The organism is Microbacterium sp. NPDC055442 (assembly GCF_053644215.1).
This window is the reverse complement of record NZ_JBSHLF010000003.1, coordinates 345,167-401,404: the sequence shown is the minus strand read 5'-3', so window position 1 is coordinate 401,404 and position 56,238 is coordinate 345,167. Positions and strand designations below refer to the sequence as shown.

Genomic DNA, 56,238 nt, shown 5'->3' with positions numbered 1-56,238 from the left:
GCTCGAGTCCCCTGCCCTGCAGCTCGGGCAGCACCCCGGTGATGTGGCTGTGCATGGAACGTTCGGCCGGGGCGGCGAAGAAGGCCGCGGATGCACCGACCATGCGCTCGTCCTGCCAGAGGCCCACGGCGTAGTTGCCCGAGTGGGCGAGTGCACGCAGCAGGCCGACGGGCATGCCGGAGGGGTCGCCTTCCCAGACGTCCGAGAGCACGTGGCTCGCGGCGACGACGTCGGCGACGGTGTCGAGCGGACGGATGTCGACGCGCGGTGTCATCGGTCCAGTGTGGCACCGGTGCGCCCCGGGTCGCACGGGGGCCGATAGCCTGACGAGTGATGAATCGGGATGAGAACGCGCGCAGAAGACTCACCCGGATGCCGTCGCAGGGCGCGATCATCGCCGTGCTGGCCGTCGCCGGTCTCGCCTCGTCGTTCATGTTCACGCTCGTCGTGCCGATCCAGTCCAAGCTGCCCGAACTGCTCGACGCGAGTCGCGAGGACACCGCGTGGGTCGTCACCTCGACGCTGCTCGCCGCCGCCGTCATCACCCCCATCGCCGGCCGGCTCGGCGACATGTACGGCAAGCGGCGGATCCTGCTCGCACTCGTCGCGCTGATGGTCGCCGGCTCGGTCATCGCGGCACTGTCGACCGACATCGTCGGAATCGTCGTCGGCCGCGCACTGCAGGGCGCGATGACGGGCGTCATCCCCCTCGGCATCTCGATTCTGCGCGACGTGCTGCGCGCCGACCGCGTCGGTGCGGCGGTCGCGCTCATCAGCGCGACGCTCGGCGTCGGCGGCGCGGTCGGGCTGCCGATCAGCGCCCTGGTCACCGAGTACGCCGATTGGCACCTGCTGTTCTGGGTCGCCGCGGCGCTCGGCGTCATCGTCTTCGTGCTCGTGCTGTGGATCGTGCCGGTCAGCGTGCTGCGCACGGCGGGACGCTTCGACTACGTCGGCGCGGCAGGCCTCGCGGTCGGTCTCGTCGGCATCCTGCTGGCGGTCTCGCGCGGCAACGAGTGGGGCTGGGTGTCGCCCGCGACTCTCGCGTGCGGAATCGGCGGCGTCGTCGTGCTCCTCGTGTGGGGCTGGTACGAGCTGCGGATCGACGACCCTCTGCTCGACCTGCGCATCGCGGGCCGCCCGGCCGTGCTGCTGACGAACCTCGCATCGGTCGCGCTCGGGTTCGCGCTGTTCTCGTCGAACGTGAGCTACCCGCAGATGCTCGAGCTGCCGCAGGCGGCGGGAGGTTTCGGCCTGTCGTTGCTGGCGGCGAGCCTCATCATCATGCCGTCGGGCCTGGTCATGATGGTGCTCTCGCCCGTCTCGGGGCGGCTGGCCGGCACGATCGGGCCGAAGCCGCTGCTGGTCATCGGTGCGGCGGCGCTCATCGCGGCATACGGGTTCACGCTGCTCTTCTCGTCCGAGGTGTGGCATCTGCTCATCGCCAACCTGCTCATCGGCGTCGGCATCGGCTTCGGCTACGCCGCCATGCCGATGCTCATCATGCGCTCCGTCCCGCAGAGCGAGACGGGCGCCTCGAACGGCCTCAACGCGCTGTTCCGTTCGTTCGGCACGAGCGTCGCGGCGGCCGTCGTCGGAGCCGTGCTCGCGACGTATTCGCAGCCGTTCGAGGGTGTGCCCACGCCGACGCCCGAGGGGTTCCAGGTCTCGTTCCTGCTCGGCGGCGCCGCCGCCGTCGTCGCTCTGGGCATCGCCGTGTTCATCCCGGCGCGTCCGGACTCGCACGAGCGGCATCCGTCACTTCGCTGATTCGCTTCGCTGTACGCGCGGCTTCCGGGCGATAGCCTGGCGAAATGAGCGCGAACGACGGCACCGAGCCGGAGCAGATTCCCGTCGGGCCACCTGAAGGAGCAACGGCCGCGGGGGATGCCGCGGGCACGACGCGTGCGGGAGCGAAGGCCGCCGCCGCGAGCGGCACCGACGACGCCGCCACGACCGGCACGGGTGATTCCGACACCCGCTTCTTCGGCCAGCCGTGGGCGCTCGCGCACGTCTTCGGCGTCGAGATGTGGGAGCGGTTCAGCTTCTACGGCATGCAGGGGATCCTGCTCATCTACATGTACTTCTCGGTCACCGAGGGGGGCCTCGGAATCGACCGGGGCGTCGCGGCGGGCATCGTCGGCGCATACGGCGGCACCGTCTATCTATCCACGATCCTCGGCGCCTGGGTCGCCGACCGCCTGCTCGGATCGGAGCGCGTGCTGTTCTACAGCGCGATGGTGATCATGGCGGGACACATCGCCCTGGCGATCCTGCCGAACGTGTGGGGGCTCGGGGTCGGTATGGTCCTCGTCGCGCTGGGGTCCGGCGGCCTGAAGGCGAATGCGACCTCGGTCGTGGGCACGCTGTACGCCCCCGACGATGTGCGGCGGGATGCCGGTTTCTCGCTGTTCTATCTCGGCATCAACCTCGGGGCGTTCGCCGGTCCGCTGCTGACGGGTCTGCTGCAGTCCACGCTGGGGTTCCACTGGGGCTTCGGGCTCGCCGCCGTCGGCATGGCGGCGGGACTCATCCAGTACTCGTTCGGGCGCAAGCAGCTTCCCGAAGAGGCGCGCGCGGTGCCCAATCCGCTCCCCCGCAACCGCCGCGGTCTCGTGGTCGGCATCGCCCTCGGCGCCGTCGCGATTCTCGTCGTGCTCGTGCTCGTCGGGGTCATACGTGCCGACAACCTCGCGATCATCGTCATCCTGGTGACGATCGCCGCAGCCATCGCCTACTTCTGGGTCATCGCGGGCTCGCGTGTCGTGACGAAGATCGAGCGCTCCCGCGTCATCGGATTCATCCCGCTGTTCATCGTCAACGTGGGGTTCTGGTCTCTGTACCAGCAGCAGTTCACGGTGCTGACGATCTACTCCGACGAGCGGCTCAACCGCGACATCTTCGGCTGGGAGATGCCGATCCCGTGGATCAACTCGATTCCGGCGATCTTCGTCATCATCCTGTCCGGCGTGTTCGCCGCCGTCTGGACCAAGCTCGGGCGACGCCAGCCGACGACTCCCGTCAAGTTCGCCCTCGGCGCCATCATCATGGGTGCCGCGTTCCTGCTGTTCCTGCCGTTCGCGAACGGGCCCGCGAACTCGACGCCGCTGCTCGCGATCGTCGGCATCCTGCTCGTCTTCACGATCGCCGAGCTGTTCATCTCGCCTCCCGGCCTGTCGGCGTCGACGAAACTCGCGCCGCAGCGCTTCCACACCCAGATGGTCGCCCTGTACTTCCTCTCGATCGCGCTCGGCACCTCGATCGCCGGCTGGCTCGCGGGCTTCTACGACCCGCACGACGAGGTGCCCTACTTCTCGATCCTCGGTGCCATCGCGATCGTGCTCGGCATCGCCCTGTGGGCGGCGCTCAAGCCCGTGCTCGCGCTCATGAAGGGTGTGCGGTAGCGGCATCCCCGGCCTCGACGAGCGCGGGGATGTTGCGCGCACGAGGGGAGCGATACGGTCACGGGCAGCTGAGACGCCAGGTGGACGGGGTGTGGGACGACTTCTGGTCGGGCGGTCGCCATCGCGACGACGACCGCCCGAGCGCTGTCAGTAGCCGACCGCGGTGAGACCGTGTTGGATCTCGGCGTCGGTGAACCCTTCATACGCGAGTTGGTCATACAGGCCCTCCCGCGAGAACGCCATCATGTCGAGGTAGCTCTTGGCCTTCTCGGCCGCCTCTGCCAGCCAGTCGGCGCCCGCGTTGTCGGCGCCGAACGTGGCGTCTTCGGCCGAGTAGCCCTCGAACTCCAGCTGCTCGATCAGCCCCGTCCGCGAGAATCCCATGAGCTTCAGGTAGCTCTGCGCTTTCGCGATCGCGTTCTGCTGCGCAAGCGTGTAGACGCGCTTGGGCGCCTCGCTGGTGACGCTCAGCTCGAGCCCATCGAGCGGATGCGACCCCGCCGTCGGCTGCTGCGTCACGACGACCCAGTCGTCGGCGGCGTCACCGGGAGCGAGCGTCAGCCCGACCGCGTCGAGCTTCGCGCGAGCCTCGGCGACCGTTGATCCCACCAATTGCGGCACCTCCACCATCTCAACGGGTTTTTCCGCGGCGACGGGCTCCTTCGTCTGCTCGACGGCAGCGGTCGGCTTCGGGGCCGCGGCGTCGCTCGATGCGCGCTGCCCGCTCACCCCGTTGACGACCATGCTGACGAGGACGATCGCGGCGATCGCGATCAGTGTCCACTGCCACCACTTGAGCTTCGGCAGACCGCGCTTGACCGCCACTGCCCCACCCGGCAGCGTCTCCGCGCCGGCGTCGGCCGCGGGAGTCCCGGGGGTCGCCGCACCGAACGGGGCGGTTCCCGCCGTGTGGGTGCTCCATTGCGCGCCGTCCCAGTAGCGCTGCGCGGCAGGATCCTGCGGGTCGGGATACCAGCCGGCGGGCGGTGTGAGGGGAGGGACCACCGCGGCGGGCTCGGTGGGCTCGAGGTGAGTGGCGCGGCGCTCGTGCGCGCCGTCGATCGAGTTGTCGGACATGACGGAACCTTCTGGTCGTTCGAGGCACGCACCCCCAGGTGTGTGCCACCGGCCGATGGCCAGTGGTACAGGACACACCACACCTCCGACATTGGCGGCGATCAGGCGCTTCGGACGACCAGACCCGCCAGGCAGGTGAGCGAGATCGCGTGACCCGTCATCATGTATCGCCCGCGTCTTTGCACGTGATGCCCGCACTGCGGGACACCTTCGGTTGCTCGGAGGTGACTGCCGAGCGGCAGCGGGTCATGCCGCGTCGGCCAGTCAGCGTCGTCGTTAGAAGGGTGGGGGTTCGGTGGAGGTGAATCCGGTGGGTGTGGTGACTTCGACGGTGCCGTTGTCGCGGGTGCGGTAGGCGAGCTTGGTGCGATGTCGGTGGGTGTGATCGGGCGGGCAGAGGGGGCGGAGTTGGCGGATGTTGGTGGGTCCGCCGTGTGCCCAGGGGGTGGTGTGGTCGATGTCGGCGTCGAGGGCGAGGCGGGTGCAGCCGTCGCGGGCGCAGGTGCCGTGTTGGAGGGTGAGCCAGTCGCGTTGGGCGGTGGTGGGTCGGTAGGTGCGGCGGTCCATGTCGAGGATGACGCCGGAGATCGGGTCGGTGATGATCCGGTGGAAGGCGTTGGTGTCGAGGAAGATCTGTTTCGCCGCGAGGGGTGCCAGGGGCCCGTGTCCGACGATGGTGGCGCTCTCACCGAGGCCCGCGCGGACATCCGCGCCGGCTCCCGTGCTGGCACCGGCCTGGTCGACGCCGCCGGCGCTGCCGCGGCCGGGCTTGCTGCTGCTGGCGAGGAGGGTGGCGGGGATGGTGACGAACACTTTGGTTTTCACGGCGGTGGGGGTGCCGATGCCGCGGGCCCAGGCGGAGAGCAGGTCGGCGCGGATCTGGTCGCGGGATCGGGTTTCGTGGGGGTGTGTGGCCAGGTGCTTCGCGGTCGCTGTCAGGCGGCGTTTGATCGCGACCGCATCGATCGACGGCACCAGGGCTGACACCCATGCCATGCCGTCGCCGACGTGTTCGACCAGGACCTTGCGATCCCGCAGCGCCGCGGTGTGCCGGGCGTCAGCGGTGCGGGCATCGAGGGTGTCCAGCAGGCGGGCCAGGCGGGACCGGAACCCGGCCGGTGTGACCGTGACCGCCCACTCCTCGGCCCGGGAGTCCAGTTCGCGCAGCGCCGCAGCGGAGACGGCCCGTTCGTCATCGCAGGCCCCGAACGGGGGGAGCAGTCGGGCGGCGCCGGTGACGGCGGACTCCACGAGCGAGAGCGAGAGGAAGCCCTCTTCGGCACGCTGCCACAGCATCGGCAACCGGGCACGCGCGTCACGGACCAGCCGTGCCACATCCTGCACCGCCCGCTCGGACAACTGCAACCGCAACGCGATATCGACGATCACCGCACGCTCGGCCAGATTCGACCCCGCCCGACCCTCGACCGACGTATACACGTACGGGTGCCGCACCGCGGTATCGATCGCCTCGACGATACGACCCGCACGAAGAGCCAGACGACGATTCGCGTCCATATGGTCGGCCAGCGCAGCATCCAGAAGATGACCCAAGATCTCTTCGGCGGGCAGGCGCACCGGTGTCACTTCTTCGGGATACCGGTCCTCCGCCATACCCTCAAGCATAGTACAAAGATACGACACAAGGAAGACGGTACTCAGAATAGATGTTCGACCTAACGCGACCGGCTGCACATGCCGGCGTCGCGGATGCGCGCTCGAGACGGCACCGGCCGGCTCCAGCAGATCGAGGTGGCCGCGGATCCCCTCGCTTCGGCGAGCGCCTGAACACCGCCGGCACGTGCCCGTGGCCGCGGCATCCGTCAACTCACGGCAGAATCGAGGGATGTCCGCGCCGTCCTCACCGCAGCTCCTTCCCGAACACGCCTGCCTCATCGTGCACGGCAGCGACCAGCCGGGGATCGTCGCCGCCGTCTCGGCGCTCATCACGCGCAACCGCGGCAACATCGTCGCCTTCGACCAGTACTCCGATGACCCGACGGGGGGCGCGTACTTCCAGCGCGTCGTGTTCCACCGGCCAGGACTCGACGCCGCCCTGCCCGAAATCAAGGCCGACCTCGCGACAACGCTCGGCGGGTTCGACCTGGAGTGGTCGCTCACCGACCAGTCCGTGCCCAAGCGCATGGCGATCCTCGCCTCGAAGCAGGACCACTGCCTGCTCGACCTGCTGTGGCGGCACCGCCGCGGCGACCTGCCCGTCTCGATCCCGATGGTCATCTCGAACCACACCACCGCGGCCGATGACGTGCGCTCGTTCGGCGTGCCGTTCTTCCACGTGCCCTCGACCCCCGGTCCGGACAAGAGCGCGTCCGAAGCCGAGATCCTCAAGCTCCTCGTCGGCAACGTCGACTTCATCGTGCTCGCGCGCTACATGCAGATCCTCTCGAGCGACTTCCTCGCGCAGGTCGGCGTGCCCGTCATCAACATCCACCACTCCTTCCTGCCCGCCTTCATCGGCGCTGAGCCGTACAAGAAGGCCAAGGAGCGCGGCGTCAAGCTCATCGGCGCGACGAGCCACTACGTCACCGACGACCTCGACGAGGGGCCGATCATCGACCAGGACACCGTGCGGGTGACCCACGCCGACGGCGTCGCCGAACTCGCGCGCCGCGGCGCCGACGTCGAGCGTCAGGTGCTGTCACGTGCCGTGCTGTGGCACGCGCAGGACCGCGTCATCCGCCACGGGAACCACACGATCGTCTTCTGACGGCTCCGCCGCCCGGTCAGGTCACCAGATCGTGACGCGCTCGTCCTCGTCGAGCCACAGCGCATCCGCTGCGGTCACACCGAAGGCGTCGTAGAACGCGTCGACGTTGCGCACGATCTGATTGCACCGGAACTCGTTCGGTGAGTGCGGGTCGATCGTGAGCAGCCGGATCGTCTCGGCATCCCGGCCCTTCTGCTGCCAGATCTGCGCCCATGACAGCAGCACGCGCTGGACGCCCGTGAGACCGTCGATCTCGGGCGCCTCGACGGGCTCACCGGCCGAATCCGTGCCGAGCGACAGCGCATACGCCTTGAGGGCGATGCCCAGCCCGCCGAGGTCGCCGATGTTCTCGCCGATCGTGAGGGCGCCGTTGACCTTGTAGTCCCCCGAGATGCCCGCGGGCGTGAGCTCGTCGTACTGCGCGATGAGCGACGCCGTGCGCTGCTCGAACGCGGCACGGTCCTGATCCGTCCACCAGTCGCGCAACGAGCCGTCGCCATCGAAGCGGCTGCCCTGGTCGTCGAAGCCGTGTCCGATCTCGTGCCCGATGACGGCTCCGATGCCGCCGTAGTTCGCGGCCGCGTCGCGCTCGGCGTCGAAGAACGGATACTGCAGGATGGCCGCCGGGAAGACGATCTCGTTCATGAGCGGGTTGTAGTACGCGTTGACGGTCTGCGGCGTCATGTACCACTCGTCGCGGTCGATCGGCTGGCCGACCTTGCCGAGCTGACGGTCGTGCTCGTGCACGTGTGCCCGGCGGACGTTCCCGACGAGATCGCCCGCGTCGATCTCGAGGGCGTCGTAGCCCTTCCACTTCACGGGATAGCCGATCTTGGGAGTGAAGGCGTCGAGCTTCGCCAGTGCCCGCTCGCGGGTCTCCGGGCTCATCCACTCCAGACCCGTGATCGACTGCCGGTAGGCCTCGACGAGATTCGCGACGAGATCGTCCATCGCCACCTTCGCGGCGGGCGGGAAGTGACGCTCGACATACACGCGCCCGATCGCCTCCCCCATCGCCGCTTCGGCGAGGCCGACACCGCGCTTCCACCGTTCGCGGTTGACGGGAACACCCGTCAACTGCGTGCCGTAGAACGAGAAGTTCTCATCGACGAACTCGTCGGACAGGAACGACGCCGCTCCGTGCACGACGGCGAACCGCAGCCAGGCCTTCCAATCCTCGAGCCGCTCTTCGGTGAGCAGACCCCCGAGACCTTCGAGGAAGCTCGGCTGATACACGTTGATCTCGCCGAACGCGTCTTCGTGCGCCGGCGCGACGCCCTCGCGCCACGGCGTCAGGTCGACGCCGATGAGCGCCTGCACGTCGCCCCACGTCTTGAGGTTGTAGGTCGCGACGGCGTCGCGGCTCTTGACGTTGTCCCAGTGGTGCGTCGCGAGCTCGGTCTCGAGCGCGACGATGCGATCCGCGGATGCCTCGGGGTCGGCGACCCCCGCGAGCTCGAGGATGCGGTGCACGTGGGCGCGGAACGCGGTGCGCGTCTCAGCGAAGCTGTCGAGTCGGTAGTAGCTCTCGTCGGGCAGCGACAGTCCGCCCTGCAGGAAGAACGGGATGTAGCGCTGCGGATCGCCCGGATCGGGCTCGATGTAGAGGTGGAACAGCCCCGCGACGCCGTCACGCTCGAGCTCGCCGACGACACGGAGCAGCGCGGGGATCGAGTCGATGCGGTCGACCTCGGCGAGCTGGTCGCGAAGCGGCTCCGCACCGAGCGCGGCGATGCGGTCGACGTCCATGAAGCTCGTGTAGAGGTCGCCGATCTTGCGAGCCTCGGTGCCCTCGGCGGCATCCTGCGACTCTTCGACGATCGCGTGGACGTCCTTCTCGGCCTGCTCGGCGATGAGGTGGAACGACCCCCAGCGCGCTTTGTCCTCGGGGATGTCGGTGCGGTCGATCCACGCGCCGTTGACGTGACGGAACAGGTCGTCCTGGGGGCGGATGTCCGCGCTGAGTTCGTCGAGCGCGATACCGGACGGGAGAGCTTCGGTCATGCGAACCAGGATAGGCGAGCGGTGCGCCGTCAGGCTCGGCCGGTGTTCGCTCATAGCATCGGAACATGCCCCCCACGAGTGCGCTGAACCGCGACATCCTGCGCCTCGCGGTCCCCGCCCTCGGCGCCCTCGTCGCCGAGCCCCTGTTCCTCATCGTCGATGCCGCCATGGTCGGACACCTGGGCATCGTGCCCCTCGCGGGACTGGGCATCGCCGCCGCCGTCCTGCAGACGATCGTGGGGCTCATGGTGTTCCTCGCCTACGCGACGACACCGGCCGTCGCGCGCCGCTTCGGCGCGGGCGACCCCGGCAAGGCCGTCTCGGTCGGTATCGACGGGATGTGGCTCGCGCTCGGTCTGGGCGCCGTGCTCGCCATCGCGGGGTGGTTCGCGACGCCCCTGCTCGTCTCGCTCTTCGGCGCGACCGCCGACGTCGCCGAGCAGGCGCAGATCTACCTCGGGCTGTCGATGTGGGGGCTGCCCGCCATGCTCATCGTGTTCGCCGCCACGGGGCTGCTGCGCGGGCTGCAGGACACCGTGACGCCGCTGTGGATCGCGGGCGTCGGCTTCGCGGCGAACGCCCTGCTGAACTGGCTCTTCATCTACGGCTTCGGGTGGGGCATCGCCGGGTCGGCCGCCGGCACCGTCGCAGCGCAGTGGGGAATGGTCGCCGCGTTCGCCGTCGTCGTGGGTCGCGTCGCGCGTCGGCACGCGGCATCCGTTCGTCCGCAGCGCGCCGGAGTGCGCGGCTCGGCCCGCTCGGGCGGGTGGCTGTTCCTGCGGACGGTGTCGCTGCGCGCCGCGCTGCTGGCGACCGTGGGGGTCGCGACGGGTCTCGGCACCGCCGAGCTCGCGGGATGGCAGGTCGCCTTCACGCTCTTCTCGACCACGGCGTTCGCGCTGGATGCCCTCGCGATCGCGGCTCAGGCCCTGATCGGCAAGGGGCTGGGCATGGGCGACGAACCGTATGTGCGGCGGGTGCTCGCGCGCACCCTCGCGTGGGGCGCATGGTTCGGCGTGCTGGTCGGGGCGGTCGTGGCGGCGCTGTCGGGCGTCATGGGGCTCATCTTCACCGGCGACCCCGCCGTCGCCGCCCTCGTCATGCCGGCGCTCCTCGTGCTCGCTGTCGCGCAGCCGGTCTGCGGCATCGTCTTCGTGCTCGACGGCGTGCTCATCGGAGCGGGCGATGCGAAGTACCTCGCGATCGCGGGCGTGCTGAACCTCGTGCCCTTCCTGCCCGCGCTCGTGCTGATCGCCGTGCTGCACCCGACCGGCGCGGCCGGGCTCGCCTGGCTCGCCGGCGCGTTCTTCGGCGTCTACATGCTCGCGCGGCTCGCGACCCTCGGCTGGCGCGTGCGCGGCCCCGCGTGGCTCACGGCCGGATCGTGATCGCGATCACGCCCAGCGGCGGCACCACTCGTACATGACGACGGCGGCCGCCGCGCTCGCGTTGATCGAGCGCGTCGAGCCGTACTGCGCGATCTCGACGACGCCGGATGCCGCGGCCACGGCCTCCGCCGACAGTCCCGGCCCCTCCTGGCCGAACAGCAGAACGCACCGCTCGGGCAGATCGGCGTCAGGCAGGGGCGCCGACCCCTCGACGTTGTCGATCGCGATGACGGGAATGCCCTCGCCGGCGGTCCATGCGGCGAACGCGGCGATGTCTTCGTGATGCCGGACGTGCTGGTACCGGTCGGTCACCATCGCGCCGCGGCGGTTCCAGCGGCGCTTGCCGACGATGTGCACCTCGGCGGCGAGGAACGCGTTCGCACTGCGCACGATCGAGCCGATGTTCATGTCGTGCTGCCAGTTCTCGATCGCGACGTGGAACGCGTGGCGCCGCGTGTCGAGGTCGGCGACGATGGCATCCATCGTCCAGTACCGGTACTCGTCGACCACGTTGCGCCGGTCGCCGTTCGCGAGCAGGTCGCGGTCGTAGCGGGGGTCGTCGGGCCACTCGCCCGGCCACGGCCCGACACCGTGGGACGGCTCGGGCTCGGCGGGGACGGTCGGCTCGGTCACCGGCCCAGGCTACCCGCGGCCGTCGGCGCACGCCGCCGGGTACTCTGAACCCGTGGCCTCTCCCGTCGTCGACGACTATCTCAAGACGATCTACAACCACACCGAGTGGCAGGACGCCCGCATCACGCCGTCGCAGCTGGCGGCCGAGCTGGGACTCGCGCCCTCGAGTGTGACCGAGATGGTGCAGAAGCTCGCGGCGCAGGGCCTCGTCACGCATCGGCCCTACGGCCCCATCGCCCTCACCGACGACGGCGCGCGGCGCGCCGCGGCGACCATCCGCCGGCACCGGCTCATCGAGACATGGCTCGTGCGGGAGTTCAGCTACGCGTGGGACGAAGTCCACGACGAGGCCGAGATCCTCGAGCACGCCGTGAGCGACCGCCTCCTCGAGCGCATCGACCAGCGTCTCGGCCGACCGCGGTTCGATCCGCACGGAGACGCGATCCCCGACGCCGAGGGTCGCGTCCAGAGGACGCCGTTCGTCCTGCTGTCCGATGCGGCACCGGGACATGCCGGGCACGTGCTGCGCGTGAGCGACCGCGACTCCGAGCTGCTGCGCGCCGTCGAGTCCGCCGGGGTCACGGTCGGCATGCCGGTCACGGTCGTCGACGCCGTGACGCTGCGCTTCGCGCACGGCGAGGTCGCGCTTCCTCCGGGCGCCGGCGATGCGGTCTGGCTGAGCGACTGATCCCGTTCAGCGCGCGCTCTGGGCGGCCCGCTCGAACGACCAGCGCACCCCCGTCGCGTCCTCGGCGACCGACCACAGCCGGGCGCCGAGCTCGGGATCGCGACCCAGGCGCGACGGCCGTGCACGCCGCGGCGTGCCGTGCAGCACGTACCGCGGACCCCAGAACGAGCCGCCCTCGACGCCCTCGCCGGCCAGTGCGTGCACGAGCGCCTGCGCGCCGGCCTCTTTCGACTGAGTGATCGGCGTCTGCAGATTGTCGACGAACCGCGTCGTCCGGGTCGGTTCGTTGACGCCGCCGATGCCCGGCGTGCGTCCGCTCGTCGAGTACCCGGGGTGGGCGACGACGCTCGAGACGGGCACACCCGCCTCGCGCAGCCGGCGATCGGCTTCGAGCCCGAGCGACGTGGTCGCGACTTTGGACTGCACGTACGCGCGCCACGCCGTGTACCCCTCGACGAGGTGCGGGTCGACGGGGTTGTAGGGCCACAGCGACGTCGACATGCTGCCGACCCACACCATGCGCCCCGCAGAAGCGGCGAGCGTCGACAGCAGCGCGCCACCGAGCGCGAAGTGACCGAGCACGTTCGTCGCCAGAACGCGTTCGTGGCCGTCGGCGGTCGTCTCGCGGCGGGTCGGAGGGTGCACGATGCCGGCGTTGAGCAGCACGCCGTCCAGCCGGCCGCGCCCCCGCACGCTCGCCGCCGCGGCGCGCACCGAACCGTAGTTGCTCGTGTCGAGGAGCATCGTCTCGACACGGTCGGGCGTGAGATCCGGGATGCGACGGCGCAGCGCCGTCCGCGCCGCGGCGAGCCGGTTCGGGCTCCGGCCTGTCATCAGGACACGGGCGCCCGCCCGCACGAGATGTTCGGACGAGAAATAGCCGAGGCCCGCGTTGGCCCCCGTGACGAGATACGTGCGGCCGGTCAGATCGGGAAGGCTCCAAGACGGCACGTGTCCGACCCTACGCCGCGTGCACGGCCGGCGGGGCCGGACGCGCGGTCGGCGGGCATTCACCCGGGATAGGCTCGGCGCATGCGGACCCGCGCCGACATCGAATGCTGGCTGACCGACATGGACGGCGTCCTCGTCCACGAGAACACGCCCATCCCGGGGGCCGCCGAGCTGCTCGAGCATTGGCGCGACACGGGCACGCCGTTCCTCGTGCTGACGAACAACTCGATCTTCACTCCCCGCGACCTCTCCGCCCGCCTGCGTGCGTCCGGCCTCGTCGTCCCCGAGGCCTCGATCTGGACGTCGGCGCTCGCGACGGCGGACTTCCTGCGCAGCCAGATGCCCGGCGGCACGGCGTTCGTCATCGGCGAGGCGGGCCTGACGACAGCGCTGCACGAGGTCGGATTCATCATGACCGAGACCGCCCCCGACTACGTCGTCGTCGGCGAGACCCGCCACTACTCGTTCGAGGCGATCACGAAGGCGATCAGGCTGATCGGCGCAGGGTCGCGATTCATCGCGACGAATCCGGATGCCACGGGCCCCTCGATCGACGGAGTCCTGCCGGCGACCGGAGCGATCTCCGCACTCATCACGAAGGCCACGGGCATGGAGCCCTACGTCGTCGGCAAACCGAACCCGATGATGTTCCGCTCGGCGCTGAACCAGATCGGCGCGCACTCCGAGACGACCGGCATGATCGGCGACCGGATGGACACCGACGTCGTCGCCGGCATCGAGGCGGGCCTGCACACCGTGCTCGTGCTGACCGGGATCAGCGACCCGCTCGCGATCCAGCGTTTCCCCTTCCGCCCCGATGAGGTGCTCGGCTCGGTGGCCGACCTGCTGCCGGTCGAACCCGTCGAATCCGAACTGCCCGAGAACCTGTGAGCGCCCCGTGATGAACGAGTTCGAGCAGACGCTGCTGTTCGCGACGACGGGCATCGTGCTGCTGGGCACGCTCATCGCCTTCGTCTGGCAGTGGTGGCACGGCCGCGACGACGACGAGGACTGACCGGGCGCCGATCGCGCACGACGAACGATGACCCCCGGAGATCGCGGGAACTGCGCGTCTCCCGGGGGCCATCGTTCGTCCGGCTACTCGGTCGGCGCCGCCGGGTAGGCAGCCGTCTTGGTCACCGTGACGGGAGCCCCGTCGACCTCGCCGGTCACCGTCACCTCGACCTCGCCCGCGGCCACGAAGGCCGAGCGCGAGTTGAGCGAGACCGAGACGGTCTTGCCCGGTGCCACGTTCGAGAACGTCTTGCCTCCGAAGGCCGAGCCGACGGTCACATCGAGAGGAGCGGCCTCGTCGTTGGTGACCGACACCGACACGTACTGCCTGCCGCCGAGCGTGCGTGTCACGGCCGACACCGACACGTCCAGATCCGCGACGACCTCGATCTGCGCCGTCGCGGTCTCGCCGTTGACGGTGACCGCGATCTGCGCGTCGCCGACGGCGAGCGCCGAGACCGTGCCGTCACGGGGATCGACGGCGACGATCGTTCCGGCCGGCGCATCCTCGGCCGCGCCGATGTGAACGCCCTCGCCACCCCACCGGCTCGAGACCGGCCAGGCCACGGGCACGGTGCGCGCACCCTCGTCCTGCGCGAACTCGGCCGAGATCTCCGCAGCCCCGCCGAGGCCGAGCGTGCCGGGTGCATCGACGGTGAGTCCGCCCTCGTCCACGCGCGGCTTCGTCTCGACCTCGAGCCAGGCGTCGGTCGCGTCGCGCCAGGTGCCCTGATCCGGGTCGATGCCCAGCATCGTCCAGCCGGTGAACCCGCCGTCGGCGGGCGTGGAGGCCGGGCTCTTGCCCGAGTTCCCGTTGACGACGTACGGGACACCGTCGACGCTCGACGCGTGGAATGCGCCGACGTGGCCGGCGATGTACGCCGCGGACTTGCCGGACTCGGCGCGGAACTGCTGGATCCAGTCATCCACGAGGGCCGCCTCGTTCCGATCGCTCAGCTGGCTGCCCTTGGTCGGCAGCGGGTCGTTCGTCGGCATGTGCGAGACGACGAGCACGCCCGTGACGGCGGAGTCGGATGCCGCGGCATCCAGCTGCTGACGCAGCATCTGCACCTGGGCGAACTCGGTGGCGAGCTTGCCGCTGGCGGAGTTCAGCATGATGAGCCGCGTGCCGTCGATGTCGACCGTGCGGTTCGTCTCGCCGAACGCCGCACGGAAGTTGTCGATGGACGCGCCCATGATCTCGTGGTTGCCCGGCAGGTAGAACCAGGGGAAGTCGACGTCCGCGAGCTCCTCGTCGAGGATCCGCTTCGCCAGCTCGAAGTCGGCCGCGGATGCCTCGTCGACGAAGTCGCCGTTGAGGAGCATGACGTCGGGCTCGGCCGCGACGATTTCGCGCAGCGCGTCGCGCGCCCCCTGCACGGCGCCGCTGTCGGGATCGCGGGCGACGAACTGCGCGTCCGAGACGACGGCGACGCGGAGCGCGTCGTCATCCGTCTCACCGGCGTCGACGACGATCGGATCCTCTGCGCGCCCGAGCGCAGGCGACTGCGTGCCCTCGGGGGGCAGGTAGGCGTAGATCTTCGAGAACTCGAGCGAACCCGTGTACTGCTTGGCGGCGACCGTCTCGAGCACGCGGATGCGCTCGAGCTTGAGCGGGAAGGCGAACGTCTCGGGCACGAGGAAGTCGACACGCTCCCAGCCGGTCCACGTCGCGTGCAGCGACTGCGATCCGCCGGGGCCGTCGATCCAGTTGCGCACGCCGTTGGCCTGCATGACCTGCAGCCGCAGCAGCGAGCCGTTGCCGTCGCCCTTGATCCACACCGACAGCTTCTGTGGGATGCCGGGGATGTCGATGCCGCCGGAGCCGCCCGTCACGGCGCCCGGGGCGACGGCGTAGCGACCGCGCGTGCCCGTCGACTCCGTGAAGTCGTAGTCGATCCGGATGCTGGGGTCGCCGTCGTGGCCTTCACCCGGCGCGATGCCGCCCGTCGGCGCACGGTCGTGCGCGGTCGTCCAGCCCTCGATCGTGCTGAAGTCGTCGATGAGGCGCACCTCGAGCGGCACCGCGACGGCGACCTCGGTGCGCTCGCCGGCGACCTCGAACGCGAGCGTCGTGGTTCCGACGTCGCCGATCGCGGTCACCTGGAAGCGGCCGTCGGCGGTCGGTTCGACCGAGAACGTCTCGGGCGCGGGGTTGACCACCGTGACATCGCGCGCCTCGATCGGCGCGGCGAAGCCCTGCGGGTCGTGACCGGTGAGGGTGACGACGGCCGTCGCGTCCTTCGCCTCGAGGTTGATGGTCGTCAGGTCGGTCGTGATCCGGTCGAGGTCACCGAGCACCTGAGCTTCGGCGGAGCCGTCCGCCGCACCCGTCCGCGCCGTGACGGTGGTCTCGCCGGGGCTCACGCCATGCACGACGCCGTCCGCGACGGTCGCGATCGCGGAATCGGCCGAGGCCCACTCCCCGACGGACGCGGCGACCGCCGTGCCCGCCTCGTCGTGTCCGTGGGCGCTCAGCGTGCGCGAGAGACCGGGGAACACCCGCAGGCCGCCCACGCCGGCGAGCGCCGGCTCGAGCCGGTACCCGGCGAGTACGCCGGAGCTCGGCTGCGCGAGGAAGAACCCCAGGCCGTCGCCGTCGTGACGCTCGAAGCCGTCGGACGGCGTGTTGACGATGCGCGACGTCCGCTGTCCGGAGTCGCGCACGTTCATCTGGCTCGAGCCGCCGCCGTCGGCGTTGGTCGCGTCGTGCGCGCCGAGGTCCTTCATGAACCGGCCCTGCTCTGTCAGCGTCATGCCGCGCGCGATCGCGCTGCGGCCGTCCAGCTGCACGAAGTACGCCGTCGCGCCGTCCTGGCTGAAGCCCACCATGGTGCGCGGGTGCAGGTCGGGGTTGCCCGCGTCGACGACGACACCGTCGCGCAGGATCCGGTGCCACGCACCGCCGGCTTCGCGCACGTCGAGTGCACCGGCGTCGATCGAGTACGCGATGTCGGCGGCGTCACCCGGCTCGAGGGAACGCAGGACCGCGGCCTCTGGCCCGTCGGCCTTCGTGACGAGCGCGCGGACGCCGGGCTCGAGCGTGCCCGCCCCCGGAGCCTCCGAGACCGACAGCACCGTGTCGTCGGCGCCGATGAGCACCTCGACGCCCGCCGCGCCGTTGAGGGCGCGGGCGCGCGAGAAGGCGCCCCACTGCGACGTGTACAGGCCGACGCCGCCGTCGAGCGCGAAGGTGTTGATGCCGCGGATCGCGACGCTCTGCTCGCCGAACCCGGCCGCGCCGACCAGCAGCAGGTTCGCGAGCGAGCCGAGGCCGTTCTCGTCGATGACGATCGACGCCGAGGCATCCGGATTGCCGCTCTTGATCAGCTCTCCGCCGCTCACGCCCCACCCCGCGGCGGCGTTGGAGTTGTTGATGTCGAACCGGTCGAGGTTGACGCCCGCGATCGCGCCGGAGCCGTCGACGAGCTCGGTGACGGTGGCGCCGGGGCCCGACACGGTCTCGGGCGTGAGGTAGCCGACCCGCACGGTGTCCTCGCTCAGCTCGGCCCGCAGGATGTCGACCTGCTGCCAGCCGGTCGCGTCGAGGCGCTCGTAGGCCACGTGCACGAGTCCCGGAGCGACGTCGGTGCGCTGCAGATCGTTGATGACGGCGGTGCCGCCGGAGTCGAGGTTCATGCCATCGACGTAGACCGGCTCGAGTGGCGCGGCGTGGACGGGCGAGGGCACGACGGCGACGGTCAGCGCGAGCGCTGCGACCGCTGCCGCGATGCCTCCGGGCCACGTCCTCTGGGAAATGCGGGACACGGAGTGCTCCTTCGGGGGAATCACGGGTATGCCGAAGGATCGATCGATCCCGGGCCTCTCGATCGTGGAGGCGCTCGGTGAACCGGTCGTGCCCGCGCGGTTGCGCGCCGGCTAACGCGCGTCTTCGCGACGCGTCATCTCGGTGTGCTATGCCGCGCTACTGCGGCTCGAGCCCCAGGTCGTCGAGGTCGACGGCGGCGAGCCACGTCAGCCCTTCGGCTTCGATCGCGGCCTGGGCGCCGGTCTTGCGGTCAACGATGACGGCGACGGCGACGGGCTCGGCGCCCTCTCGGCGCAGCGCCTCGACGGCCGCGAGCGCGGACTGACCCGTCGTCGAGGTGTCCTCGACGACGACGACGCGCTTGCCCACGACATCCGCGCCCTCGACCTGACGACCCCGGCCGTGGTCCTTGGGCTCCTTGCGCACGACGAACGCGTCGAGCGGGCGGGGGGTGCGGACGGATTCGTGCATGACGGCGTTCGCGATCGGGTCTGCACCCAGGGTCAGCCCGCCGATCGCGACGATCCCGTCCACATCGCGGATGAGATCGAGCATGATGCGACCGATCGCCGGCGCCGCGCGGTGGTCGAGGGTGAGCTTGCGCATGTCGACGTAATACGTCGCCTGCTTGCCGCTCGAGAGCGTGAAGTCGCCGTGGAAGACCGCCTCGTCCTCGATGAGGGCGATGAGGTACTGGCGGTCGGCTTCGAGTTCGGGTGTGGACGCGACGGTCATGGATGAGAGTCTAGGGAACCACTCGTCTTAGGCTGGAACCCATGCGCCTGGCCACCTGGAACGTGAACTCCATCCGCGCCCGCGTCGACCGGATCGTCGACTTCGCGGTGCGCGAGCATATCGATGTCCTCGCGATGCAGGAGATCAAGTGCAAGGTCGAGCAGTTCCCGTTCGCGGCCTTCGAAGACGCCGGATTCCACGTCGAGGCGCACGGGTTCTCGCAGTGGAACGGGGTCGCGATCGCGAGCCGCGAGCCGATCGAGGACGTGCGCACATCGTTCCCCGGCATGCCCGGCTTCGAGAAGGGCTACGAGGGTCCGGATGCACCGCACGAGGCGCGCGCGCTCGGCGCGACCATCAGCGGTGTCGAGGTGTGGAGCCTGTACGTGCCCAACGGGCGTGCGCTCGGCGACCCGCACTACTACTACAAGCTCGACTGGCTCGCCCAGCTCGCCGGATACACGCGCGACGCGCTGGCACGGAACCCCGACCTCGCGCTCGCCCTCACCGGCGACTTCAACATCGCCCCGACCGACGCCGACAACGGCGTCCCCGAGATCGTGCAGGGGTTCTCGACGCACGTCTCCGCTCCCGAACGCGAGGCGTTCGCGGCGATCGAGGCCGCCGGCGTGCAGGACGTCGTGCGTCCGCTCGTGCCGACGGGCTTCACCTACTGGGACTACAAGCAGCTGCGGTTCCCCCGCAATCAGGGCATGCGGATCGACTTCATCCTCGGCTCGCACGCCTTCGCCGACGCCGTCGCCGGTGCGGCGATTCACCGCGATGAGCGCAAGGGTCAGGCCCCGTCGGATCACGTCCCCGTCGTGGTCGATCTCGACCTCACCGGTCCCGACGACGACGATCGGCCGATGATCTTCTAGATCCGGAACGACGCGGCGAATCGCTCGAGCAGCGCGGCATCCCCGGGCGGGACCAGCTGATCGACGATGAGGTGCGTGCGGGCTACGGGTCGCCCATCGCCCGGATCCCTCTCGCGGGGGAGGTCGCGGCCTCTGCTGCCGCGTAGCGTGGACGCATGGCCACACCCGAAGCGTCCACCGGCGTGCGCCCGCCCCTGTCGCCGGGCGACCTTCGCACGGATGCGTGGCTGGCCGCCGGGCTGCTCGTCGCCGGCATCCTCAGCACGGCCCTCGGCTCGGTGGCCGGGGTCTACGGGACAGACTCGCCGCCCCTCGCGTGGGGCCTCCTTTACGCCCTGGCGCTGGCGGCGCCCCTGGCGCTGCGCCGGCGCTTTCCCGAGATCGTGGTGCTCGTCGTCGCGGCCGCGTTCTTCGTCGGTGTCACGGTGCAGATCCCCGAGCTCTACGTGGGCAACGTCGCCATCTTCATCGCGATGTACACCGTCGGCGCCTGGGTCGAGAACCGGCGCCGGGCGACGATCGTGCGCGTCGTCGTCATCGTCGCGATGTTCGTGTGGCTGCTCGTGACGATGTTCCAGGCCGCGACGGCCCCCGCCGACGAGGGCCTGTCGCGCGTGGGACTGTTCTCGCCGTTCGTCGCCTTCATGCTCATGCAGCTGCTCATCAACGCCGCGTTCTTCGGCGGCGCGTACTACATGGGCGATCGCGCGTACGCCGCGGCGCGGGAACGCGCCGCGCTCGAGGAGCGCACCCGCGAACTCGAAGCCGAGCGCGAGGTCACCGCGGCGCAAGCCGTCGCGCTCGACCGCGTGCGCATCGCGCGCGAACTGCACGACGTCGTCGCGCACCACGTGTCGGCGATGGGCGTGCAGGCAGGAGCCGCGCGGGCCGTTCTCGACCGCGATCCGGATGCCACGCGCGCGGCCCTCGTCACGGTCGAGGAATCCGCCCGCTCGGCGCTCGGCGAACTGCGCCACCTGCTCGAGACGCTGCGCACGTCACCCGGCGACACCCCCGACGCCTCGACGCTGAGCCTCGACGCGCTCGCCGACCTCGTGGTGCACGCGAACGAGAACGGCCTGCCCACGACCCTCACGGTCGTCGGCGACGCCGTCGCGCTGCCCGACGTGACGCAGGTGAACGTCTACCGCATCGCGCAGGAAGCGCTCACGAACGTCCGCCGTCACGCCGGACCGGATGCCACCGCCGACGTGCGCCTGCGCTACAGCCCGGACACGGTCGAACTCGAAGTCGCCAACACGGGGCGGGGGTCGGCCCTCATCGCGCCGGGTCTCGGACTCGTCGGCATGCGCGAGCGTGCGGCCGCGTCGGGCGGTACGCTCGAGTACGGTCCCCGCAGCCGTGGCGGGTTCCTCGTGCGGGCGCACCTGCCGACCGGGGCCGTCTCGTGATCGGCGTGCTGCTCGTCGATGACCACGCCGTCATGCGCGCGGGGTTCCGGATGATCCTCGAAGCAGCCGGCGACATCCGGGTCGTCGGTGAGGCCGCAGACGGCGTCGAAGCTGTGGCCGCGGCATCCGCTCTTCGTCCTGATGTGATCTGCATGGACGTGCAGATGCCCACGATGGACGGCCTCGAGGCGACGCGGCGCATCGTCGCGGATGCCGCCGTCGACGCCGCCGTCGTGATCGTGACGACGTTCGACCGCGACGACTACCTGTTCGCGGCGCTGAGCGCCGGGTCGAGCGGGTTCCTTCTGAAGAACGCGGGGCCCGAGGAGCTCGTCTCAGCCGTGCGGGTGGCCGCCGCCGGCGATGCGCTGCTCGCCCCCGAGGTGACGAAGCGGGTGATCGAGCGCTTCGCGTCGGCGGCCGATCCGGCTGCCGCCGCGGCGCCGGAGCCCGAGGTGCATGCGGAGGGGTTGACCGAACGCGAAGGCGAGGTGCTGCGGCTCGTCGCGCAGGCGATGAGCAACGCCGAGATCGCCGCACGGCTCTACATCGGCGAGGCGACCGTCAAGACGCACGTGTCGAACGTGCTGCAGAAGCTCGGCGCCCGCGACCGGGTCGCCGCCGTCGTCTACGCCCACCGCCACGGCCTCACCTGAACCCGCCCCGAAGACCACTGGCCGCGAGACTGCATCCGACGGCCGAAACAGCGGGTGAACCCCGCAGTCTCGGCGCGCGGATGCGGTCTCGCGGCCAATCAACCAGTCAGTGCCGACGCGCTCAGGCGGCGACGGCGACGCGCGCGTAGCGGTCGACGAGGGCGTTGAACGCCTCGAGGTAGCTCACGAGGAACTCGGCGGTCTGGTCGTTGGTGACCTCGCCGTCCTCGGTGAACAGGCCGGGGAGCGACTGCACGTAACCCTCGGGCTGGCCGAGGGTCGGAGCGTTGTAGTGGCTCAGGATGGCCTTCAGGTGCTGCTGCGCCGCGGCGGTCGCGATGCCGCCGCCGGACGTGCCGATGACGGCGGCCGGCTTGCCGTCGAACGAAGCCTGACCCCAGGGGCGCGCGGCCCAGTCGAGGGCGTTCTTGAGCACGCCGGGGATCGAGCGGCTGTATTCGGGCGTGACGATGATGACACCGTCGACCTCGTCGATCGCCTTCTTGAAGTCCAGCGCGACCTGCGGGTAGTCCGCGTCGTGGTCGGGTGAGTAGAAGGGCAGATCCGCGATCGGGATCTCGACGAGCGTCGTGCCCTCGGGAGCGAGACGCTCCAGCGCCTTGGCGAGGCGACGGTTGATCGAGGTCGACGAGATGCTGCCGACGATGTAGCCGATGGTCCGATCGGTCATAGCGGGATTCCTCCGTGAAAAAAGAAAGGCGTCCCCGGCGGGGACCACCGTGGACGTTCCACAGACAGCCAACCAGACATCGACCTCGTTCTATTCCCGCGCATGAAGAATTTCGCCCGCTCCTCCTTCGGGGGGAGCGGCAAGACCCACCCGCCGGGGGAGGTCGCCGCCGCGACCGATCCGTAGCGTTGATGTCGTTCGACGATCGAAAGGCGGATCATGCTGAGCCTCAGCGGCATCACCAAGAGCTACGGCACACGCCGTGTGCTCGACGACATCACGTTCGACGTGCGCCCAGGCCGGCTCACGGGATTCGTCGGCGGGAACGGCGCCGGCAAGACGACGACGATGCGCATCATCCTCGGAGTCCTCGCGAAGGACGACGGCACCGTGTCTCTCGACGGCGCCGAGCTGACGGCATCCGATCGTCGCTCGTTCGGCTACATGCCCGAAGAGCGCGGGCTCTATCCGAAGATGAAGGTGCTCGAGCACATCGTGTACCTCGCGCGCCTGCACGGCTTCTCGAAGACGGATGCCGCGGCCCGCGCGCGCGCCCTGCTCGAAGAGCTGGGGCTCGGCGAGCGCCTCGAAGACAACGTCGAGACGCTTTCGCTGGGCAACCAGCAGCGCGCCCAGATCGCGGCGGCGCTCGTGCACGACCCGAAGGTGCTGATCCTCGACGAGCCCTTCTCGGGCCTGGACCCGCTCGCGGTCGACGTCGTCGCGAACGTGCTGCAGCAGCGCGCCGCGGCGGGAGCGTCGGTGCTCTTCTCGTCGCACCAGCTCGACGTCGTCGAGCGCCTGTGCGACGACCTCGTCATCATCGCCGGCGGCGCGATCCGTGCGTCCGGTGCCCGCGACGCGCTGCGCGCCGAGCACTCCACGCGCCGCTTCGAGCTGGTCTCGGCCGGCGACGCGGGGTGGCTCCGCGACGAGCCGGGCGTCGAGGTGCTCGACTTCGACGGCGGGTACGCCGTGTTCGACGCCGACTCCGACGAGACCGCCCAGCGGGTCCTGCGCCGCGCCGTCGCCGAGGGTGATGTCGCGAGCTTCGCCCCGCAGCATCCGTCTCTCGCCCAGATCTTCAAGGAGGTCATCCAGTGACCACGCAGACACCCGCCCGCCGCACGGCGGCCGTCACCGCACCCAGCTTCGCGCAGAGCACGTGGCTCGTCGCCGAGCGTGAGATCGGCTCGAAGGTGCGCAGCAAGTCGTTCATCATCTCGTTCGCGATCCTGTTCGCGATCGCACTCGCCGGTGTGCTGTGGGCCGGCTTCGCCGCGAGCAGCGGCGGGGGCACGCCCGTCGCCGTGACGGCCGACGCGCAGCCGCACCTGCCCCCGACGACGGGGCTGGAGGTGACCGAGGTCGCCGACCGCGCCGCGGCGGAAGACCTCGTGCGCGCCGGCGATGTCGACGTCGCCCTCGTGGGCGATGCGTCGTCCCCCGTCGGGTTCGTCGTGATCGCCGAGAACGACGTGTCGTCGACGCTGCTGCTCGGACTGTCGGTGCCGCCGCCTGTCGAGCTGCTCGACCCCGAGAACGCACCCAACTTCCTCGGCTACATCGCGGCGATCGGCTTCGGGGTCATCTTCCTGTTCTCGGCGCAGCTGTTCGGTGCGACGATCGCGCAGTCGGTCGTCGAAGAGAAGCAGACGCGCGTAGTCGAACTGCTCATCTCGGCGATCCCCGTGCGCGCGCTTCTGGCGGGCAAGGTCATCGGAAACACGATCCTCGCGATGGCGCAGCTGCTGATCCTGGCGGCGATCGCGGTCGTAGGACTGACGATCACGGGGCAGACCGAGTTGCTGCAGGGGCTCGGAGCACCGATCGCCTGGTTCGCGATCTTCTTCCTCTTCGGGTTCATCCTGCTCGCCGCGCTGTTCGCCGCGGCCGCGGCGATGGTGTCGCGTCAGGAGGACATCGGCTCGACCACGACGCCGCTGATGTTCCTGATCATGGCGCCGTACTTCCTGGTGATCTTCTTCTGGAACAACCCCATCGTGTTGTCGGTCATGTCGTACGTGCCGTTCTCGGCGCCGATCGGCATGCCCATGCGGATGTTCCTGGGCTGGGCCGAGTGGTGGGAGCCGCTGCTCTCGCTCGCGATCCTGCTCGTGACCTGCATCGCGGCGATCCTCGTGGGCGCGAAGATCTACCAGAACTCGCTCCTGCGCATGGGCGCCCGCGTCAAGCTCACCGAGGCCCTGCGCGGCTGACCCTTTGACGGCGAGACTGCAACGGCCCGCCGAGACCGTGGGTATCACCCGCAGTCTCGGCGTGCCGTTGCAGTCTCGCCGTCAGGGGCGGGCTAGTCCTCGAGCACGGCCAGGACGTTGCCGGCCGGGTCGCGGAACCAGGCGATCGGCGGCCCGCCCTCCCCGCGGACGATGCCCTTGGCATCGGAGGGGAACTTGTCGTCGCCGTAGATCTTCGTCTGCACGCCCTTCGCGATGAGCGCGTCGACGGCCGACTCGATGTCACCGACGGGGAAGTTCAGGATCGTGAAGCTCGCCGGCGTGTGGTTCGGCTTCGCATAGACGAGGATGCTGCCGCCCGAGCCGAGCCGCAGCTCGAGGAATCCCATCTCGTTGTCGCGCACGTCCAGACCGAGAGTGTCGCGGTAGAACGAGCGGGCCGCATCGATGTCGTCGACGGAGAAGCCGCTGAAGGCGCCGTCTGTCGTGAATCCGGTCATGCTGACAGCATCCGCCCGTTTCCACCCCGTGTCGAGGGGCTACTTCTCGACGAGGACGCCGTCGGCGTCGGCCCAGACGTGCTTGCCGGGGGCGAAGACGACGCCGCCCACCGTGACGTGCACGTCGACCTCGCCGACGCCGACCTTGGCGCTCTTGCGCGGATTGGAGCCGAGCGCCTTGACGCCGAGATCGAGGCCCGCGAGCGCTTCACGGTCGCGGATCGCGCCGTGCACGATGAGCCCCGACCACCCGTTCTCGACCGCGGATGCCGCGATGAGGTCGCCGACGAGCGCCGATTCGAGCGAGCCGGCCCCGTCGATCACGAGGACGGCACCGTCACCGGGTGTCGCCAGGAGCTCCTTGACCAGGGCGTTGTCACGGTGGCAGCGGATCGTGCGCACGGGGCCGTCGAACGCCGCGCGCCCGCCGAGGTCCTGGAACTGCAGCGGGAGCGAGTCGAGCTCGTCGCCGCGGTCGTCGTAAAGGTCTGCGGTCGCGATCGTCATACCCGCCACGCTACGCGGATCGCCGCATCCGGTCGAGGAATCGACGCGCGGCACAATAGACGCCTTCCCCGGCATGCGCCAGGGAGCGCGCCGAGGACGGCATCCGGCATATCCTGAACCATGCTTCCCAGCATCCTGTCCATCGGCACCGCGGTCCCGCGGACCCTTCTCGCGAAGGATGCCGTGCGCGATCTGTTCGCGAGCCAACCCGGCCTCGACCGTCGCGCGCGGCGGCTCATCCATGCCGCGTTCGGCGCCTCCGCGATCGACACGCGTCACACCGTGCTGCCCGATCTCGCGGGCGAACCCGCGAGCGGACTGCCCGTCGTGGCCGCGGACGGCGCACTGCTCGCTCCGCCGACGGGTGCACGCAACGACGAGTACCGCCGGAGCGCGCCCGCGCTCTTCGCCGCGGCATCCGCCTCCGCGATCACGCGCGCGGGCCTCAGCGCCCGCCGCATCACGCACGTCGTGACGGTCTCGTGCACGGGCCTGTATGCGCCGGGACCCGACATCGAGCTCGTGCGCGACCTGTCGCTCGATCCGGGGGTGCAGCGCTACCACCTCGGCTTCATCGGCTGTGCCGCCGCGCTTCCCGCGCTGCGCCTCGCGGGCCACATCGCGGCGAGCGACCCCGCGGCGATCGTGCTCGTCGCGACCGCCGAGCTGTGCTCGCTGCACCTGCGCAGCTCGTCCGACCCCGAGCAGATCGTCGCGGCGTCGGTCTTCGCCGACGGCGCCGCCGCCGCGATCGTGACGGCCGACCCGGCATACGAGGCCGCCGAACGCCTCGAGCTCGACGGCTTCCAGACCCAGCTGCTCCCCGACGGCGAGAAGGAGATGCAGTGGACCATCGGCGACACGGGGTTCGAGATGACGCTGACGGCGCAGGTTCCCCGTCTCGTCGGGGCGCACGCGCACTCGTCGCTGCCCGCCCTGCTGGCCGCGGACGGCATCGACGCGTGGGCGGTGCATCCAGGCGGGCGCAGCATCCTCGATCGCGTCGAAGAGGCGCTCGGCGCGCCGCCTGACGCGCTGCGGGCCTCGCGCGACGTGCTGCGCCACTACGGCAACATGTCGAGCTCGACGATCCTGTTCGTCCTCGATGAACTGTGGTCACGGGACACCGCCGACGGCGCGCGCATCGGCGCGATGGCGTTCGGCCCCGGACTCACGGTCGAGGCTGCCCGGCTCGTGCGGCACGCGGCGCGTGTCGATACCCCGGCGGTGACCGCGATGCGCGACCTCGAGACGGTGGCCGGGTGACGGTGGTCGACCTCCGTCGGCGGGACCGGGACGTCCGCGAGCTCATGGACGACCCGGCGTGCGACCCGCGACGGCTCGCCGCGACCTACGCGCGCTTCGGGATCGTGAACCGGCTCGTCTCCGGCTGGGGGCGGGTGTATCGCGACCGGCTCCGGCCGGCGCTTCGCGCGCTCGATCGGCCCGCCCGGGTCCTCGACCTCGGATCGGGCGGCGGCGACCTGCTCGGCCGCCTCGCGCGGCTCGCCCGCGCCGACGGGCTGAGCGTCGAATGGGTCGGCGCCGATCCCGACGCGCGGGCGATCGCGGCATCCCGCGCCGCACCCGGCATCGCGCACGTGCGGGCGACCTCCGGCGATCTGCGTCGCGCGGGAGAGCGCTTCGACGCCGTCGTCTCCAACCACGTGCTGCACCACCTCTCCGACGACGAGCTGCAGCGTTTCGCGGGCGACTCGCTCGCCCTGTCGTCGGGGATCGTCCTGCACGCCGACATCGCGCGCAGTCGCCGCGCCTACGGTCTCTTCGCCGTCGGCATCACGCCGCTCGCGCCGGGCACGTTCCTGCGCACCGACGGGCTGCGCTCGATCCGGCGCAGCTACACCCGGTCCGAGCTGCAGAGCGCACTGGGCGCGCCGTGGCAGGTCGAGTCGCCCGCCGCGTTCCGGCTGCTCGCAGTCGGTGACGGGCGTGGCTGACGTCGTCGTCGTGGGAGCCGGTCCCGTCGGCCTGCTGCTCGCGGGCGAACTCACCCGACGCGGCGTCGACGTCGAGGTGCTCGAACAGCGGGCTTCGGCGTCGTCCGGATCGCGGGCCATCGGGGTGCATCCCCCCGCGCTGGCCGCGCTCGAGGCCGGCGGTGTCACCGAGCGTCTCCTCGGCGACGCGACACGGGTGAAGCGCGGCGAGGCTCGCTCGGGTGATCGCCTCCTCGGCGTCGTGCGCTTCGATCGGATCCCGGCGCGCTTCCCCTTCGTCGCGACGCTTCCGCAGTCGGCGACCGAGGCCGCACTCGCCGCGCGCACCCCGGCTCCGGTGCGCGGTTCTCGTGTGACCGCGGTGCTCCCCCGCGGTGACCGGGTGCTCGTGCGCTCGAGCGTCGACGGCCGCACCGTCGAGCGCGAACCGCGGATCGTCGTCGTGGCGACGGGTGCCGGCGGTCGCGACCTCGTCTTCCGGCAGAGCGCCGCGCGCGTGCACGCGTACCCCGACCGGTACGTGATGGCGGATGCCGCGGCCCCCGGTCCGCCGGATGTCGCCGTCGTGCACCTCGACGCGGGCGGTGTGCTGGAGTCGTTCCCGCTGCCCGGTGGCCGGCGCCGCTTCGTCGCGTCGGACGCCGCCGACGCCGACCCCGAGCCCGGGGCCCGTCTCACGCGCCTGCGGGCCGCGGTGGCGGCGCGCGGGCTCGACACGACGGACATCACCGCGGCGACGGGATTCGGCGTGCGGCGGTTCGTCGCGCCGCGGCTGCGCAACGAACGGGTGCTCGTCATCGGCGACGCCGCGCACGAAGTGAGCCCCATCGGCGGTCAGGGCATGAATCTCGGCTTCCTCGACGCGGCGACGCTCGCGCCGCTCCTCGCGGAGTGGATGCACGCGGGCATCGCGCCCGACGCCGGCCTCGCCCGGTGGGAGCGCCGGCGCGTGGCATCCGCTCGCACCGCCGCGCGGCTCGCCGCCGCGAACACCGCCGTCGGCAGGTCGCTCGGCCGCGCCGACGCCGTGCGGCGCGGCGGGGTGCGCGCGATGCTCGCGCCCCCGCTGCGCCCCGTGCTCGCGCGGACGTACGCGATGGGCTTGGACCGCGACGCGCGGTCCTTCGGCTGAGCCGCTCAGCCCGACAGCGCCGACCCCGAAGCGACGAGCTGCGCCGCGAGCAGGAGTGCCGCGAGCATGACGAGGCGGAAAAGGATGCGCGCCGGCGGCCTCACGAGCGCGCGGAGCACCGTCGCGGCCGCGACGACGAGCACTCCCGCGAAGAACACCCACGACAGCGGTGCGACGGCGGCCGGATCGCCCGCCGCCGGGCCGAGCAGCACGGCGACGGCTCCCCCGCTCACGGCCACGGCTGCGAGGACGGCCGACCAGCGCGGGCCGATCCGGTGCGGGAGCCCTCGCACGCCCGTGCGCGCGTCGTCGTCGAGGTCAGGCAGCACGTTCGTGAGGTGAACGGCGACACCGAAGGCGGCTCCGGCGATCCACGCCCATCCCGCGGCGAAGGTCGGCTCAGGCGCCGAGAGCGGCGCGAGCGAGGGGAAGACGCCGAAGCTCACGATGAACGGCACGACCGAGACGGCGGTCGCCTTGAGGCCGGCGTTGTACGACCAGCCCGAGCCGAGCAGGAGAGCGTGAGCTGCCAGCATCCGCCAGTCGAGAGCTGCGGACAGCACCAGGGCGATGACGAGGGTGCCGGATGCCGCGACCCACGCGGCTCGAAGGCTCACGTCGCCGCGGGCGAGGGGCTTGTCGGTGCGGCCGACGGCGCGATCACGGGCCGCGTCGAGCGCGTCGTTGGAGATGCCGATCGACAGTTGCCCTGCGAACACCGCGAGCGTCAGCAGCGCGAGGCGCCACGGGTCGAGCGAGACGGCGAGCCCGAGGGCGAGCGCGAGGGCGCTCACGACGAGCGTCGGCCCGGGGTGGGACGATCCCCACAGTCCTCGCACGACGCCCACGCTCGATACTCTCACGCCCCCGGCACCCACCCCGCGAGCCCGCCCTCACCCGCGCGCCCGCCCTTACCCGCGAGACTGCAACGGGAGGCCGAGACCGTGGGGTTCACCCGCAGTCTCGGCGTGCCGTTGCGGTCTCGCGGTCACAGGCCCGGTCACAGGCCCGGTCAAGGACGAGCGGTCAGCGGGTCTGGCGGCGGCCGCGGATGATGCCGGCGATAGCGAAGGCGAGCGCGGCCACCAGTGCCACGAAGCCGACGAGGGCGGCGATGAGAGCGATGAGGTTCGAGGCGTCGTCCGACACGGCGTCGCCCGTCCACACCGTGAGAGCCGAGCCCGGTTCACCGTCATCTCCGCCGTCGACGAGCGTGAGGGCGAACACGACGAGCGCGACCCACAGCACCCATGTCGCCGCCGAATACACCACGCGCGTCGCCTTCGCGGCACGCACCTCGCGGTCGAACAGGGTCAGCACGGGCGGCACGTACAGCGCGACGATCCCGAAGAGGCCGAACCAGATGCCGATCACCATCATCCAACCCAGCGGCGAGCCGACGAGGCCGCGCCCGATGACGACGAACAGGGGCAGGAGGAGCGCGAGTATCCACTGCGCGACGAACACGAAACGGCCGGAGGGTGCGATATGCATCCCCCGACCGTATCGGCTCCCGCGAGACTGCATCGGCACCGCGAGACGTCGGGGTTTACCCGCTGTCTCGGCGTGCCGATGCAGTCTCGCGGTCAGGGGTCACGGGCACGGGCCGGGGCCGGAGGTCGAGGTCAGTCCTCGACCAGCTCGGCGTCGACGATGTCCTCGGGCGCCCGCGACGGCTCGGTGCTCGTCAGCACGAGCGCGGAGCCGTCGGCGGCGACGTCGACCCGGACGGTGTCCCCGTCGCGGGCCCCGCCGCCCAGGATCGCCATCGCGAGACGGTCCTGGATCTCGGACTGGATGAGCCGGCGCAGCGGCCGCGCTCCGAAGAGCGGGTCGTACCCGCGCTCGGCGAGCCACGCGCGCGCATCCGGCGTCACGGCGAGCGTCAGACGGCGGTCCTTGAGGCGCCGCTGCAGCGCGTCGACCGACAGCTCGACGATCTGCGCGAGATCGTCCTCGGTGAGGGCGTGGAACACGACGGTGTCATCGAGCCGGTTGACGAACTCCGGGCGGAACGCCTGACGCACCAGCGCCAGAACCTGCTCGCGCTTCTGCTCGGTCGTCAGGGCGGGATCGATCAGGATGGGCGAGCCGAGGTTCGACGTCAGGATCAGGATGACGTTCGTGAAGTCGACCGTCCGGCCCTGGCCGTCGGTCAGGCGCCCGTCGTCCATGACCTGCAGCAGCACGTCGAAGACTTCGGGGTGGGCCTTCTCGACCTCGTCGAGCAGCACGACCGAGTACGGACGCCGGCGCACCGCCTCGGTCAGCTGGCCGCCCTGCTCGTAGCCGACGTACCCCGGAGGGGCGCCGACGAGCCGCGAGACCGAGTGCTTCTCGCCGTACTCCGACATGTCGATGCGCACCATGGCGTGCTCGTCGTCGAAGAGGAACTCGGCCAGCGCCTTGGCGAGCTCCGTCTTGCCGACGCCGGTGGGCCCGAGGAACAGGAATGATCCGGTCGGCCGCTGCGGGTCGCTGATGCCGGCGCGCGAGCGGCGCACGGCGTCGGCGACGGTCTTGACGGCGTCCTTCTGCCCGATGAGCCGTTTGCCCAGCTCACGCTCGAGGTGCAGCAGCTTCTCGGTCTCGCCCTGCAGCAGGCGCCCGACCGGGATGCCCGTCCACGCCGCGATGACCTTCGCGATGTCCTCTTCGGTCACCTGGTCGCCGACCATCCGGTCGTCGCTGCTCTCGGCCTTCTCGGCGTCGATGAGCTTGCGCTCGAGCGCGGGGATGTCGGCGTAGAGCAGCCGCGATGCCCGCTCGAGATTGCCCTCGCGCTGTGCGCGGTCGGCCTCGATGCGAGCAGCATCCAGCTGGGTCTTCAGATCGCCGACGAGGTTGAGCGATGCGCGCTCCTGCTCCCACCGGTTCTGCAGCTCGCCGAGGCGCTCCTGCTCGGTCGCGAGCGTTGCGCGCAGCGTCGCGAGACGTTCCTTCGACGCGTCGTCCTTCTCGCGCTTGAGCGCCATCTCCTCGAGCTTGAGCCGGTCGACATGCCGGCGCAGCTCGTCGATCACGAGGGGGGCCGAGTCGATCTCCATGCGCAGCCGCGAGGCGGCTTCGTCGATGAGGTCGATCGCCTTGTCGGGCAGCTGCCGCGACGGGATGTAGCGATTCGACAGGGATGCCGCGGCCACGAGCGCGCCGTCGGCGATCGCGACCTTGTGGTGCGCCTCATAGCGCTCCTTGAGCCCGCGCAGGATCGCGATCGTGTCCTCGACGCTGGGTTCGCCGACGTAGACCTGCTGGAAGCGGCGCTCGAGCGCGGCATCCTTCTCGATGAATTCGCGGTATTCATTGAGCGTCGTGGCGCCGATGAGTCGCAGCTCACCGCGCGCGAGCATCGGCTTGAGCATGTTGGATGCCGCGACCGATCCTTCGCCGCCGCCCGCGCCCATCAGCACGTGCAGCTCGTCGATGAAGGTGATGACCTGTCCTTCGGACTCGGTGATCTCTTTGAGGACGCTCTTGAGGCGCTCTTCGAACTGACCGCGGTACATCGCGCCGGCGACGAGGGCGGACATGTCGAGGCTGATGAGCTCCTTGCCCTTCAGCGACTCGGCGACGTCGCCCGCGACGATGCGCTGGGCGAGACCTTCGACGACGGCGGTCTTGCCGACGCCGGGCTCACCGATGAGGACGGGGTTGTTCTTGGTGCGCCGGGTCAGCACCTGGCTGACGCGGCGGATCTCGCTGTCCCGCCCGATGACGGGGTCGAGCTTGCCCTGACGGGCGCGGTCGGTGAGGTTGATCCCGAACTGTTCGAGGGCGCTCTGCTCCTCCTGCCCGGGCTGGGGCTGTGCGTTCATTCGTGCTCCTGAAGTCTGAGCGACTCAAGGTTGAGCCGTGTTGACTCAAGTTTAGCGCAGGAGCCTTCGTGGCGGCAAGAGGGTCAGGCGACGGGGTCGAGCATCGCGGCATCCGCCATCTGGCGCGTGCAGCTGAATCGATCGCGATAGGCGGTCGGGGTCGTGCCGAGCACACGAGCGAAGTTCTGCCGCAGGACGGCGGCCGAACCGAACCCGCTCTCGTCGGCGACGCGGTCAAGGCCGAGCTCCGTCGTCTCGAGCAGCCGCTGCGCGTGCATGATCCGCTGCCGCGCGAGCCAGGCGGCGGGAGTCGCCCCGAAGTCCGCCTTGAACCTCCGCGCGAACGTGCGCGGCGACATGTGCGCCCTCGCGGCGAGCTGATCGACCGTCAGGTCGAGTCGCAGATTGTCGAGCATCCAATCGCTCACGGGCGCGAGCGACAGCGACGTCGTCGCGGGCAGCGGCCGATCGATGAACTGCGCCTGCCCGCCGTCGCGCTGCGGCGGCACGACCATGCGCCGCGCGATCTTGTTCGCCAGTTCCGCGCCGATCTCCTGCCGCAGCAGGTGCAGGCATGCGTCGATCCCCGCGGCGGTGCCGGCGCTCGTGATGATGCGGCCGTCCTGCACGTAGAGCACGTCGGGATCGACGTCGACAGCGGGATACATCCGAGCCATGGCGTCGGCGTACATCCAGTGGGTCGTCGCTCTGCGCCCGTCGAGCACGCCGGCCGCGCCGAGGATGAACGAGCCGCTGCACACGCTCAGCACCCACGCATCGCGGGCGACGGCATGGCGCACGACATCGAGCACGCGCTCATCGGCGTGACGCCAGGAGGCGCGGGGGGTCGGCGAGACGACCACGAGGTCGGCCTCGTATGCGAACGCGAGATCCAGATCGACGTTGATCGAGAACCCGATCTTCGACACCACGATGCCGGGATCGGGCGTCACGATGCGGAAGTCGAAGTTCGGGATGCCGTCCTCGGAGCGGTCGAGCCCGAAGGCCTCGCACGCGAGACCGAACTCGAAGGGCGCGAAGCCCGGCTGGACGATGACGGCAACGGTCTTCATGGCGCTCCAGGTGGCAGTATTCGTGCGACAGGTGACCATCCTGCCACTCGCAGCAGTTCGAGCGCAAGCGTAGGTTTCCTGCCATGATCCTTCTCGCTGCCATCATCACCGTCACGACGTTGGCGATCATCGGCACGGTCACGGTCGTCGCGCACGACGGCTATCGCCAGGTGCCGACCGATCCCCGCCGTCTCCCCTGAACCGGTCAGGCGCGCACGCGGCCGTAGACCTCGACCATCGCCGCGGTGCGCGACGACTGGCGGAAGCGCTCGCGGATACCGGGGTCGGGCTGCACCGCCGATCCCGCCGCGATGTCGCCCGCGGCCTGCCGCAGAGCCGCCGCCAGCGCGCCGACCGAGGCGTCCGCGACCGCGGGCGGTGCGTCGACGTCGCCCCCGACGGCCCAGAACCCGGTTCCGAGCTCGCGCGCGAGGTCGGGGTCGCTCACGACCGCCGGCGTGCCGAGCGACGCGGCCTCGAAGATCGTCATGCCCTGCGTCTCGAAGCCGATCGAGGTCTGCACGACCGCGTCGGCGGCCTGGATCCGGCGCAGCGTCCGGGCGTACGGCATCGGGCCCGAGAAGACGACGGATGCTGCCGGCGCCAGCCTGTCGACGAGGCGGCGGGCAGCGCCCAGCTGACCGCCGCCGCCGATGATCTCGACCTCGGCGTGCACGTCCGCCCGTCCGAGGGCCTCGAGGAACGGCAGGAGCCGCTTCTCGGGGCTCATGCGTCCGAGCCACACGAACCGCGGCGGCCCGGGCTCGCGCTCGGGCGCCGTCGCGGCGAGCACGCCGTCGAGAAGGTCGTCGTCGATGCCGTTCCACACGACGTCGACGTCGGCGAAGACGCCGTGCCGCTCGAGCCGCTCGGCGAAGTGGTGCGACGGGGCCGTGACCGCCTGGGCACCCGCCGCCAGCCGCCGCAAGTACGCCCACCCGTCACGTCCGGGCGTCGGCACACCGAGGGTCCGCCTGCTCCACGCGTTGAGCGCACCCAGCACCAGCCCGGGGAGGGGCGCCGTCGCCTCGATGCCGACGTCGACCCGGTTGTGCATCGTGTGCACGACCGGAAGACGGTGGCGCTGCGCGAAGCGATACCCGATGAACGCACCCCAGAAATCGGCCTGCACGTGCACGACATCGACGGGAGGACGACCCGCGAACGCGGCATCCACTCGGCGATCGGTCCGCCGTCCGGGCCACGCCATGGAGTACTCCCGGTCCACCGTGATGGGGATCGACGGCAGATCGACGTAGCCGGTGTCGAAGGGCGTCGCTCGCGCACGCGGCCCGTGCATCGCGGGAGCGACCACCGTCACGGTGTGTCCGGCCTTCTCGAGGAACCGCCGCTGCAGGCGCATCGACACCTGTGCTCCGCCGAGGGTCTCGACGTGCTGATCGCCGAACATCACGACGTGCACGAGCGCGTCACTCCGGCAGGGGCTCGTCGCGGTACAGCGCCTCGAACGTGTCGAGAGTGCGCTGCATGTCGTGGATCTTCACGCCGTCGAGCGACGCCTGCTGCATGCGCAGGCGCTCTTCGGGAGACTGCGTCAGCACGGTCGTGAGCTTGGCGGCGAGGTCGTCGACGTCTCCCGGCTCGAAGAGGTAGCCGTTCTCGCCGTCGTGCACGAGGTGCGGCAGCGCGACGGCGTCCGCGGCGACGATCGGCAAGCCGGATGCCATGGCCTCCATCGTCGCGATCGACTGCAGCTCGGCGATCGACGCGATCGCGAAGACGCTCGCACGGGTGAGCAGGCCGCGCAGCTCCTCATCGGTCGTGTAGCCGTGGAACGTGACCCGGTCGGTGAGCCCGAGCTCGCGCGTGAGCTGGTCGAGGTTCCGACGCTGATCGCCGTTGCCGACGATGTCGAAGGTGACCTCCAGCGCGGGATCGAGCTTCGTGATCGCCCGCAGCACGACGTCGATCTGCTTCTCGGTCGTGAGCCGGCCGACGAACACGATGCGATGCGCGTCGCGGGGCGTGAGATCAGCCGTGTAGTTGCGGGCATCCAGACCGCAGCTGATGGGAACGACCCCCCGGATGTCGATCGTCTTCTCGAGGAAGTCCGCCGCACGACGGGTCGGCGTCGTGACGGCGCGCGTCATGTCGAACGTGCGTCTGGCGTCGTTCCACGCGAGCTTCACGACGACCTTGTCGAGCACGGGAGGCAGCGTCGTGAAATCGACGATGTTCTCGGCCATGACATGGTTGGTCGCGACGACGGGGATGCCGCGCTTGCGGGCTTCGCGCGCGAGTCCGCGGCCGATCACGATGTGCGACTGGATGTGCACGACATCGGGGCGCACCTCGTCGAGCACGCGGCGCGCGTAGTGCTTCGACATCCACGGCAGCACGAACGTCAGCCAGTCGTGCGGAGGCCAGCGCCACGCGGGCAGGCGGTGCACCGTCATCTCCCGACCCTCGATGACCTCCCGGAACGTGCCGTGGTTGCGGTGGCCGGCGCTGGGCGCCATGACGTGCACGTCATGGCCGCGATCGACCAGGCCCGCCGCCAGACGCTCGGCGAAGCGAGCGGCACCGTTGACGTGCGGCAGGAAGGTGTCGGCACCGATGAGAACGGTCAGGGGCCGTGCGGCGGCGGCGTGGTCGTCGGGCGTCGCGGGTTCGGTCACGAAGAGAGCGGCCTGTCTATAGTGCGGAGCGGCACGCCGTGGGGAGGTCGCGCGCCGGTCCCACTGTAACCCGAGGGCCTGCTTCGTCCCCGGGAACACGCCTACGCTGGATTCATGCCCCGACTGCAGGCCGACGCCGACGTGACCCTGTGGGTCCCCGTCACCGAGTCCCTCGGCTGGCGGGGGCGACGACACCGCAAAGCCGCGATCCGGATGCTGCTGGCCCAGGCCAACCGCGCGATGGGGGCCACCGAGCGACCCGGCGGCGGGGTCGCGGCGTGGGCCATGAGTCAGGCCGCCCCGTTCCTCATGCGCAAGGCGGCAGGCCGCGTGCTGGTGTGGGTGTGGAAGGCGGACCCGCAACTGGTCGTCGTGATGGCGCAGGTGCAGGCGGCGACGGCGCAGCTGCGCGCGGCGCGGGCCATGATGCCGATGGAGTACGACGACACCGAGACGTTCCGCGGAACGTATCTCGGCGCGGGAGAGAAGCTCGCGATGCCGCTGCCCGCGGATCCGCGCACCCCGCCGTTCGCGACCTATACGTGGGACACGGGCACGCACTTCGTGACCGTGACCGCGGTGTTCGCCGACCGTGAGCGTTTCGGCACCGTCATCGGCTCGGTCGACGACCTGGCGCGGAGCCTGCGCGTCATCGACGACCTCACGGTCGGCGAGCGCCCCGGCGTGCTGCGCATCGATCCGGTCTGATCACCCCTGCCCGTCGATCACGGGCACGGCGCCCGTGCGCGTCGCGTCGAGAAGCGCCTCTTCGGCGTCCGGATCCTGCGCGGCCTGCTCGAACTGCGATTGGTAGAGCCGCCAGTACGCACCCTCGGCCGCGATCAGTTCGTCGTGCGTTCCCTTCTCGACGATGTCGCCGTGCTCCATCACCAGGATGAGGTCGGCATCGCGGATCGTCGAGAGACGGTGGGCGATCACGAACGACGTGCGCCCTTCGCGCAGCGCCGCCATCGCGTGCTGAAGGAGCAGCTCGGTGCGGGTGTCCACCGACGAGGTCGCCTCGTCGAGGATGAGCACCGACGGCTGTGCCACGAACGCCCGGGCGATCGTGATGAGCTGCTTCTCGCCCGCCGAGACGTTGGACGCGTCTTCGTCGAGCACCGTGTCGTAGCCGTCCGGGAGCGAGTGCACGAAGCGGTCGACGCGCGTGGCGATGGCGGCTTCGACGATCTCGTCATCGGATGCCGACTCGCGTCCGTAGCGGATGTTCTCGCGGATCGTGCCGGCGAACAGCCACGGGTCCTGCAGCACCATGCCGGTGCGGGAGCGCACGTCGTCGCGGGTGAGGTCGCTGATGTCCTGCCCGTCGAGCAGAATGCGCCCGCCGTCGAGCTCGTAGAACCGCATGATGAGGTTGACCAGCGTCGTCTTTCCGGCACCGGTCGGACCCACGATCGCGACCGTCTGGCCCGGTTCGACGCGGAACGACAGGTCGGTGATCAGGGGCCGGTCGGGGGTATACGAGAACTTCACGTTCTCGAACTCGATGACGCCCTCGCCGTCGACCGGCTCCGGGGCGTCGGGGGCGTCGGGCTCTTCTTCTTCGGCGTCCAGCAGCTCGAAGACACGCTCGGCCGAGGCGGTGCCCGACTGGATGACGGCGGCCATGCCACCCAGCTCCGACAGCGGCTGGGTGAACTGCTGCGAGTACTGGATGAAGGCCTGCACGTCGCCGAGGCGCAACTGCCCGCTGGCGACCATGAGACCGCCGAGGACGGCGATGCCGACATACGTGAGGTTCCCGATGAACATCATGCCGGGCATGATCATGCCCGACAGGAACTGCGCCTTGAAGGCCGCCTCGAAGAGCTCCTCGTTCTCTTCCTGGAACTTCTCGCGCGAGTCCTTCTCACGACCGAAGACCTTGACGAGCGCGTGACCGGAGAACGACTCCTCGACGCGCGCGTTCAGGCGCCCGACCTTGCGCCACTGGATTCCGAACGCCTTCTGCGACTTGGGTCCGATGATGCCGAAGATGACCGCCATGAGCGGGAGCGAGACCAGAGCGACGAGAGCCAGCTGCCACGAGATGGTGAACATCATGAAGAGCACGCCGATGACCGTCAGGACCGAGGTCACGACGGTCGACAGCGACTGCTGCATCGTCTGGGTGATGTTGTCGATGTCGTTCGTGACGCGGGAGATCAGCTCGCCGCGCTGCACCTTGTCGAAGTACGACAGCGGAAGACGGTTGATCTTCGCCTCGACCGACTCGCGCAGGCGCCACATCGTGCGCACCATGATCACGTTGATGACATAGCCCTGCACCCAGTTCAGCAGCGACGAGGCCACGTAGATCGCCAGCACGCCGACGATGACCATCCGCAGGCTGTCGAAGTCGACCCCCGCGCCGACGGCGAAGTCGTCCATCGCGCGCACCATGTTCGCGATGTCGCCCTGACCAGCGGCATCGAGCGCGGCGACGACGTCGGCCTGCGGGGTGCCGACGGGGAACTGCCCCGCGAGCGAAAGCGACACGAAGCCCTCGAAGATGAGGTTCGTCGCCTCGCCGAGGACCTTGGGTGCGATGACGGCGAGGACGACGCCGACGGCGCCGAGGAACGACACCAGCGTGAAGGCGACGGCATGCGGACGCAGCAGCCCGATGAGGCGCGCGAAGCTCTTGCCGAAGTTCGCGGCCTTGCCGGGGGCGACGGCATCCCAGTCGCCGGAGGTCTGGCGCGCCTGCTCGGCGAGTTCGAGCTCGAGGCGCTCTTCTTCGGTCAGCACGTCGGGCGCGCTCATGCTTCCACCCCCAGCTGCGATTCGACGATCTCGCGGTAGGTCTTGTTCGTGGCGAGCAGCTCGTCGTGCGTGCCGAGCCCCACCATCTGCCCGTCTTCGAGCACGACGATGCGATCGGCTTCGGTGATCGTCGAGACGCGCTGCGCGACGACGATCTTCGTCACCTCCGGCAGCTCGTGCCAGAGCGCCTGGCGCAATCGTGCGTCGGTCGTGAGGTCGAGGGCCGAGAAGGAATCGTCGAAGACGAGGATGTCGGGCTGATGCACGATGGCCCGGGCGATGGCCAGGCGCTGTCGCTGACCGCCCGAGACGTTCGTGCCGCCCTGCGCGATGCGGGCGTCGAGCTGCCCGTCCATCTCTTCGACGAAGTCCTTGCCCTGCGCGATCTCGAGCGCGTGCCACAGCTCGGCGTCGGTGGCCTCCTCGCGGCCGAAACGCAGATTCGAGGCGACCGTGCCCGTGAACAGGAAGGGCCGCTGCGGCACGAGACCGATCGTCTTCCACAGCCGATCGAGGTCGGCCTCGCGCACGTCCACGCCGCCGACGCGGACGGCACCGCCGGTGACATCGAAGAGCCGCGGGATGAGCGAGACCAGCGTCGTCTTGCCCGCGCCCGTCGAACCGACGATGGCGACCGTCTCACCGCGCGCCGCACCGAAGCTGATGCCCTGCAGGACGGGCGCCTCGGCGCCGGGGTAGCTGAACTCGACCCCGTCGAACTGCACCGTTCCGGGCGCGTCGAAGACGCTCACGGGGTTCTCGGCGCGCGTCAGCGTCGATTCGCTCGCGAGGACTTCGCCGATGCGCTCTGCCGAGACGGCGGCGCGGGGGATCATGATCGTCATGAAGGTGGCCATGAGCACACCCATGAGAATCTGTCCGACGTACTGCATGAACGCGAAGAGCGTGCCGATCTCGACCTCGCCGGCATCGACCTGGATTCCGCCGAACCAGATGACCCCGACGACCGTGACGTTGAGCACGAGCATCGCGAGCGGGAACATCAGCACGAACAGCGAGCCGACCTTGCGGCCGACCACCATGATGTCGGTGTTCGCCCCGCGGAACCGCTTCGCCTCGATGTCTTCGCGCACGAACGCGCGCACGACCCGCACTCCGGTGAGCTGCTCCCGCATGATGCGGTTGACGGCGTCGAGCTTGAACTGGAACGCGCGGAACAGCGGCACCATGCGGCTGATGATCAGCGCGACGAGGACGAGCAGGACGGGCACCGACACGCCGATGAGCCAGCTCAGCCCGACATCCTGCTGCAACGCCATGATGACGCCGCCGATCGCCAGCAGGGGCGCGCTCACGAGCATCGTGGCGCCCATCATCGCGAGCATCTGCACCTGCTGCACGTCGTTCGTGTTGCGGGTGATGAGCGAGCCGGGCCCGAACCGCGACACCTCGCGTTCCGAGAAGCCGCTCACCTTCTCGTAGACGTCGCGGCGGATGTCTCGGCCCGTCGCCATCGCCGCACGCGCGGCGAAGTACGTCGCGATGATCGAGGCGACGATCTGCCCGAGCGAGATCGCGAGCATGAGCGTCCCGGTCGACCAGATGTAGGCGGTGTCGCCTCTCGCGACGCCCTCGTCGATGATGTTCGCGTTGAGGCGCGGCAGGAAGAGCGAGGCCATCGCCCCGGCGAACTGGAAGACGAGCACGCCGAGCAGCAGCCAGCGGTATCGCTTCAGGTAGCGGATGAGGAGTCTGCCGAGCACGTGTTCTCCGGATGTGAGAGAGCGGAACGATGCGACGGGGCGAGCGGATGCCGCAGGCGAGCCCCCGATAGCGCACTACAGGCTACGACCTGCCACCGACACGGATGAAGTCCCATCCGTACGCCCTGAGCGAATCCGTGCGTTTTCCGGCTCCGACCACGGCGCCGTGATCGGTCATGCGGCATCCGTCACGCGGTGCTGCCACCGTCGCTGCGATGAGCATCACGGTGATGCAGATGCGGATGCGGCAGGTGGCTGTCGTGCGTGGTCTTCGCGCGCGTCGCCCGTTCGACGACCGCCGACGAGATCGTCGCGACGATCAGCCCGACGAGCACGACGCCGCCGCCCATGAGCACGACCGCCGCGATCCGGCCGGGAACGGTCACGGGCGCATAGTCGCCGTATCCCACCGTGGTGATGGTGCAGAACGCCCACCAGACCGCGTCGCCGAAGGTCGTGATCGATGCGCCCGGCGCATGCCGCTCGACCTGCAGCACGACGAGCGAGATGTACCAGACGAGCAGCAGCGCCGACCCGCCGCCGTAGATGAGCAGGCGAGCGCGCAGCGTCGCACCGGCGGAGTGGCGGAAGGCCGCGAGCCGCGTGAAGGTGTCGAGCAGGCGGACGGGACGCAGCGGCGGCATGATCGCCATGGCCAGCGATGCGAGGTGCGCACGCAACCACGCCCCGCGCGGGCGCGACAGCATGAGCCGCGCGAGGAAGTCGACGATGAAGACGAACCACGTCACGCCGATGATCGTCGTCGTGACCAGCGCCGCCGTGCCGCGGACGTCCCCGATGACGTGGATCGTGAACGTCACGAGGAAGACGAGGGCCGACACCGTGAGCGGCCAGTACATCGCGTCCGACCAGCGGTGCGTCGCGGCGGTCTCCCCGGGGAGATAGTCGCTCATGCGGGTCAGTCTTCGGCGTCGTCTGCGGAAGCGGGGCCGGGGTGCCGCGGCCGCCAGACGACGATGTCGGTCGCGCGCCGGGCGCGTGTGCCTCGGCGCAGCGACACGACGGCGCCGGTCGTCCCGGCCGCGAAGACGCGTGCACCGGGCCGGGACTCGGCTGCCGCGCGCACGCGATCCTCGAGGTCGCGCACGCGCGTGTGGAGCTCGCGCACGCGACTCTCGAGATCGAGGATCCGCATGATCGCGGGGAGTCCGATGCCCTCTGCCGACATGCGAGCCACTTCGCGCAGCTGCTCGACGTGTCGCAGCGAGTACCGCCGCGAACCACCCTGCGTGCGCGCGGCGACGACGAGGCCGAGCCGGTCGTACTGCCGGAGCGTCTGCGGGTGCATGCCCGACAGCTCGGCGGCCACCGCGATCGCGAAGATCGGTGCCTCGGCGTCGATCTCATCGTGACTCATGTCAACCGCGCGCCTTCGCCATCATGTCCGCGCGCGGGTTCTCCTTCGGTTCGAGCGACTGGAACCGCTCGAGCGCCTCGCGGGCGGCATCGTCGAGGTGCGCCGGCACGGCGACCTGGACTTCGGCGAGCAGGTCGCCCTTGCCCTTCGAGGTCTCGACGCCGCGACCTTTCACCCGCAGCACGCGACCCGAGGGCGTTCCCGGGGCGACGCGCAGCTTGACGGGATCGCCGCCGAGCGTCGGCACCTCGATCGTCGCGCCGAGAGCCGCCTCGGTGAACGTCACCGGCACCTTGACGCGCAGATTGAGTCCGTCGCGCTCGAAGACGGGGTGCGCTCGCACGGCGACCTGCACGACGATGTCGCCGCTCTCGCCGCCGTCGGGCGAGGGGCGTCCGCGTCCGCGGAGCCGGATCTTCTGCCCGTCGGAGACCCCCGCGGGGATCCTCACCTTGAACGGCTTGCCGTCTTCGCCCTGCAGCGAGATGGTCTCGCCCTTCGTCGCGGTGAGGAAGTCGATCGTCGTGCGGGCCGTGACATCGGCCCCCTTCGAAGGGCCGCCGTAGCCGCGGTACCCGCCCGTCGACTGCCCGAAACGTCCCGAGCCGAAACCAGCGCCCTGCTGCCCGAACATCGAGAAGATGTCATCGAAGTCGGCCGCGGAGGCGTACCTGCCACCGCCGCGACCCTGTCCGAACTGCGAGAACACGTCTTCGAACCCGCCGGCGCCCTGGCCGCCCGCCGTGAAGCGGGCGCCCGAGCCCATGGCGCGGATCTGGTCGTACTCTTCGCGCTGGGCCGTGTCGGACAGCACCGCATACGCTTCGCTGACCTCTTTGAACTTCGCTTCGGCCGCGGCATCCCCCTGATTGGAATCGGGGTGATACTTGCGCGCGAGCTTGCGGTACGTCTTCTTCAGGTCGGCGTCGGAGACGTCTTTGGAAACCCCGAGGACCTGATAGAAGTCCTTGTCGAACCAGTCCTGACTGGCCATCTGAACTCAGGTCCCTGAGCTCGTCGAGGGGTCCGCCGGGACGGCGACCACGACCTTCGCAGGACGCAGCTCGACATCGCCCAGGCGGTAGCCCACCTCGGCGACATCGACGATCGTCGGCGCGGTCTGACCCGGCGTCGGAACCTGGAAGATCGCCTCGTGCTGCTGCGGGTCGAAGACGTCGCCGGCCGCACCGTAGGCGGTCACGCCGAGCTTGGCCACCGCGCCGCGCACCTTCTCGGTGATCACGGTGAAGGCCGAGCCCTCTTCGAGATCGCCGTGCTTCTCGGCCCGGTCGAGATCGTCGAGCACGGGCAGCAGGCTCTTGGCCGCCTCACCCCTGGCCCGCTCGATCTCGAGCTGACGCTGATCCTCGGTACGACGGCGGTAGTTGGCGTACTCCGCCGTCAGCCGCTTCAGGTCGGCGAGGTAGCCCGCCGCCTCGGGCGGGAGGTCCACCGCGTCGTCGCCCGTGAGCGCATCGTCGGTCTGGTCCGCGCCGAGGATGTCATCGACCGTCAGGTCGTCCTGGTGCGACGCGGGGTCGGAGACGTGTGCCTCCGACCCCCCGCCGTCCGGACGGACCTCGTCGTTGTCGAAGTCCTTATCCGTCATGTCCCCTACTTCTTGTCTTCTTCGTCGTCGACCACTTCGGCGTCGATGACATCCTCTTCGGCACCGCTCGTCTCCTCAGCCGCCTCTTCGGCGGCGCCGTCGGCCGCAGCGGCCTGGTCCTGCGAGTAGATCGCCTCACCGAGCTTCGTCTGGCTCTGGCTGAGCTTGTCGAACGCTTCCTTGACCTTGTCGTCGTCGTCGCCCGCGATGGCGGACTTCAGCTCGTTGACGTCGGCCTGGACCGATTCCTTCACGTCGGCGGGGATCTTGTCCTCGTTCTCCGAGATGAGCTTCTCGATCTGGTAGGCGAGGGTCTCGGCCTGGTTGCGGGTCTCGGCGCCCTCGCGGCGCTTCTTGTCCTCGGCGGCGTGCTCCTCGGCCTCGCGCACCATGCGCTCGATGTCGTCCTTGGGCAGCGACGAGCCGCCCGTGATCGTCATCGACTGCTCCTTGCCGGTGCCCTTGTCCTTGGCCGACACGTGCACGATGCCGTTCGCGTCGATGTCGAAGGTGACCTCGACCTGCGGCACGCCGCGCGGAGCCGGCGCGATGCCGGTCAGCTCGAACGTGCCCAGCGGCTTGTTGTCGCGGGTGAACTCGCGCTCGCCCTGGAAGACCTGGATCGCGACCGATGGCTGGTTGTCGTCGGCGGTCGTGAAGGTCTCGCTGCGCTTGGTCGGGATGGCCGTGTTGCGCTCGATGAGCTTGGTCATGATGCCGCCCTTGGTCTCGATGCCGAGGCTCAGGGGTGTCACGTCGATGAGCAGGACGTCCTTGCGCTCACCCTTGAGGACACCGGCCTGGAGCGCGGCGCCCACGGCGACGACCTCATCGGGGTTGACGCCCTTGTTGGCGTCCTTACCCGTCTCCTTCTTGACCAGCTCCGCGACGGCGGGCATACGCGTCGATCCGCCCACGAGGACGATGTGATCGATCTCGGAGACCTTGATGCCGGCTTCGCGGATGACGTCCTCGAAGGGCTTCTTGGTGCGGTCGAGCAGGTCCTTCGTGAGGTCCTCGAACTTGGCGCGCGTGATCGTCTCGCTCAGCGACACCGGGCCGCTGTCGGTGAGCGACAGGTACGGCAGGTTGATGCTCGTGGACGTCGAGCTCGACAGCTCCTTCTTCGCCTGCTCCGCCGCTTCCTTCAGACGCTGCAGCGCGATCTTGTCGCCCGAGACGTCGACGCCCGTCGTGTCCTTGAACTGCTTGATGAGGTAGTCGACGAGGCGCTGGTCCCAGTCGTCGCCGCCGAGGCGGTTGTCGCCCGAGGTCGAGCGGACCTGGATCGTCGAGAAGTCGTCGTCCTTGCCCACTTCGAGCAGCGAGACGTCGAACGTTCCGCCACCGAGGTCGAAGACGAGGATGAGCTCGTCCTCCTTGCCGCGGTCGAGCCCGTAGGCCAGCGCGGCGGCGGTCGGCTCGTTGATGATGCGCAGCACGTTGAGGCCCGCGATCTCGCCGGCTTCCTTCGTCGCCTGACGCTCGGCGTCGTTGAAGTACGCCGGCACCGTGATGACGGCATCCGTCACCGTGTCGCCGAGGTACTCCTCGGCGTCGCGCTTGAGCTTCTGGAGGATGCGCGCAGAGATCTCCTGCGGCGTCCACTTCTTGCCGTCGACATCGAAGCCCCAGTCGGTGCCCATGTGGCGCTTGACCGAGGCGACCGTGCGGTCGACGTTGGTGACGGCCTGGCGCTTCGCGGTCTCGCCGACGAGCACCTCGCCGTCCTTGGTGTAGGCGACGACGGAGGGCGTCGTGCGGAAGCCCTCGGCGTTCGCGATGACCTTCGGCTCGCCGCCCTCGAGGACGCTGACGACGGAGTTCGTCGTGCCGAGGTCGATTCCCACAGCTCGTGCCATGTGCGTTTCTCCTTCTGTCTGGGTGGCAGCAGCCACCCGAGGTCATTGGTCGGTGAAGTTGGTGGTCGGCCCATCCGAGCGAGGTTGAGCCTAACTGACTCAACCCTACTGCCGCCCCACCGTGACTGTCAACTCAAACTTGACACCCCTCGACTCAACCCCGCTAGACCGCGAGACTGCAACGACAGGTCGAGACTGCGGGTATTACCCTCGGTCTCGCCGTGCGGATGCAGTCTCGCGGGTAGAGGGCGGTAGCGTGACGGGCATGTCGCTTCCGGATCAGCCCGCTCCCGAATCCGAGGTCGCCGCGGCGACGATCGGCGCGGCCGACGCCACGCGCAAGCGCGGCGTGCTGGCCTGGGCGCTGTGGGACTGGGGCTCGGCCGCCTTCAACGCCGTCGTCACGACCTTCGTCTTCTCGACCTACCTCGCCTCGACCCTCTTCGTCGAGCAGTCCGTCCTCGACGCGGCGGGCGGCGACGCCAAGGATCCCGCGCTCGTGCGCGCCCTCGCCGACAACGCCTCGCTCGTGGGGATCGCGCTCATGATCGCCGGCATCCTGATCGCGGCGCTCGCCCCGGTCATGGGCCAGCGCTCCGACGGCACGGGCCGGCGCAAACTGTGGCTCGGAGTCAACACGATGCTCGTCGTCGCCGCGATGGCCGCGATGTTCTTCGTCGAGGGGTCGCCGGCGTTCCTCGTGCTCGGGGCGACGCTCCTCGCGATCGGCAACGTCTTCTTCGAGTTCGCCGGCGTCAACTACAACGCCATGCTCGTGCAGGTGTCGACGAAGCAGAACATGGGCCGCGTCTCGGGCTTCGGCTGGGGCATGGGCTATGTCGGCGGCATCGCGCTGCTCGTGCTTCTGCTCGTGCTCTTCATCGGCCTCGTCGACAGCCCCGGCCCCCTCGGCATCACGACCGAGAACGGCATGAACATCCGCCTGGCGATCGTCGCGTCGGCGGTGTGGTTCGGGGTCTTCGCGATCCCCGTGCTGCTGCGGGTGCCCGAGGTCCCCGTTCGCGAGCGCCAGGTGCGCGTCGGCTTCTTCCGCTCCTACGCCGTGCTGTGGGGGACGATCACCAAGCTCTGGCACGGCAACCGCCAGGTGCTGATGTTCCTGCTCGCGAGCGCCGTCTTCCGCGACGGCCTGGCCGGCGTCTTCACCTTCGGCGCGATCATCGCGGCCCAGGTCTTCGGCTTCTCGTCGTCGCAGGTGCTCTACTTCGCCGTCGCCGCCAACGTCGTCGCCGGCATCTTCACGATCCTGGCCGGCCGCTTCGACGACCGCTTCGGCCCGAAGGTCGTCATCATGGTCTCGCTCGTCGGACTCGTCGTCGCCGGCAGCGTCGTGCTCTTCATCGGCACGGCGCAGATCGGCTTCTGGATCGCCGGGCTCGTGCTGTGCGCCTTCGTCGGGCCGATCCAGTCCGCGAGCCGCTCGTTCCTCGCCCGCATCACCCCCGTCGGCCGCGAGGGCGAGATCTTCGGCCTCTATGCGACGACGGGGCGCGCCGTATCCTTCCTCGCCCCCGGCCTGTTCGCGCTCTTCGTCGGCATCTCCGGCGACACGCGTCTGGGCATCCTCGGCATCGTGCTCGTGCTGCTGGCGGGCCTGCTGCTCATGCTGCCGGTCAGGGCGAAGCAGGCCGTCATCGAGTAGCGAACGCCGCCGCGTCAGCGCGGCCAGGCCGCCGCGAGCTTGGACAGCAGCGCCGCGAGCTGTGCACGCTCGTCGGGCGTGAAGTCGGCGAGGGCGGTCTCGGCGGCGTCCACGCGCGCACTGCTCGCCTGTGCGATGAGGGAGCGCCCCGCATCCGTCAGCACGATGTCGGTGCGCCGCGCATCGTCGGGATTCGCCTCGCGACGCACATGGCCCTCGGCCACGGCGGCCTGCACGAGCCGGCTTGCGCGCGGCTGGTCGACGCCGATGCGCTCGGCGAGCTCGCTCACCGACAGGGGCTCGCCCGTCGCCGCGAGCGCTTCGAGCAGCCGGAAGCGGGCCGCGAACCGCCCCATCGGTCCGTGCCCGCGGCCGGCGTGATGGCCGCCGCGGTGCCCGGCATGTTCCGGATGCTGCGCCTCGAGCCGAACGGACCTTGCCCGAACCCGGGTCCGGGCGGGCGCCCCGGACGCGCGCCGCGCAGCTGCGCGAGGGCGGCGGCGATCTGCTCGGCCTCGCCGGGTTCCTGCGAAGTCACCACGCCTACGAGCGCGGCTTCGACGCCGGGTTCGTGCGCGGCCGCGAGGCGCCGGCGACGTAGCCGCGGCATCCGCTGTCGTTTCCTGGCCGTGCGTCGCCGGGAGACGGCAGCGCGGGCCGTCAGTCCGCCCCGCCTCGCCCGCGCGGCCGCAGCCACGCCGGCAGTCGCACGCCGCTTTCGTTGGGCTCTTCGACCTCGAGGCCGTAGTGCGCGCCGATCTGCTCGACGAACAGGCGCCGCCGCGTGCGCTCGTAGAACCGTCTCTCCCGTTGGAAGGCGACGATCGTCGCCCAGCAGATCAGCAGCATGACGACGCTGAACGGCAGCGCGATGAGGATCGCCGCCGTCTGCAGGGCGAGGAGCCCGCCCGCGATGAGCAGCGCGAGCGCGAGCACGGCCGTGGCGAGCGTGAAGAACGTGCGCACGGGGCGCGAGGGCTCGGGATTGCCGCCGGTCGCGATCATGCCCATGACGAGTGCACCGGAATCCGCCGAGGTCACGAAGAAGATCGCGATCAGGATGATGGCGCCGATCGTGAGCAGCGGAGTACCCGGCAGGAACGTGAACAGTTCGAACAGCGCCGCCTCGACGTCGACCGCACCGTCGGTCGTGAGCGAGCCCGGGTTGTCCATCTCGACCTTGATCGCCGATCCGCCGAGGACCGCGAACCACAGGATGCCGACGAGGGTCGGCACGAGCAGGACGCCCAGGACGAACTGACGCACCGTGCGGCCGCGGCTGACCCGCGCGATGAAGACGCCGACGAACGGCGCCCACGAGATCCACCACCCCCAGTAGAACGCCGTCCACGTCGCCTGCCACTCCTGACCCGCGGCCCCTTGGAAGGCGCTCACCGAGAAGCTGAGCCCGACGAAGTTCTGGATGTACGCCCCGATCGACTGCACCCATTCGCGCAGAAGGTACGTCGTCTCGCCGGCGAAGAGCACGAACAGCAGCACGAGCCCGGCCAGCACGAGGTTGAAGGACGACAGCCATTTCATGCCGCGCGCGACGCCCGACAGCACCGAGAACAGCACCGCCGCCGTGATGACCGTGATGATCGCGATCTGCACGATGAGGTCGGGCTCGTCGATGAGGCCCGCGGCATTGAGGCCCGCGCCGATCTGCAGCACACCGAGGCCGAGCGATGTCGCGACGCCGAACAGCGTGCCGACGAGGGCGACCGTGTCGATGAGGTGGCCCCACCCGCCCTTGACCTTGGCGCCGAGGATCGGCTCGAGCGCGTAGCGGATCGACAGGGGGCGTCCGCGGCGGTGGATCGCGTACGCGAGGGCGAGTCCGACGACGACGTAGATGGCCCACGCCTGCACACCCCAGTGCAGGTAGGTCTGCGTCAGCGCCGACTGTGCGAGCTGCGCGGGGGTTCCCTCGACCCCCGGCTTCGGATCGACGAAGTGGCTGAGCGGCTCGCTCACGCCGTAGAAGACGAGGCCGATGCCCATGCCGGCCGCGAACAGCAGCGAGAACCACGCGAGCATAGAGAACTCGGGTTCGTCATCGTCACGTCCGAGTTTGATGTCGCCGAACCGGCTGAAGCCGAGGAAGAGCGCGAAGGCGACGAAGAACGCCGTGATCAGCACGTAGTACCAGCTGAACGTGTTCACGACGGTGGTCTGGATCGCGCCGAAGGCCGACTCGGCGGCATCCGGAAAGATGATCGCGAACGCGCTGAAGACGACCACGATGACGGCGGCGGGCCAGATGACCCACGGCGCCGGGCGGAACCGGCGCGCCGTCTCTTCGGTCGGACCGGATAGGGGCGCGGGCTGGCTCGTCACGCGACCCACGCTATCGATGCGGGCCGCGCCTGCCCAGAGTGTGACCGATCAGGCGCCGCGGGATCCGGCGTCGGTCGTGGCGACGTCCGAGCGGTGGAAGTTGAAGAACGATCGGGATGCCGTGGGGCCGCGCTGCCCCTGGTAGCGGTTGCTGTACGGCCCCGTGCCGTAGGGGTTCTCGGTCGGCGACGACAGGCGGAAGAAGCACAGCTGCCCGATCTTCATGCCGGGCCACAGCTTGATCGGCAGCGTCGCGACGTTGGACAGCTCGAGGGTGACGTGCCCCGAGAATCCGGGGTCGATGAACCCCGCCGTGGAGTGCGTCAGCAGGCCGAGCCGCCCGAGCGAGGACTTGCCCTCGAGCCGCGCTGCGACGTCGTCGGGCAGGGACACCTGCTCGAACGTCGACCCGAGCACGAATTCCCCCGGGTGCAGGATGAACGCCTCGTCGGGTGTCGTCTCGATGAGATGCGTCAGTTCGGGCTGGTCTTCCGCCGGGTCGATGAACGGGTACTTGTGGTTGTCGAACAGCCGGAAGTACCGGTCCAGGCGCACGTCGACACTCGACGGCTGGACCATTCCGGGCTCGTACGGATCCAGGCCGATACGGCCGGATTCAAGCTCGAGCTTGATGTCACGGTCGGAGAGCAGCACGCGACCAGCCTAGAGGCTCCGGATGCCGCACCTCGCGCTGCTTTGTTATGCTGGCCGGGCACCTCCGGGTGCAGGGGGATGTAGTTCAATGGCAGAACTTCAGCTTCCCAAGCTGATAGCGCGGGTTCGATTCCCGTCATCCCCTCAAGGTCCTGATGTGCCGCCATAGGCGGTGCAGCAGGACCTTTGTGCGCATGCCGTCGGAACCGAAGCCGCTTGCGGGTGGGCCCCTGCCGCCGAGGCTCCGCGCAGCGCGTAGCGATGCGTGGAGAGCGGTAGGGACGATTCCCGTCATCCCCTCAAAAGGTTCGAGATGGCACCACGGGTGCCGACTCGGGCCTTCGGTGAATGCTCCCACGCCCGCCCGACGCGCGCTTCACCCCGGGACGACGCCGCCCCAGATCGATCCCGCCCACTGCAGCTGCGCACCCGAGCACGAGACGTTGCCGCTGCCGTAGCCGCGCTGGGCGGCCATGCAGTTGGCGAGCAGCTCGATGTTGCCGCCGAACAGCGACGCGTACCCCGACGATGCGACGAGCGGGCCCCAGACGTTGAACTGGTAGGTGTGGGCGAGCTCGTGCGCCATCGCCCAGTGCAGGCGACCGTCCGACCACGAGGCGAGGCCCGGCGTGAAGCGGATGACCCCGGGCGACGCGCAGGCAGCCGCGGCACCGCCGCCGCATGCGCCGGCGAACTCCTCGAGCCGCACGTGACCGCCGCCGACGTTGTTGAGCGCAGCGCGCACGCGCGCGTAGCCGCCCGCGACCGGCGCGGCACCGCCTCCGCCGCCGCCGCCCGCCGAGGCGCCACCGGAATACCCGCCCCCGCCCCCGCCGGATCCCCCGGAGTAGCCGCGCGATGCCGCCGCCGCCCGCTCGGCCGCGATGCGGGCCTGTTCGCGGTCGTACTCCTCGACGGCCTTCGTGACATCGCCGGCGTACTCGTCGACGTCGGCGCGGGCGCGGGCGACGACGGCGACGTCGGTGCGTTCGGCGAGCACTTTCTGCTGCAGTTTCAGGATGCCGGCACGCTCGGCCGCCGTCTCGAGCTTGCCGTCGGCGGCCGACAGGGCGGCATCCGCCTTCTCGAGCGAAGCGACGAAGCCCTCGCGCGCGTCGATGAGCACGTCATAGGTCGACGACGTCGCACGCAGACCGCCCGCACGCTCGGCGAGCACGACGGCTTCGCCGCGTACGAGGGCGCTCTCGGCCTGCAGCGCCTCGAACTCGGCGGCGACCGTGTCCCGCTCGTGCCGCACGGCCGATCCATCGGCGATCTGCGCGCCCATGACGACGACGGCGCACGCCGTCAGCACCACGAGCGAGCGACGGGTTGCGGGGCTCACTTGAGGAACCCCGACGTCGAGGCGAGCGTCCTTCCCTGCTCGGCGAGGCGCACGCGCAGGTCTGCTTCGCGCACTCGCGCGAGCGCGTTCGCGTTGCGTGCCGCAGCGAGGGAGTCCTGCACCAGGATGCTCTCGGCAATGAGGACGTCGCGTTGGCGGGCGAGATCCTGCTCGGCCACCTCGACGAACAGCACGCCGGCCGCCGTGGCGGCGACGATGAGGGCCGCGGCGAGCCAGCGTGGACGCACGAGGAGCGGTACGCGACGCAGCGCGACGGCGGACGGTGGACTCCAAGCCGGTGACGGGATGGACTGGGCCATTGGCGTGGCCTGCCTTCGACGAACCCAGTGGCGGCGCACAGCGGGTGCTCCGCTCCCGCGGCGTTGGGGACCGCCCCGGAACCGGTGGCCGGCGAGCCGACCACGCCCCCCTGTGCATGGGTACAGCCCAGCCTAGAGCCCGACGCGTTCGGGCGCGAGTGTCACTCCGCGGGCGGGGCGCAGACGGCCTTCGCGGTGAGCTGTTCGCGATACTGCTCGGGTGTCCACGGCAGTCCTGCTTCGGGGGCGGTTTCCCCGGATGCCGCGGGCGCTTTCGATGCGATCGCGGCGAGCTCCCACGCGAGCTCCTGGGCAGGTGCCGCGCCACGCACCGAGTTGTTCAGCGCGACGACGACCGTGAGACCCGTTTCGGGATCGGCGAACGCCGCCGTGGCGTACCCGGGCATCGAGCCGTAGTTGCCGACGAGCGATCCGGCGATCACCGCGCCGCCGGCCGTCGTGAGCCACGAGGGCGCCGAGTCGCTGAGCGGCTTGGCGTCGGCGAAGCGGCTCTCGGCGAGCTGCTCGGACAGCAGCGCGCCCGTCGCGAGGGCCTGCACGTACTGACGCATGTCATCGACCGTCGACACGGCACCCGCGTCGGTGAACCCGATGCTCGCGGAAATCGCCGAGACGTCGACAGGCTCGGCGCACATCCACGCGCCGGCTTCGTCCTTCTCGAGGGTGAGACCCGTCATGCCGCCCGCGACCGGAGCAGCAGCACCCGCCGGCAGGCGGGTCGCCGTGAGATCGAGCGGTTCGGCGACGTGCTCCTGCAGCAGGGCACGGGCGGAGCCGCCCATCACCCGCTCCATCGCGAGCCCGAGCAGAACGTAGTTGGCGTCGGAGCTGACGAACTTCTCGCCCGGTTCCGTCGACCGCGGCTGACCCAGGCCGTAGCTGGCCAGCTCACGCGCGTTCCACACGCGTTGCGGGTTCTTCGTCCACACGGGTCGCAGCTTGCCCGCGTACGAGCCGATGCCCGACGTGCCGTCGCACAGCTGCTCGAGGGTCACGTCCTTCAGGTCGGCGACGCCCGAGACGTACTGAGAGACGGATGCGTCCAGTTCGACGAGCCCGTCATCGACGGCGGAATACAGCAGATCGCACGTCATGGGCCGCGTCAGCTGCCCGATGCGGAAGGGCATGTCGGTCGTGACGGCCGCACCCCCGGGGGTCTGGGTGCCGACTCCGCTGACCCATGAGCCGCTCCACGGCGCCCACACGCCGACGACGGCGCCGGTCGCGCCGATCGTGCCCATCGCGTGAGTGACGGCATCGCTGAGCAGCTGCTGCGTCTGGTCGGCGAAGGCCCCTTCGACCTGCGTGGGCAGCTCGACGGTCGGTTCGGGCGCGGAGCAGCCGCTGAACGCGACGGCGAGCACGAGCGCGGCCGCGACCGCACCCGCGGCGCGCCGCGGTTTCCTGACTGCCCGCATGGCCACCCCCGACAAGAGATTCAAACACACCCAGGTCACGAGGATGTCACGCCGATCCGTAGGCTGTGACGCATGACGCACACCTTCGACGATTCCGTGCGCACTGCGGTGCTCCACCACATGAACGACGACCACAGCGACGACAACCTGCTCATCGCCCGCGCGTTCGGACCGGCAGGTGACCCCGCCTCGGCGACCATGACGGGCCTCGACGGCGACGGAGGCGAGTGGATCGCCCGGCTCGCCGACGGCACCGAGGTCTCCTTCCGCGTGCCGTGGCCCGGCGGCGCCATCAGCGAGCGCCCCGAAGTGCGGCGCGAGATCGTCGCACTGTACGACGCCGCGTGCGAGCGCCTGGGCATCGAACCGCGTCCGCACGCGTGACCGCGGGAGTATCATCCCGAGCCCTCCGAGTAGGTTAGGCACGCCTCACCGGCCTAGACTGGGGAGCATGAGCGACGTCATCCCCTTCTCGAAAACACTCTGGGAACGCTCCACGAGCGCACACTCGGGAAGCGAGCACTCCGGCTTCATGGCCGACCTGCTCAAGGGCGACGGCACCCGCGAGGACTACACGGCCCTCGTCGCGCAGCACTGGTTCATCTACGAGGCCCTCGAGCGCACCGCAGCGCAGATGCGCAACGACCCCGTGGCATCCGTCTTCATCAGCGACAAGCTGACGCGCCTGCCCGCCCTCGAAGCCGACCTCGAATTCCTCGTCGGCAGCGACTGGCGCGACCAGATCGAACCGCTTCCCGCCACGAAGCGCTACGTCGACCGCATCAACGAGGTCGGTGCGACGTGGGCGGGCGGTTTCGTCGCGCACCACTACACGCGCTACCTCGGCGACCTGTCGGGCGGCCAGTTCATCGGACGCCTCATGGCCCGGCGCTTCGGCTTCGGGACGAACGGCATCGGCTTCTACGTCTTCGACGACATCGCCGACCCCGCCGCCTTCAAGGACGTCTACCGCGAGCAGATGGACCAGGCGCCCTGGGATGCCGCCGAGCAGGAGCGCGTCATCGACGAGGTGCTGCTCGCATACCGCTTCAACACCGAGCTGTTCGAAGACCTCGGCGCCGCCAAGTCGACCGCCGTCGCCTGACCCCCCCCTTCGACAGGCTCAGGGACCGCGACAGGCTCAGGGACCGCGACAGGCTCAGGGACCGCGACAGGCTCAGGGACAGCGACAGGCTCAGGGACCGGTGGGGAGCGTCGGCGTCGATGCCTGGCGCCGGGCGCCGGCGATGAAGCGCCGCACATCCGGGTCGACCCGGATGTCGCTCGGGCGCAGCGGCCGCGTGAGATAGAGGCCCTCGAGCGACGTCAGCCGTGAGAGCGCGACGTAGGTCTGGCCGGGGGCGAACGCCCCGGATCCGAGGTCGACGATCGCGCGGTCGTAGGTCTTTCCCTGCGACTTGTGGATCGTCACCGCCCACGCCAGGCGCAGCGGGAACTGCGTGAACTCGGCGACGATCTCGCGCGTGAGCGCCTTCGATCCGGGGTCGTACGCGTAGCGGTACTTCTCCCACACCGCCGGCTCGACCTCGACCTCGTCGCCGTCGACGTCGACGCGCACCGTGCCGCCCGCGATCCGGGTGACCCGCCCGATCGTGCCGTTGACCCACCGCGGCGGATCGGGGAAGGCGCCGCGGTCGTTGCGCAGGAACATGACCTGCGCGCCCACCTTGAGCTTCAGCTCGGGGTCGGCGGGGTATCCGGCCTCGCCCCGGCCGAAGTCGCCGCTCACGTCGGCCTGTGCCGTCTGCTCGCGGCCGCGCAGTTCGGCGAGGTGCCGGCGGTTGATGTTGTTGACGATGTCGTTGCGGGTGGCGAGCGTGATGATGGGGGGCTCGTCGTCCGAGGGATCCGGCGGTCTGCGGGCCCCCGTGTCGTTGAGCGCCTGCGCGATGTCGGCTGTCACGACGCCGTGCCGGACGGCGTTGAGCATCGCCTTGAACCCGTCATCGGACTGCCGGTGGATGTCGACCAGCTCGCGGATGTGCAGCTCGGCGCCGTGCCTGCCGAGATCGATGAGCCCGTCGAATCCCTCACCGGTTGCTGAGCCTGTCGAAGCACCCGCCCACACGTGCGCGTCGAAGAACCAGAACGACCGGTAGTGATCGCGCACATAGCGCAGCTCGTCGCCGCGCGGCGGCACGGGAGCCAGCTGGTACGGGTCGCCGAACATGACGATCTGCACCCCGCCGAACGGCTCGTGCCGGCGCCCCCGCGCGAGGCGCAGCGACCGGTCGATCGCGTCCATGAGGTCGGCGTTGACCATCGAGATCTCGTCGATGACGAGCGTCTCGATGGCGTTGAGGATCTTGCGCGTGGCATCCGTCTGCTTCTCGTCGCTCGACCCGATCAGGCCGATCGGCAGCCGGAAGAGCGAGTGGATCGTCTGCCCTTCGACGTTGAGCGCGGCGACGCCCGTCGGCGCACAGACCGCGATCTGCTTCGACGTGCTCCATGCCAGGTGCTGCAGGAGCGTCGATTTGCCCGTCCCGGCGCGGCCCGTCACGAACACGTGCTCGTTCGTGTCTTCGATCAGACGGAACAGCGCCTCTTGTTCGGCAGACAGGGGCGGCGTGGTCACCGATTCATGGTAGCCATCGGATGCCGCACCCCGGCCCGGCAGCCGCTCATCTGTGCACAGATTCCGCGGGGGAAAGCACTCTTCCTAGACTGGGTGTCGTGAACGAAGCGGCCGGCAGCACACGAGCGCGGCGATCCCGCAACCGCCTCGCGGTCGACCTCACGCTGCTCGGTCTGGTCGGGGTGCTCCTCGTCGCGGCGGTCGCGGCGGGCGTCGCGACGCTGTACCGCGAGTTCTACTCGCCGACGGCGTTCGTGGAGCGCTACCTCTCCCTCCTCGCCGACGGCCACGCCGCCGAGGCGCTGGCTCTTCCGGGCGTCGCCGTCGACACCCCCGACCTCGAAGGCGCCGGTCTTCCGCCCACCGCGTCGGACGCCCTGCTGCGCCGTGACGCCCTGGCCTCGCTCAGCGATGTCGAGGTCGTGTCCGAGACCGAGCAGGACGGCGTCTCGCGCGTCGCGGTGACCTACCGCGCGGGCGGCGTCGACGGACGCACGACCTTCTCGATCGAGCGCGACGGCACGATCGGCGTCGCCCCGACGTGGCGGTTCGCCGAGAGCCCGCTGGCCGTGATGGACCTCGTCGTGCGCGGGTCGATGTCGTTCGACGTCAACGGCTTCGAGATCGACAAGCGGCAGGTCTCGCCCGACGGTCTCGACGCCGACCCCCTCGCGCCGGTGTCGCTG

Annotated in this window: 51 protein-coding genes and 1 tRNA gene (2 of these 52 only partly in view); 21 read left to right on the top strand and 31 right to left on the bottom strand. The window is 70.0% G+C overall.

Features of this window, described 5'->3' with window-relative positions; genetic code table 11:
* On the bottom strand, positions 1-274 hold the 5' end (the start) of the coding sequence (locus ACWIBS_RS09180; RefSeq protein ID WP_376126903.1) for a GNAT family N-acetyltransferase. Its footprint begins 440 nt before the window's first position; only the first 274 of its 714 coding nucleotides appear in the window; its start codon is at positions 272-274; its stop codon lies off the left edge, out of view.
* 98 nt (positions 275-372) lie between these two features.
* On the opposite strand from ACWIBS_RS09180, the gene ACWIBS_RS09175 reads away from it, so the two are divergent.
* The gene (locus tag ACWIBS_RS09175) at positions 373-1,770 is read left to right on the top strand and encodes an MFS transporter (RefSeq protein WP_376127057.1); all 1,398 of its coding nucleotides are present in this window, start codon (positions 373-375) and stop codon (positions 1,768-1,770) included.
* A gap of 44 nt (positions 1,771-1,814) precedes the next feature.
* A complete protein-coding gene (locus ACWIBS_RS09170; protein WP_376126905.1) occupies positions 1,815-3,404 on the top strand; it encodes a peptide MFS transporter in 1,590 nt (529 codons plus the stop codon).
* A 147-nt stretch (positions 3,405-3,551) separates the two neighbouring features.
* Here the strand turns inward: ACWIBS_RS09170 and ACWIBS_RS09165 are convergent, their stop codons facing one another.
* Entirely contained in the window at positions 3,552-4,481 is a 930-nt protein-coding gene (locus ACWIBS_RS09165) for an Ltp family lipoprotein (protein ID WP_376126907.1), read from the bottom strand.
* A gap of 276 nt (positions 4,482-4,757) precedes the next feature.
* Positions 4,758-6,059: a DUF222 domain-containing protein gene (locus ACWIBS_RS09160; protein WP_454136842.1), complete on the bottom strand. Its 1,302-nt coding sequence runs from the start codon at positions 6,057-6,059 to the stop codon at positions 4,758-4,760.
* Positions 6,060-6,327: 268 nt separating this feature from the next.
* Here ACWIBS_RS09160 and purU point away from each other — a divergent pair, with 268 nt between their 5' ends.
* Entirely contained in the window at positions 6,328-7,209 is an 882-nt protein-coding gene (gene purU, locus ACWIBS_RS09155) for a formyltetrahydrofolate deformylase (protein ID WP_376126910.1), read from the top strand.
* A gap of 21 nt (positions 7,210-7,230) precedes the next feature.
* On the opposite strand, the gene ACWIBS_RS09150 is transcribed toward purU, so the two are convergent.
* The gene (locus ACWIBS_RS09150) at positions 7,231-9,213 is read right to left on the bottom strand and encodes a M13 family metallopeptidase (protein ID WP_376126912.1); all 1,983 of its coding nucleotides are present in this window, start codon (positions 9,211-9,213) and stop codon (positions 7,231-7,233) included.
* A gap of 65 nt (positions 9,214-9,278) precedes the next feature.
* Between ACWIBS_RS09150 and ACWIBS_RS09145 the strand changes: the two genes are divergently transcribed.
* Positions 9,279-10,601, top strand: a complete 1,323-nt coding sequence (locus tag ACWIBS_RS09145) for an MATE family efflux transporter (RefSeq protein ID WP_376126914.1) — start codon at positions 9,279-9,281, stop codon at positions 10,599-10,601.
* Between the two features lie 6 nt (positions 10,602-10,607).
* Here ACWIBS_RS09145 and ACWIBS_RS09140 read toward each other — a convergent pair whose 3' ends face one another.
* Positions 10,608-11,234, bottom strand: coding sequence for a TrmH family RNA methyltransferase (locus ACWIBS_RS09140; RefSeq protein ID WP_376126916.1), 627 nt, complete (start codon positions 11,232-11,234; stop codon positions 10,608-10,610).
* A 52-nt stretch (positions 11,235-11,286) separates the two neighbouring features.
* On the opposite strand from ACWIBS_RS09140, the gene ACWIBS_RS09135 reads away from it, so the two are divergent.
* Positions 11,287-11,922, top strand: coding sequence for a metal-dependent transcriptional regulator (locus ACWIBS_RS09135; protein ID WP_376126918.1), 636 nt, complete (start codon positions 11,287-11,289; stop codon positions 11,920-11,922).
* Positions 11,923-11,928: 6 nt separating this feature from the next.
* Here ACWIBS_RS09135 and ACWIBS_RS09130 read toward each other — a convergent pair whose 3' ends face one another.
* Positions 11,929-12,873: an SDR family NAD(P)-dependent oxidoreductase gene (locus ACWIBS_RS09130; protein ID WP_376126920.1), complete on the bottom strand. Its 945-nt coding sequence runs from the start codon at positions 12,871-12,873 to the stop codon at positions 11,929-11,931.
* Between the two features lie 81 nt (positions 12,874-12,954).
* Between ACWIBS_RS09130 and ACWIBS_RS09125 the strand changes: the two genes are divergently transcribed.
* Positions 12,955-13,764 (top strand): HAD-IIA family hydrolase, encoded by an 810-nt coding sequence (locus ACWIBS_RS09125; RefSeq protein WP_376126922.1) that lies wholly within the window; start codon positions 12,955-12,957, stop codon positions 13,762-13,764.
* Between the two features lie 207 nt (positions 13,765-13,971).
* Here ACWIBS_RS09125 and ACWIBS_RS09120 read toward each other — a convergent pair whose 3' ends face one another.
* Together ACWIBS_RS09120 and pyrE are read right to left on the bottom strand one after the other, a co-directional pair.
* Positions 13,972-17,655 (bottom strand): phosphodiester glycosidase family protein, encoded by a 3,684-nt coding sequence (locus ACWIBS_RS09120; protein WP_376126924.1) that lies wholly within the window; start codon positions 17,653-17,655, stop codon positions 13,972-13,974.
* 157 nt (positions 17,656-17,812) lie between these two features.
* Positions 17,813-18,391 carry an orotate phosphoribosyltransferase gene (pyrE, locus tag ACWIBS_RS09115; protein ID WP_376126926.1) on the bottom strand — a complete coding sequence of 193 codons (579 nt, stop codon included), beginning with the start codon at positions 18,389-18,391 and terminating at the stop codon, positions 17,813-17,815.
* A 41-nt stretch (positions 18,392-18,432) separates the two neighbouring features.
* Between pyrE and ACWIBS_RS09110 the strand changes: the two genes are divergently transcribed.
* The 3 genes from ACWIBS_RS09110 to ACWIBS_RS09100 all read left to right on the top strand — a co-directional run bounded on the left by ACWIBS_RS09110 (position 18,433) and on the right by ACWIBS_RS09100 (position 21,340).
* A complete protein-coding gene (locus ACWIBS_RS09110) occupies positions 18,433-19,272 on the top strand; it encodes an exodeoxyribonuclease III (protein WP_376126928.1) in 840 nt (279 codons plus the stop codon).
* Between the two features lie 155 nt (positions 19,273-19,427).
* Entirely contained in the window at positions 19,428-20,684 is a 1,257-nt protein-coding gene (locus ACWIBS_RS09105) for a sensor histidine kinase (RefSeq protein WP_376126930.1), read from the top strand.
* Positions 20,681-21,340 (top strand): response regulator, encoded by a 660-nt coding sequence (locus ACWIBS_RS09100; RefSeq protein WP_376126931.1) that lies wholly within the window; start codon positions 20,681-20,683, stop codon positions 21,338-21,340. The genes ACWIBS_RS09105 and ACWIBS_RS09100 overlap by 4 nt, the downstream gene beginning before the upstream one ends.
* 121 nt (positions 21,341-21,461) lie before the next feature.
* On the opposite strand, the gene ACWIBS_RS09095 is transcribed toward ACWIBS_RS09100, so the two are convergent.
* Entirely contained in the window at positions 21,462-22,031 is a 570-nt protein-coding gene (locus ACWIBS_RS09095) for an NADPH-dependent FMN reductase (protein ID WP_376126933.1), read from the bottom strand.
* A 219-nt stretch (positions 22,032-22,250) separates the two neighbouring features.
* Here ACWIBS_RS09095 and ACWIBS_RS09090 point away from each other — a divergent pair, with 219 nt between their 5' ends.
* Both ACWIBS_RS09090 and ACWIBS_RS09085 read left to right on the top strand, forming a co-directional pair.
* Positions 22,251-23,135 (top strand): ABC transporter ATP-binding protein, encoded by an 885-nt coding sequence (locus ACWIBS_RS09090; protein WP_376126935.1) that lies wholly within the window; start codon positions 22,251-22,253, stop codon positions 23,133-23,135.
* Positions 23,132-24,250: an ABC transporter permease gene (locus ACWIBS_RS09085; RefSeq protein WP_376126937.1), complete on the top strand. Its 1,119-nt coding sequence runs from the start codon at positions 23,132-23,134 to the stop codon at positions 24,248-24,250. The genes ACWIBS_RS09090 and ACWIBS_RS09085 overlap by 4 nt, the downstream gene beginning before the upstream one ends.
* Positions 24,251-24,342: 92 nt before the next feature.
* On the opposite strand, the gene ACWIBS_RS09080 is transcribed toward ACWIBS_RS09085, so the two are convergent.
* Together ACWIBS_RS09080 and rraA are read right to left on the bottom strand one after the other, a co-directional pair.
* Positions 24,343-24,729 (bottom strand): VOC family protein, encoded by a 387-nt coding sequence (locus ACWIBS_RS09080; protein WP_376126938.1) that lies wholly within the window; start codon positions 24,727-24,729, stop codon positions 24,343-24,345.
* A 39-nt stretch (positions 24,730-24,768) separates the two neighbouring features.
* A complete protein-coding gene (rraA, locus tag ACWIBS_RS09075) occupies positions 24,769-25,236 on the bottom strand; it encodes a ribonuclease E activity regulator RraA (RefSeq protein WP_376126940.1) in 468 nt (155 codons plus the stop codon).
* A gap of 120 nt (positions 25,237-25,356) precedes the next feature.
* On the opposite strand from rraA, the gene ACWIBS_RS09070 reads away from it, so the two are divergent.
* The 3 genes from ACWIBS_RS09070 to ACWIBS_RS09060 are packed head-to-tail and all read left to right on the top strand — an operon-like array spanning position 25,357 to position 28,326.
* The gene (locus ACWIBS_RS09070) at positions 25,357-26,502 is read left to right on the top strand and encodes a type III polyketide synthase (RefSeq protein WP_376126942.1); all 1,146 of its coding nucleotides are present in this window, start codon (positions 25,357-25,359) and stop codon (positions 26,500-26,502) included.
* A 44-nt stretch (positions 26,503-26,546) separates the two neighbouring features.
* Positions 26,547-27,194, top strand: coding sequence for a methyltransferase domain-containing protein (locus ACWIBS_RS09065; protein ID WP_376127058.1), 648 nt, complete (start codon positions 26,547-26,549; stop codon positions 27,192-27,194).
* A complete protein-coding gene (locus tag ACWIBS_RS09060; protein WP_376126943.1) occupies positions 27,187-28,326 on the top strand; it encodes an FAD-dependent oxidoreductase in 1,140 nt (379 codons plus the stop codon). Before ACWIBS_RS09065 ends, ACWIBS_RS09060 begins: the two co-directional genes overlap by 8 nt.
* 5 nt (positions 28,327-28,331) lie before the next feature.
* Here the strand turns inward: ACWIBS_RS09060 and ACWIBS_RS09055 are convergent, their stop codons facing one another.
* The 6 genes from ACWIBS_RS09055 to ACWIBS_RS09030 all read right to left on the bottom strand — a co-directional run bounded on the left by ACWIBS_RS09055 (position 28,332) and on the right by ACWIBS_RS09030 (position 35,853).
* A complete protein-coding gene (locus ACWIBS_RS09055; RefSeq protein ID WP_376126945.1) occupies positions 28,332-29,174 on the bottom strand; it encodes a UbiA family prenyltransferase in 843 nt (280 codons plus the stop codon).
* Positions 29,175-29,352: 178 nt separating this feature from the next.
* Complete coding sequence (locus ACWIBS_RS09050) at positions 29,353-29,820, bottom strand: hypothetical protein (RefSeq protein WP_376126946.1); 468 nt, start codon at positions 29,818-29,820, stop codon at positions 29,353-29,355.
* A gap of 131 nt (positions 29,821-29,951) precedes the next feature.
* Positions 29,952-32,141 carry an ATP-dependent Clp protease ATP-binding subunit gene (locus tag ACWIBS_RS09045; RefSeq protein ID WP_376126948.1) on the bottom strand — a complete coding sequence of 730 codons (2,190 nt, stop codon included), beginning with the start codon at positions 32,139-32,141 and terminating at the stop codon, positions 29,952-29,954.
* Positions 32,142-32,224: 83 nt separating this feature from the next.
* Positions 32,225-33,214 carry a GlxA family transcriptional regulator gene (locus ACWIBS_RS09040; RefSeq protein ID WP_376126950.1) on the bottom strand — a complete coding sequence of 330 codons (990 nt, stop codon included), beginning with the start codon at positions 33,212-33,214 and terminating at the stop codon, positions 32,225-32,227.
* A gap of 205 nt (positions 33,215-33,419) precedes the next feature.
* Entirely contained in the window at positions 33,420-34,637 is a 1,218-nt protein-coding gene (locus ACWIBS_RS09035) for a glycosyltransferase (protein ID WP_376126952.1), read from the bottom strand.
* Between the two features lie 7 nt (positions 34,638-34,644).
* A complete protein-coding gene (locus ACWIBS_RS09030) occupies positions 34,645-35,853 on the bottom strand; it encodes a glycosyltransferase (protein ID WP_376126954.1) in 1,209 nt (402 codons plus the stop codon).
* Positions 35,854-35,967: 114 nt separating this feature from the next.
* Between ACWIBS_RS09030 and ACWIBS_RS09025 the strand changes: the two genes are divergently transcribed.
* Complete coding sequence (locus ACWIBS_RS09025) at positions 35,968-36,561, top strand: hypothetical protein (protein ID WP_376126956.1); 594 nt, start codon at positions 35,968-35,970, stop codon at positions 36,559-36,561.
* Here the strand turns inward: ACWIBS_RS09025 and ACWIBS_RS09020 are convergent, their stop codons facing one another.
* The 7 genes from ACWIBS_RS09020 to dnaK all read right to left on the bottom strand — a co-directional run bounded on the left by ACWIBS_RS09020 (position 36,562) and on the right by dnaK (position 45,192).
* Complete coding sequence (locus ACWIBS_RS09020) at positions 36,562-38,619, bottom strand: ABC transporter ATP-binding protein (RefSeq protein WP_376126958.1); 2,058 nt, start codon at positions 38,617-38,619, stop codon at positions 36,562-36,564. It abuts the gene before it with no gap.
* Entirely contained in the window at positions 38,616-40,343 is a 1,728-nt protein-coding gene (locus ACWIBS_RS09015) for an ABC transporter ATP-binding protein (RefSeq protein ID WP_376126960.1), read from the bottom strand. The genes ACWIBS_RS09020 and ACWIBS_RS09015 overlap by 4 nt, the downstream gene beginning before the upstream one ends.
* A gap of 188 nt (positions 40,344-40,531) precedes the next feature.
* Positions 40,532-41,257, bottom strand: a complete 726-nt coding sequence (locus tag ACWIBS_RS09010) for a potassium channel family protein (protein ID WP_376126962.1) — start codon at positions 41,255-41,257, stop codon at positions 40,532-40,534.
* Positions 41,258-41,262: 5 nt separating this feature from the next.
* Positions 41,263-41,721 carry a heat shock protein transcriptional repressor HspR gene (locus ACWIBS_RS09005; protein WP_376126963.1) on the bottom strand — a complete coding sequence of 153 codons (459 nt, stop codon included), beginning with the start codon at positions 41,719-41,721 and terminating at the stop codon, positions 41,263-41,265.
* Position 41,722: 1 nt separating this feature from the next.
* The gene (locus ACWIBS_RS09000) at positions 41,723-42,715 is read right to left on the bottom strand and encodes a DnaJ C-terminal domain-containing protein (RefSeq protein ID WP_376126965.1); all 993 of its coding nucleotides are present in this window, start codon (positions 42,713-42,715) and stop codon (positions 41,723-41,725) included.
* A gap of 6 nt (positions 42,716-42,721) precedes the next feature.
* On the bottom strand, positions 42,722-43,330 hold the full coding sequence (locus ACWIBS_RS08995; protein ID WP_376126967.1) for a nucleotide exchange factor GrpE: 609 nt from the start codon (positions 43,328-43,330) through the stop codon (positions 42,722-42,724).
* Positions 43,331-43,335: 5 nt separating this feature from the next.
* The gene (gene dnaK / locus ACWIBS_RS08990) at positions 43,336-45,192 is read right to left on the bottom strand and encodes a molecular chaperone DnaK (RefSeq protein ID WP_376126969.1); all 1,857 of its coding nucleotides are present in this window, start codon (positions 45,190-45,192) and stop codon (positions 43,336-43,338) included.
* Positions 45,193-45,457: 265 nt separating this feature from the next.
* On the opposite strand from dnaK, the gene ACWIBS_RS08985 reads away from it, so the two are divergent.
* Entirely contained in the window at positions 45,458-46,855 is a 1,398-nt protein-coding gene (locus ACWIBS_RS08985) for an MFS transporter (RefSeq protein WP_376126971.1), read from the top strand.
* Positions 46,856-46,869: 14 nt separating this feature from the next.
* Here ACWIBS_RS08985 and ACWIBS_RS08980 read toward each other — a convergent pair whose 3' ends face one another.
* Positions 46,870-47,211 (bottom strand): MarR family winged helix-turn-helix transcriptional regulator, encoded by a 342-nt coding sequence (locus ACWIBS_RS08980; RefSeq protein WP_376126973.1) that lies wholly within the window; start codon positions 47,209-47,211, stop codon positions 46,870-46,872.
* A gap of 80 nt (positions 47,212-47,291) precedes the next feature.
* Between ACWIBS_RS08980 and ACWIBS_RS08975 the strand changes: the two genes are divergently transcribed.
* On the top strand, positions 47,292-47,456 hold the full coding sequence (locus tag ACWIBS_RS08975; protein ID WP_376126975.1) for a hypothetical protein: 165 nt from the start codon (positions 47,292-47,294) through the stop codon (positions 47,454-47,456).
* A 59-nt stretch (positions 47,457-47,515) separates the two neighbouring features.
* On the opposite strand, the gene ACWIBS_RS08970 is transcribed toward ACWIBS_RS08975, so the two are convergent.
* Positions 47,516-49,120, bottom strand: a complete 1,605-nt coding sequence (locus ACWIBS_RS08970) for a BCCT family transporter (RefSeq protein WP_376127060.1) — start codon at positions 49,118-49,120, stop codon at positions 47,516-47,518.
* 123 nt (positions 49,121-49,243) lie between these two features.
* Positions 49,244-49,849, bottom strand: a complete 606-nt coding sequence (gene dcd / locus ACWIBS_RS08965; protein ID WP_376126977.1) for a dCTP deaminase — start codon at positions 49,847-49,849, stop codon at positions 49,244-49,246.
* 74 nt (positions 49,850-49,923) lie between these two features.
* Here dcd and ACWIBS_RS08960 point away from each other — a divergent pair.
* Positions 49,924-49,994, top strand: a tRNA-Gly gene (locus ACWIBS_RS08960).
* Between the two features lie 231 nt (positions 49,995-50,225).
* On the opposite strand, the gene ACWIBS_RS08955 is transcribed toward ACWIBS_RS08960, so the two are convergent.
* The 3 genes from ACWIBS_RS08955 to ACWIBS_RS08945 all read right to left on the bottom strand — a co-directional run bounded on the left by ACWIBS_RS08955 (position 50,226) and on the right by ACWIBS_RS08945 (position 52,953).
* Positions 50,226-51,194: a hypothetical protein gene (locus ACWIBS_RS08955; RefSeq protein ID WP_376126979.1), complete on the bottom strand. Its 969-nt coding sequence runs from the start codon at positions 51,192-51,194 to the stop codon at positions 50,226-50,228.
* A complete protein-coding gene (locus tag ACWIBS_RS08950; protein WP_376126981.1) occupies positions 51,191-51,514 on the bottom strand; it encodes a hypothetical protein in 324 nt (107 codons plus the stop codon). Before ACWIBS_RS08950 ends, ACWIBS_RS08955 begins: the two co-directional genes overlap by 4 nt.
* 161 nt (positions 51,515-51,675) lie before the next feature.
* Positions 51,676-52,953, bottom strand: a complete 1,278-nt coding sequence (locus tag ACWIBS_RS08945; RefSeq protein WP_376126983.1) for a serine hydrolase domain-containing protein — start codon at positions 52,951-52,953, stop codon at positions 51,676-51,678.
* Positions 52,954-53,025: 72 nt separating this feature from the next.
* Here ACWIBS_RS08945 and ACWIBS_RS08940 point away from each other — a divergent pair, with 72 nt between their 5' ends.
* Both ACWIBS_RS08940 and ACWIBS_RS08935 read left to right on the top strand, forming a co-directional pair.
* The gene (locus tag ACWIBS_RS08940) at positions 53,026-53,337 is read left to right on the top strand and encodes a DUF2470 domain-containing protein (protein WP_376126985.1); all 312 of its coding nucleotides are present in this window, start codon (positions 53,026-53,028) and stop codon (positions 53,335-53,337) included.
* 67 nt (positions 53,338-53,404) lie between these two features.
* Positions 53,405-54,058 (top strand): biliverdin-producing heme oxygenase, encoded by a 654-nt coding sequence (locus ACWIBS_RS08935; RefSeq protein WP_376126987.1) that lies wholly within the window; start codon positions 53,405-53,407, stop codon positions 54,056-54,058.
* Between the two features lie 90 nt (positions 54,059-54,148).
* Here ACWIBS_RS08935 and ACWIBS_RS08930 read toward each other — a convergent pair whose 3' ends face one another.
* Positions 54,149-55,552, bottom strand: a complete 1,404-nt coding sequence (locus ACWIBS_RS08930) for an ATP-dependent DNA helicase (protein ID WP_376126989.1) — start codon at positions 55,550-55,552, stop codon at positions 54,149-54,151.
* A gap of 98 nt (positions 55,553-55,650) precedes the next feature.
* On the opposite strand from ACWIBS_RS08930, the gene ACWIBS_RS08925 reads away from it, so the two are divergent.
* Positions 55,651-56,238, top strand: the 5' portion of a protein-coding gene (locus ACWIBS_RS08925) for a hypothetical protein (RefSeq protein ID WP_376126991.1). 483 nt of this gene lie beyond the right edge of the window; 588 of the gene's 1,071 nt are visible here — the first part of the coding sequence; it begins with the start codon at positions 55,651-55,653; its stop codon lies beyond the right edge, outside the window.

Coding starts and splice junctions, on each gene's coding strand:
- ACWIBS_RS09175 (WP_376127057.1), top strand. CDS start 373: ATGCCGTCGCAGGGCGCGATCATCGCCGTGCTGGCCGTCGCCGGTCTC.
- ACWIBS_RS09170 (WP_376126905.1), top strand. CDS start 1,815: ATGAGCGCGAACGACGGCACCGAGCCGGAGCAGATTCCCGTCGGGCCA.
- ACWIBS_RS09165 (WP_376126907.1), bottom strand. CDS start 4,481: ATGTCCGACAACTCGATCGACGGCGCGCACGAGCGCCGCGCCACTCAC.
- purU (WP_376126910.1), top strand. CDS start 6,328: ATGTCCGCGCCGTCCTCACCGCAGCTCCTTCCCGAACACGCCTGCCTC.
- ACWIBS_RS09150 (WP_376126912.1), bottom strand. CDS start 9,213: ATGACCGAAGCTCTCCCGTCCGGTATCGCGCTCGACGAACTCAGCGCG.
- ACWIBS_RS09145 (WP_376126914.1), top strand. CDS start 9,279: ATGCCCCCCACGAGTGCGCTGAACCGCGACATCCTGCGCCTCGCGGTC.
- ACWIBS_RS09125 (WP_376126922.1), top strand. CDS start 12,955: ATGCGGACCCGCGCCGACATCGAATGCTGGCTGACCGACATGGACGGC.
- pyrE (WP_376126926.1), bottom strand. CDS start 18,391: ATGACCGTCGCGTCCACACCCGAACTCGAAGCCGACCGCCAGTACCTC.
- ACWIBS_RS09110 (WP_376126928.1), top strand. CDS start 18,433: ATGCGCCTGGCCACCTGGAACGTGAACTCCATCCGCGCCCGCGTCGAC.
- ACWIBS_RS09105 (WP_376126930.1), top strand. CDS start 19,428: ATGGCCACACCCGAAGCGTCCACCGGCGTGCGCCCGCCCCTGTCGCCG.
- ACWIBS_RS09095 (WP_376126933.1), bottom strand. CDS start 22,031: ATGACCGATCGGACCATCGGCTACATCGTCGGCAGCATCTCGTCGACC.
- ACWIBS_RS09090 (WP_376126935.1), top strand. CDS start 22,251: ATGCTGAGCCTCAGCGGCATCACCAAGAGCTACGGCACACGCCGTGTG.
- ACWIBS_RS09080 (WP_376126938.1), bottom strand. CDS start 24,729: ATGACCGGATTCACGACAGACGGCGCCTTCAGCGGCTTCTCCGTCGAC.
- rraA (WP_376126940.1), bottom strand. CDS start 25,236: ATGACGATCGCGACCGCAGACCTTTACGACGACCGCGGCGACGAGCTC.
- ACWIBS_RS09070 (WP_376126942.1), top strand. CDS start 25,357: ATGCTTCCCAGCATCCTGTCCATCGGCACCGCGGTCCCGCGGACCCTT.
- ACWIBS_RS09065 (WP_376127058.1), top strand. CDS start 26,547: ATGGACGACCCGGCGTGCGACCCGCGACGGCTCGCCGCGACCTACGCG.
- ACWIBS_RS09050 (WP_376126946.1), bottom strand. CDS start 29,820: ATGCATATCGCACCCTCCGGCCGTTTCGTGTTCGTCGCGCAGTGGATA.
- ACWIBS_RS09045 (WP_376126948.1), bottom strand. CDS start 32,141: ATGAACGCACAGCCCCAGCCCGGGCAGGAGGAGCAGAGCGCCCTCGAA.
- ACWIBS_RS09040 (WP_376126950.1), bottom strand. CDS start 33,214: ATGAAGACCGTTGCCGTCATCGTCCAGCCGGGCTTCGCGCCCTTCGAG.
- ACWIBS_RS09025 (WP_376126956.1), top strand. CDS start 35,968: ATGCCCCGACTGCAGGCCGACGCCGACGTGACCCTGTGGGTCCCCGTC.
- ACWIBS_RS09020 (WP_376126958.1), bottom strand. CDS start 38,619: ATGAGCGCGCCCGACGTGCTGACCGAAGAAGAGCGCCTCGAGCTCGAA.
- ACWIBS_RS09010 (WP_376126962.1), bottom strand. CDS start 41,257: ATGAGCGACTATCTCCCCGGGGAGACCGCCGCGACGCACCGCTGGTCG.
- ACWIBS_RS09005 (WP_376126963.1), bottom strand. CDS start 41,721: ATGAGTCACGATGAGATCGACGCCGAGGCACCGATCTTCGCGATCGCG.
- ACWIBS_RS09000 (WP_376126965.1), bottom strand. CDS start 42,715: ATGGCCAGTCAGGACTGGTTCGACAAGGACTTCTATCAGGTCCTCGGG.
- ACWIBS_RS08995 (WP_376126967.1), bottom strand. CDS start 43,330: ATGACGGATAAGGACTTCGACAACGACGAGGTCCGTCCGGACGGCGGG.
- dnaK (WP_376126969.1), bottom strand. CDS start 45,192: ATGGCACGAGCTGTGGGAATCGACCTCGGCACGACGAACTCCGTCGTC.
- ACWIBS_RS08985 (WP_376126971.1), top strand. CDS start 45,458: ATGTCGCTTCCGGATCAGCCCGCTCCCGAATCCGAGGTCGCCGCGGCG.
- ACWIBS_RS08980 (WP_376126973.1), bottom strand. CDS start 47,211: ATGGGGCGGTTCGCGGCCCGCTTCCGGCTGCTCGAAGCGCTCGCGGCG.
- ACWIBS_RS08950 (WP_376126981.1), bottom strand. CDS start 51,514: ATGGCCCAGTCCATCCCGTCACCGGCTTGGAGTCCACCGTCCGCCGTC.
- ACWIBS_RS08945 (WP_376126983.1), bottom strand. CDS start 52,953: ATGCGGGCAGTCAGGAAACCGCGGCGCGCCGCGGGTGCGGTCGCGGCC.
- ACWIBS_RS08940 (WP_376126985.1), top strand. CDS start 53,026: ATGACGCACACCTTCGACGATTCCGTGCGCACTGCGGTGCTCCACCAC.
- ACWIBS_RS08935 (WP_376126987.1), top strand. CDS start 53,405: ATGAGCGACGTCATCCCCTTCTCGAAAACACTCTGGGAACGCTCCACG.